This window comes from Sediminibacterium salmoneum NBRC 103935 (assembly GCF_000511175.1).
Classification (GTDB): domain Bacteria; phylum Bacteroidota; class Bacteroidia; order Chitinophagales; family Chitinophagaceae; genus Sediminibacterium; species Sediminibacterium salmoneum.
The window spans coordinates 1,486,919-1,544,589 of record NZ_KI866530.1 but is presented as its reverse complement, the minus strand read 5'-3'; the positions used below and the strand labels follow the sequence as shown (position 1 = coordinate 1,544,589).

At 39.4% G+C, this 57,671-nt stretch carries 39 protein-coding genes, 2 tRNA genes and 1 riboswitch (2 of these 42 running past the window's edge); of the genes, 28 read left to right on the top strand and 13 right to left on the bottom strand.

The genetic code is table 11. The annotated features are described in order from the left end of the window. Positions 1-2,338 carry the 3' end of a T9SS outer membrane translocon Sov/SprA gene (gene sov, locus P767_RS0107300; RefSeq protein WP_245586857.1) on the top strand. 4,841 nt of this gene lie to the left of the window's left edge, so only the last 2,338 of its 7,179 coding nucleotides appear in the window; the start codon falls outside the window, past its left edge; its stop codon occupies positions 2,336-2,338. Positions 2,339-2,449: 111 nt separating this feature from the next. Here sov and P767_RS0107295 read toward each other — a convergent pair whose 3' ends face one another. Both P767_RS0107295 and P767_RS16300 read right to left on the bottom strand, forming a co-directional pair. Continuing rightward, positions 2,450-3,787, bottom strand: a complete 1,338-nt coding sequence (locus P767_RS0107295; RefSeq protein ID WP_026763972.1) for an ABC transporter permease — start codon at positions 3,785-3,787, stop codon at positions 2,450-2,452. A 4-nt stretch (positions 3,788-3,791) separates the two neighbouring features. Beyond that, positions 3,792-4,730 (bottom strand): ABC transporter ATP-binding protein, encoded by a 939-nt coding sequence (locus P767_RS16300; RefSeq protein ID WP_037351683.1) that lies wholly within the window; start codon positions 4,728-4,730, stop codon positions 3,792-3,794. 19 nt (positions 4,731-4,749) lie between these two features. On the opposite strand from P767_RS16300, the gene P767_RS0107285 reads away from it, so the two are divergent. Continuing rightward, positions 4,750-5,826, top strand: coding sequence for a zinc dependent phospholipase C family protein (locus tag P767_RS0107285; RefSeq protein ID WP_245586856.1), 1,077 nt, complete (start codon positions 4,750-4,752; stop codon positions 5,824-5,826). Positions 5,827-5,863: 37 nt separating this feature from the next. On the opposite strand, the gene P767_RS0107280 is transcribed toward P767_RS0107285, so the two are convergent. Together P767_RS0107280 and P767_RS0107275 are read right to left on the bottom strand one after the other, a co-directional pair. Further along, complete coding sequence (locus P767_RS0107280) at positions 5,864-7,435, bottom strand: NAD(P)/FAD-dependent oxidoreductase (RefSeq protein ID WP_026763970.1); 1,572 nt, start codon at positions 7,433-7,435, stop codon at positions 5,864-5,866. A gap of 34 nt (positions 7,436-7,469) precedes the next feature. Next, the gene (locus P767_RS0107275; protein ID WP_026763969.1) at positions 7,470-7,847 is read right to left on the bottom strand and encodes a DUF3127 domain-containing protein; all 378 of its coding nucleotides are present in this window, start codon (positions 7,845-7,847) and stop codon (positions 7,470-7,472) included. A gap of 80 nt (positions 7,848-7,927) precedes the next feature. Here P767_RS0107275 and P767_RS16295 point away from each other — a divergent pair, with 80 nt between their 5' ends. The 7 genes from P767_RS16295 to P767_RS16280 all read left to right on the top strand — a co-directional run bounded on the left by P767_RS16295 (position 7,928) and on the right by P767_RS16280 (position 14,461). Further along, positions 7,928-8,677 carry a 5'-nucleotidase C-terminal domain-containing protein gene (locus P767_RS16295; protein WP_051417220.1) on the top strand — a complete coding sequence of 250 codons (750 nt, stop codon included), beginning with the start codon at positions 7,928-7,930 and terminating at the stop codon, positions 8,675-8,677. Continuing rightward, positions 8,670-9,626 (top strand): bifunctional metallophosphatase/5'-nucleotidase, encoded by a 957-nt coding sequence (locus P767_RS16290; RefSeq protein ID WP_051417219.1) that lies wholly within the window; start codon positions 8,670-8,672, stop codon positions 9,624-9,626. Before P767_RS16295 ends, P767_RS16290 begins: the two co-directional genes overlap by 8 nt. Before the next feature lie 142 nt (positions 9,627-9,768). Next, on the top strand, positions 9,769-11,199 hold the full coding sequence (dnaA, locus tag P767_RS0107260; RefSeq protein WP_026763968.1) for a chromosomal replication initiator protein DnaA: 1,431 nt from the start codon (positions 9,769-9,771) through the stop codon (positions 11,197-11,199). Positions 11,200-11,290: 91 nt separating this feature from the next. After that, positions 11,291-11,379: transfer RNA gene (locus P767_RS0107255), tRNA-Ser, on the top strand. 72 nt (positions 11,380-11,451) lie between these two features. Continuing rightward, positions 11,452-11,525: transfer RNA gene (locus P767_RS0107250), tRNA-Pro, on the top strand. A gap of 610 nt (positions 11,526-12,135) precedes the next feature. Continuing rightward, on the top strand, positions 12,136-12,921 hold the full coding sequence (locus P767_RS16285; RefSeq protein ID WP_201767579.1) for an alpha/beta fold hydrolase: 786 nt from the start codon (positions 12,136-12,138) through the stop codon (positions 12,919-12,921). Positions 12,922-12,937: 16 nt separating this feature from the next. Continuing rightward, positions 12,938-14,461 carry a M1 family metallopeptidase gene (locus P767_RS16280; RefSeq protein WP_172637523.1) on the top strand — a complete coding sequence of 508 codons (1,524 nt, stop codon included), beginning with the start codon at positions 12,938-12,940 and terminating at the stop codon, positions 14,459-14,461. On the opposite strand, the gene P767_RS0107235 is transcribed toward P767_RS16280, so the two are convergent. Beyond that, positions 14,458-15,723 (bottom strand): acetyl-CoA hydrolase/transferase family protein, encoded by a 1,266-nt coding sequence (locus P767_RS0107235; RefSeq protein ID WP_026763967.1) that lies wholly within the window; start codon positions 15,721-15,723, stop codon positions 14,458-14,460. The genes P767_RS16280 and P767_RS0107235 overlap by 4 nt on opposite strands. 177 nt (positions 15,724-15,900) lie before the next feature. Between P767_RS0107235 and P767_RS16275 the strand changes: the two genes are divergently transcribed. The 11 genes from P767_RS16275 (at position 15,901) to P767_RS0107180 (ending at position 35,611) form a co-directional block, all read left to right on the top strand. Next, entirely contained in the window at positions 15,901-16,464 is a 564-nt protein-coding gene (locus P767_RS16275) for an RNA polymerase sigma-70 factor (protein ID WP_245586855.1), read from the top strand. A 64-nt stretch (positions 16,465-16,528) separates the two neighbouring features. Further along, on the top strand, positions 16,529-17,674 hold the full coding sequence (locus P767_RS0107225) for a FecR family protein (protein WP_026763966.1): 1,146 nt from the start codon (positions 16,529-16,531) through the stop codon (positions 17,672-17,674). A gap of 99 nt (positions 17,675-17,773) precedes the next feature. Continuing rightward, the gene (locus tag P767_RS0107220; protein WP_084799855.1) at positions 17,774-21,136 is read left to right on the top strand and encodes a TonB-dependent receptor; all 3,363 of its coding nucleotides are present in this window, start codon (positions 17,774-17,776) and stop codon (positions 21,134-21,136) included. 22 nt (positions 21,137-21,158) lie between these two features. After that, positions 21,159-22,667 (top strand): RagB/SusD family nutrient uptake outer membrane protein, encoded by a 1,509-nt coding sequence (locus P767_RS0107215; RefSeq protein WP_026751331.1) that lies wholly within the window; start codon positions 21,159-21,161, stop codon positions 22,665-22,667. 37 nt (positions 22,668-22,704) lie between these two features. Then, complete coding sequence (locus P767_RS0107210; RefSeq protein WP_161631494.1) at positions 22,705-23,541, top strand: LamG domain-containing protein; 837 nt, start codon at positions 22,705-22,707, stop codon at positions 23,539-23,541. 76 nt (positions 23,542-23,617) lie between these two features. Then, the gene (locus tag P767_RS0107205; protein WP_051408480.1) at positions 23,618-26,911 is read left to right on the top strand and encodes an FG-GAP-like repeat-containing protein; all 3,294 of its coding nucleotides are present in this window, start codon (positions 23,618-23,620) and stop codon (positions 26,909-26,911) included. Positions 26,912-26,943: 32 nt separating this feature from the next. Then, positions 26,944-28,356 carry a glycoside hydrolase family 30 protein gene (locus tag P767_RS0107200; protein ID WP_037351682.1) on the top strand — a complete coding sequence of 471 codons (1,413 nt, stop codon included), beginning with the start codon at positions 26,944-26,946 and terminating at the stop codon, positions 28,354-28,356. Positions 28,357-28,368: 12 nt separating this feature from the next. Further along, a complete protein-coding gene (locus P767_RS0107195; protein WP_026763963.1) occupies positions 28,369-30,051 on the top strand; it encodes a glucoamylase family protein in 1,683 nt (560 codons plus the stop codon). Positions 30,052-30,054: 3 nt separating this feature from the next. Further along, a complete protein-coding gene (locus tag P767_RS0107190; protein ID WP_051417216.1) occupies positions 30,055-31,830 on the top strand; it encodes a discoidin domain-containing protein in 1,776 nt (591 codons plus the stop codon). Next, entirely contained in the window at positions 31,830-34,109 is a 2,280-nt protein-coding gene (gene bglX / locus P767_RS0107185) for a beta-glucosidase BglX (RefSeq protein WP_026763961.1), read from the top strand. Before P767_RS0107190 ends, bglX begins: the two co-directional genes overlap by 1 nt. Positions 34,110-34,150: 41 nt before the next feature. Then, complete coding sequence (locus tag P767_RS0107180; RefSeq protein ID WP_051417215.1) at positions 34,151-35,611, top strand: M28 family peptidase; 1,461 nt, start codon at positions 34,151-34,153, stop codon at positions 35,609-35,611. Here P767_RS0107180 and P767_RS17625 read toward each other — a convergent pair. The 3 genes from P767_RS17625 to P767_RS16265 form a co-directional block, all read right to left on the bottom strand. Next, a complete protein-coding gene (locus tag P767_RS17625; RefSeq protein WP_051417214.1) occupies positions 35,608-36,240 on the bottom strand; it encodes a phosphatase PAP2 family protein in 633 nt (210 codons plus the stop codon). The two genes, P767_RS0107180 and P767_RS17625, sit on opposite strands and share 4 nt — an antisense overlap. Before the next feature lie 88 nt (positions 36,241-36,328). Further along, positions 36,329-37,585 (bottom strand): homoserine dehydrogenase, encoded by a 1,257-nt coding sequence (locus tag P767_RS0107170; RefSeq protein WP_026763959.1) that lies wholly within the window; start codon positions 37,583-37,585, stop codon positions 36,329-36,331. A 32-nt stretch (positions 37,586-37,617) separates the two neighbouring features. Then, positions 37,618-38,823: a trans-sulfuration enzyme family protein gene (locus P767_RS16265; protein ID WP_051417213.1), complete on the bottom strand. Its 1,206-nt coding sequence runs from the start codon at positions 38,821-38,823 to the stop codon at positions 37,618-37,620. Between the two features lie 144 nt (positions 38,824-38,967). Continuing rightward, positions 38,968-39,094, bottom strand: a riboswitch (SAM riboswitch). 174 nt (positions 39,095-39,268) lie between these two features. Between P767_RS16265 and uvrA the strand changes: the two genes are divergently transcribed. Both uvrA and P767_RS17620 read left to right on the top strand, forming a co-directional pair. After that, positions 39,269-42,139, top strand: a complete 2,871-nt coding sequence (gene uvrA, locus P767_RS0107160; protein WP_026763958.1) for an excinuclease ABC subunit UvrA — start codon at positions 39,269-39,271, stop codon at positions 42,137-42,139. 9 nt (positions 42,140-42,148) lie between these two features. Further along, positions 42,149-42,640: a hypothetical protein gene (locus P767_RS17620; RefSeq protein ID WP_051417212.1), complete on the top strand. Its 492-nt coding sequence runs from the start codon at positions 42,149-42,151 to the stop codon at positions 42,638-42,640. On the opposite strand, the gene P767_RS0107150 is transcribed toward P767_RS17620, so the two are convergent. The 4 genes from P767_RS0107150 to sucD form a co-directional block, all read right to left on the bottom strand. Beyond that, on the bottom strand, positions 42,637-43,047 hold the full coding sequence (locus P767_RS0107150) for a hypothetical protein (RefSeq protein ID WP_037351681.1): 411 nt from the start codon (positions 43,045-43,047) through the stop codon (positions 42,637-42,639). The two genes, P767_RS17620 and P767_RS0107150, sit on opposite strands and share 4 nt — an antisense overlap. 41 nt (positions 43,048-43,088) lie before the next feature. Beyond that, entirely contained in the window at positions 43,089-44,141 is a 1,053-nt protein-coding gene (locus P767_RS0107145) for an NAD(P)/FAD-dependent oxidoreductase (RefSeq protein ID WP_026763956.1), read from the bottom strand. A gap of 2 nt (positions 44,142-44,143) precedes the next feature. Continuing rightward, positions 44,144-50,017 carry an alpha-2-macroglobulin family protein gene (locus P767_RS0107140; RefSeq protein ID WP_026763955.1) on the bottom strand — a complete coding sequence of 1,958 codons (5,874 nt, stop codon included), beginning with the start codon at positions 50,015-50,017 and terminating at the stop codon, positions 44,144-44,146. 104 nt (positions 50,018-50,121) lie between these two features. Further along, positions 50,122-50,994 (bottom strand): succinate--CoA ligase subunit alpha, encoded by an 873-nt coding sequence (gene sucD, locus P767_RS0107135; protein ID WP_026751345.1) that lies wholly within the window; start codon positions 50,992-50,994, stop codon positions 50,122-50,124. A 133-nt stretch (positions 50,995-51,127) separates the two neighbouring features. On the opposite strand from sucD, the gene P767_RS0107130 reads away from it, so the two are divergent. Genes P767_RS0107130 through P767_RS0107115 form a run of 4 tightly spaced genes read left to right on the top strand, consistent with a single transcriptional unit; the run spans position 51,128 to position 53,819 of the window. Continuing rightward, entirely contained in the window at positions 51,128-51,718 is a 591-nt protein-coding gene (locus P767_RS0107130) for a LemA family protein (RefSeq protein WP_026751346.1), read from the top strand. 9 nt (positions 51,719-51,727) lie between these two features. Further along, complete coding sequence (locus P767_RS0107125; protein WP_026751347.1) at positions 51,728-52,189, top strand: TPM domain-containing protein; 462 nt, start codon at positions 51,728-51,730, stop codon at positions 52,187-52,189. Next, positions 52,190-52,987, top strand: coding sequence for a TPM domain-containing protein (locus P767_RS18975; protein ID WP_026751348.1), 798 nt, complete (start codon positions 52,190-52,192; stop codon positions 52,985-52,987). A gap of 10 nt (positions 52,988-52,997) precedes the next feature. Further along, positions 52,998-53,819 carry a hypothetical protein gene (locus P767_RS0107115; protein WP_157611411.1) on the top strand — a complete coding sequence of 274 codons (822 nt, stop codon included), beginning with the start codon at positions 52,998-53,000 and terminating at the stop codon, positions 53,817-53,819. A 146-nt stretch (positions 53,820-53,965) separates the two neighbouring features. Here P767_RS0107115 and P767_RS16255 read toward each other — a convergent pair whose 3' ends face one another. Then, positions 53,966-56,422, bottom strand: a complete 2,457-nt coding sequence (locus P767_RS16255) for a M1 family aminopeptidase (RefSeq protein WP_051417211.1) — start codon at positions 56,420-56,422, stop codon at positions 53,966-53,968. Between the two features lie 46 nt (positions 56,423-56,468). Here P767_RS16255 and P767_RS0107105 point away from each other — a divergent pair, with 46 nt between their 5' ends. Then, complete coding sequence (locus P767_RS0107105) at positions 56,469-57,008, top strand: hypothetical protein (RefSeq protein WP_152530878.1); 540 nt, start codon at positions 56,469-56,471, stop codon at positions 57,006-57,008. 2 nt (positions 57,009-57,010) lie between these two features. Continuing rightward, a protein-coding gene (gene truA / locus P767_RS0107100) for a tRNA pseudouridine(38-40) synthase TruA (RefSeq protein WP_026763954.1) crosses the window boundary here: on the top strand, positions 57,011-57,671 show its 5' portion. Its footprint extends 71 nt past the window's final position; only the first 661 of its 732 coding nucleotides appear in the window; it begins with the start codon at positions 57,011-57,013; its stop codon lies beyond the right edge, outside the window.

The following is a 57,671-nucleotide window of genomic DNA, read 5'->3' as shown; positions in this document are numbered from 1 at the left end:
GCAAACGGAGCATACCAGTCCGGTGATTAATCAGAACAAAGTAACCCGTCATCGCGGTGGTTTTGGATACACGTATATTGGTCAGAACAGTTTTGTAGAGCCCTTTAAAAAGATGATTAAAGGAAAGAGCCCCTGGCTGGCTTTTGTAAGAGATGCCAATTTTAATCTGAAGCCTTCCTTCATTAGTTTCAGGGCTGATATCAATCGACAGTTTGGAGAATTCATTCCACGTATGGTTAATACTTTTAGCAGCAAAGTAGAAAGGGTAGACACCACTTATGACAAGTATTTTACGTTTGATCGTTTTTATAATCTTCGATGGGATTTAACCCGCTCTGTTAATCTGGACTTTAACGCAACCAACAACGCGCGTATTGATGAGCCTTTTGGAAGAATAGATACCAAAGAGAAAAAAGATACCGTAAGAAGTAATTTCTTAAAAGGGGGCAGAAATACCTTGTACCAGCAGAAAGCCATCATGAATTACAATATTCCGTTAAACAAGTTTCCTTTTGCAGACTGGATAACGGCAAGGTATAGTTATGGAACATCTTATAGCTGGATTGGTGCCAGCCGTATTGCCGTTAACCTGGGAAATACCATTGAGAACTCACAGGAAAACAATTTAAATGCCCAGTTTAATTTTGGCAACTTATATGCCAAGTCTAGGTGGATGCGGGCATTGGATAATATTCCACCACCAAGAGCAAAGGGAGATACAAAGAATGCGCGTAATGCCCCGCCAGCAGCGAATCCATTGGGAACTGTATTCCCTACAAAAGAAGAAGTGATAGCAGGCTTAACCGGGCAGAAAAGAACAGATGCCATTAAAAAATGGAGACAGCAAAGACGCGATATCCGCAATGCCGAAAAAATGTTGCGTCAGGCAACAACCCCTGAACTGGGTGCATTGGAAAGATCGGCAGGTAAGTTCCTGACGATGTTCAAAAATATCTCTGTGAACTATAGTGAGAATTACAGAAGCCGTTTGCCGGGTTATATGGACAGCACCCGTTTTATTGGACAGAACTTTAAGAGTATGGCACCGGGTCTGGATTATGTTTTTGGTAAACAGCCGGATGCCAACTGGATCAATGATAAAATTGGAAGAGGCTTATTAACCAAAGACAGCACATTCAACTTTTTGTACCGACAGAGTTTTGAACAAAGTTTAAAAATAACTGCGCAGCTCGAACCGATTCGTGAATTGATTATTGATTTGAATTTAGACAAAACTTTTAGCAAGGATTATACGGCTTTAATTAAAGACACTACCGGAACCGGAAATAATTTCGGGCAATTGAATCCTTTGTTCAGCGGAGGTTTCAGTGTTTCCTATATTGCTTTTAATACCTTGTTTGGTAAAAGTAATCCGAATGAGTTGTCGGCTACATTCAAGGAATTTGAAGCCAACCGTCTGGTGGTTTCAAGAAGGGTTGCTTCTCTGAATCCTTACTGGCAGCAGCTTCCGGCTAACCAGCAATTTACCAGTGATGGTTATGCGCGCGGTTATGGACGATATTCTCAGGATGTTTTAATTCCTTCCTTCCTTGCTGCGTACACCGGGAAAGACCCTAACACGATTGCATTAATTAAAGAGGGCTCCAGTAAAATAAGCGCCAATCCATTCCGTGGCATCATGCCCAAACCCAACTGGAGAATTACCTATACAGGTTTATCTAAAATTCCGGCACTGGCATCCGTGTTCAGTAATTTTACCATCAGTCACGGTTACAATGGTCAACTGAGCATGAACAGTTTCAGCAGTGCTTTATTGTATCAGGATCCTTTCAGATTGAATGCGCCAGGATTCATAGATTCTACCAGTGGTAATTTTATTCCTTTCTTCCTGGTACCTAATATTAGTATGTCTGAGCGTTTTGAGCCACTCCTGAAAATTGATTTCACTACCATCAGCCAGTTCAACTTTAATCTGGAATTTAGAAAAAGCAGACAGCTGAGTTTAAGTCTGATAGATTATCAGTTGAGCGAAAGCCGCAGTACAGAGTGGATTGTGGGATTGAACTGGAGAAAGCGTGGATTTAAATTACCTTTTGGTATTGCAGGCAAGGGATTGCAAAACGACCTGAACCTGAAACTGGATGTGTCTGTTCGCGATGTGTCTATCAGTAATAGCCGCCTTGATCAAACCAATGCTTATGGTACAGGCGGTCAGAAAGAAATTACTATTCAGCCAGCCATTGATTATGTAATCAATAGCCGGATAAACGTTAAGTTCTTCTTTGATCAGCGAAGAGTAACACCGTATATCTCTACCTCTGCACCTATCACGAATACGCGTGCAGGAATTAACGTGCGGATTTCACTGGCACAATAATCTTTTCAGTTTATCGCATTCTTAATTTGTTTGTGGAAATTAAAGTCATTTATATTGGTAAATAAAAAAGGTGAGGGAAATCCCTCACCTTTTTTTATCAATGTATTTGTGCTAATTTTTTCTGAAAGCCCACTTCCCGATTTCTTTCCAGCCTACTTTTTTACCGTACATTAAAATGCCGGTTCTGTAAACCTTACCACTCAACCAGGTGGTTAATAAGAAGCTTCCTATAAGGGTTGCCATACTTGCAATCAACTGCCAGTAAGGAACGGTTCCCGGTACACCATAGGCAATTCTCGCCATCATTACCATGGGTGAACTGAATGGAATAATGCTTGCCCATGTTGCCAGACTGGTGCTTGGATCTTCTACCGCGCGGCTCATGATGATAAAAGAAAAAATGATCGGCATGGTGATGGGTAACATTAAACTTTGCGCGTCCTGTGGATCTTCGTTTACTACAGAACCTACAGCGGCAAACAAAGATGCATAGAATAAATAGCCACCCAGAAAATAGAAAATAAAACATCCGATGATCAATGGCCAGTTGGCTGTGCCCATGGTATTTTGAAACTTGTAGATATTCTGAGCCGTTTCACTAGCCTGTGCCATGGATGCACCCGGTCCCATTTGAGCATTGGTTTTTTGCAGTTCTGCCACCTGTTGTAAAACATCCTGTGGAATAAAGAACCGGGAGGCAGCTATGAATCCGAATATTAAAAGAATCCAAACAAAGAATTGTGTTAATCCTACGGCACCAATCCCAATGATTTTTCCCATCATGAGCTGGAAAGGCTTGGCGCTGCTGATCATTACTTCCGCAATACGATTGGTTTTTTCTTCCATAACACCGCGCATTACCATGGCTCCATAGATAAACATGGTAATATAAATCAACATGCCTGATCCGAATCCGATTCCATAGGAGAGGGCTGCACTGCTTTCTTTAACCGTATCACCGGCTTCTTCCAGTGATTTCATTTCTGCAAATTGTGAGGAAGCTTTGATAGAGTCTAACTGTGCACGGTTAATTCCGGCATCCTGTAACATCTGATCTTCTATGGCATCGTTGATTCGGTCTTCAATTTTAGACTGAAGCATTAGTCCTATTCTTTTTTTAGAGCGAATAATATAAGTTGTTTTATTCGTGCCTTCGAACTTAGGAATCAGAATGATATCTGTATAGCCCTTGCTTACGTAGTTCGAGGTATCTACATTGGCAGGAAACTCAAATTTAATATCACCCGCATCTCTCAGGTTGCCTTTGAAAAATCCATTCTCATCAATCACAGCTATTTTGTGGTTTTCTTTGCCGGAAGTGGACAGTAAGGCTGCTCCGGCAATTACGCCAACCATGATTAATGGAGTTAAAATGGTAGTGAGCAGAAAACGTTTGTTCATTACTCTGCTGAGGTATTCTCTTTGTATAATAATCAATATCTTATTCATACGTTTAGTTGTCTAGTTTTTGAAATGCTCTTGCTGTTGCGTGTGTTCCTTCTACCTGGCTGATGAATATTTCATTTAAGGAAGGCAGGATTTCATTGAAAGATTCAATGGTACAAGGTGTTTGCAGAAAATGATTCAGGATATCATTGCTTTTGTAGCCGGGATTAATCTGAAGAATCAATTCCTGGTCATTTACTTTTACCACATTGAATGCAGGTGAACTTAAATTGCCTGAAACATCTGACAGGCGAATACTGAACTTGTTTTCTTTAAACTGCTGCTTAATACCATGTACCGTGCCGTCCAGTATTTTTTTACCCAGGTTAACCAATACAATATGGTCGCAGATTTCTTCTACCTGTTCCATACGGTGTGTACTAAATATAACCGTACTGCCATTTTTGGCCAAGGCAAATATTTCTTCTTTAATCAGGTTTGCGTTAAGGGGATCCAGACCACTGAAAGGTTCGTCCAGAATAATCAGTTTAGGCTCATGTAAAATAGTGGTTACAAACTGAAGCTTCTGACTCATTCCCTTACTTAGGTCTTCCACTTTTTTATTCCACCAGCTTTCCATTTCGAGCTTCTTGAACCAGAACTTGATTTTGTGCATGGCATCAGCCCTGCTCAACCCTTTTAACTGAGCCAGGTACATAGCCTGTTCACCAATTTTCATTTTTTTGTACAAGCCCCTTTCTTCCGGCATGTACCCTATATTAATAATATCATTGAGCGGATCAAAAGTTCTTCCATCTAATTTGATTTCGCCACTGTCCGGATAAAAAATTCCGGTGATCATTCTCAATAGGGTGGTTTTGCCTGCGCCGTTTGGACCCAGTAAGCCAAAAATACTTCCCTGTTCTATGCTGAAACTAATATCATCCACCGCTTTCTGGGTAGCATAATATTTTTTCAGGTTGTTTAATTCTAAGATTGCACTCATACGCTTAATTATTTACTGAATGTATGAATTAGTACGCCCATTCAACATATTATTACAGGAGTGGGCAGGTTTTTTGAGTAAATTTGCGGGATTATATAAATACAGAGAAATGAAGGGTTTTCAGAAGTGGGGAGTTGCAGGATTGATGCTTGTTTGCTTAGTTGGTTTATCAGGCTGGGGATTCTTGGTTCACCGTACCATACACCAATTGGCTATTTATCAATTGCCGGTGGAAATGAGTAGCTTTTTTCACAGTAATCTGTCGAAGCTGGTGTATGATGCTCCCAGGGCAGATACCCGCAGAAATACGGATAGCACGGAAGCTCCCAAACATTTCATGGACCTTGAGCCGTATAAAGTAAAGACTGCTTTTCAGCTTCCATCGGGCTTTGACAAAGCCATTGAAAAATATAGCTGGGATACTTTAAAACAGTATGGCTATGTTCCTTATCAGATTATAGTGATGAAAGACAGGCTTACAGCCGCTTTTAAGAATCAGAACAAAGACTCCATCCTTTTTTATGCAGCAGATCTGGGCCACTATATTGGAGATGCCAATGTGCCTTTGCATACTACCCTTAACTACGATGGACAGTTAACCAATCAGCAAGGCCTGCACGGTTTATGGGAGTCGATGATTCCGGAACTGGAAATGGAAAGCTATAACCTGTTCAACGGTCATAAAGCACAATATTTGCGCAATCCTATGCGTGAGGTTCAGAAAGCCATGCAACGTGCACATAAGTTGTTGCCGGATATACTGGAAATGGAAAAGAAGGTTTCGCTTTCTTTTACAGACTCTACCAAGTATCGCTACCAAATGCGCAATGGTAAACAATCCCGTTCTTATACCAGTGGATTTGCCAAAGCCTATGCGAATCAATTAAAGCCCACCATTAATCAACAATTACTGCATTCTGCCTCTATGATTGCTGATTTCTGGTACACGGCCTGGGTGGATGCAGGTAAACCTGATTTAAGTAATTTGTTTCAAGCCAATGCAGAGAGACAATCCAAATTTGCAACTGAAGTTGAGGCCTACAAAAACAACCGCCTGATTACAGATAATTTGTTAGAGGCTAAGAAGAAACAATAGGGGCCAGAAAAATATACTTCTAAAGCATAGAAGTTTATTAACCGAAAACTTTTGCAATCTGATGAGCCAGCTTCTGTCCGTCCATGGCGGCGCTTACAATCCCTCCGGCATAACCTGCACCTTCTCCGCATGGATATAAATTCTGCAGTTGCGTATGCGTTAGTTTTTCCGGATCCCTGGGTATTCTTACAGGAGAAGAAGTTCTGCTTTCTGTTGCTACCAAAACTGCTTCATTGGTATAGTACCCTTTCATTTTTGCCCCAAACATTTTTAGTGCCCCTTGTAAGGATTGATAAATAAAATCGGGTAAGACTTGTTGCAGATTCGCAGCCTGTAAGCCCGGTAAATAACTGCAATCTGGTAGGTTTTGTGAAAGTTTATTGTTACAGAAATCTACCATTCTTTGCGCTGGTGCTACAAAGTTTCCGCCTCCGGCAGTAAAAGCTTTCTGCTCTACTGATTGCTGAAAATCCATGAGCAGGAGAGGATTGATTTCTTTCTTCTTAAAATATTTCAATGCATCCTGTTCAGCAACCTGTACTACCATTCCGCTATTGGCAAATGGGTTATTTCGTTTGCTTGGGCTCCAGCCGTTTACAACCAATTCGCCGGGATCAGTTGAAGCGGTGGCTATAATCCCTCCGGGACACATACAAAAACTAAACACGCCTCTTTGCTTTACCTGTTCTACCAAACTATAAGAGGCAGGTGGTAAAAATTCGCCCCTTGTATTACAGTGGTATTGTGCGGAATCAATAATGCTTTGCGGATGTTCAATTCTTACACCCAAGGCAAAGGGTTTGGCTTCTATTTCAATATTTTTTTGATGGAGCAGTCTGAATATATCTCTGGCAGAATGCCCGGTTGCCAGTATAAATGCATCTGCTGCAAAACTGCCGCCATTGGCTGTTTTCAGCGAAATGATTTTATTATCTCTGACTTCGAAGTCGATAAGTTTGGTTTCAAAATGCACTTCCCCACCCGCAACAATAATTTGTTCGCGCATGGCAGCAATAATCTGCGGCAACTTATTGGTTCCAATATGTGGATGCGATTGATAGAGAATTTTTTCTTCTGCTCCAAACTGATAAAACAATTGCAATACTTTATCTATGCTTCCTCTCTTACTGCTTCTGGTATACAATTTACCATCGCTGTAGGTTCCGGCTCCGCCTTCACCAAAACAATAATTGCTGTCCGGATTAATGATGCCTTGTTTGTTTAATACGGCAAGGTCTCTTCTTCGGGCTTTTACATCTTTTCCTCTTTCAATGATAATTGGCTGAATGCCTAATTGTAAAAGTTCCAATGCCGCAAAAAGCCCTGCGGGTCCGGCCCCTACAATAACCACTTTTTTTGCCTTTGCGGGTAATGAATCAAAAGCAAAAAGGTTTTTACTTCTTTCTATGAAAGGTTCATTCACAAAAGCGTTCAGGGTCAGGTTGATCCAAACCTGCTGACGACTTCTGGCGTCTATGGATTGTTTGAGGGTGGTGTATCCGGTAATATTTTCTGCAACTGTTCCCAAAGCTGCAGCCAGCATGGATTGCACAATCATTGGACTGGCCGTTTCTTCGGGCTTTAATTTAAGCGAGATATTTTTTTGCATACTGTCAGGTGTTGATCCTAAAAAGTAAAAAGCTTTAGAATGGAAGATCGTCTACCACTTCGTCGCTGGGTGGTATATCGTTATAAGATGCAGAAGGAGGCATATCGCCTTCAGAAGCCAATTTTACTGTTTCCATTCTCCATGCATCCAGGTTGGTGATATAGTTTTCTCTTCCGTCTTTTACCCATTTGGTTCCCTTGATATTAAAAAGAACTTTTACGTCTTCACCAATATTGAATCTGTCGGGCATGGCAGTTTTATCCTGCACACATTGAAACTTCACATAATTCGTGATGGTTCTTCCGTTAATATCTTCTGATTTTTCAATAACAAATTCTCTGGTTTTAAAACTTTCTGTGCGCTGAACAATATCAAATTTGGCTACCAGTTTGCCTACAATTTCATAACTCATGGGTAAGGTTTATTTTAAACAAAAGTAGGTGTATTTTTACCAATTAAAATTGTACCTTTCTTCGTTCACAACTGTCTACTATGAAGCGTTATACTTTTCCGCTTGTATTCTACCTTTTTGTTGCTTTATCCTGCGGTACCATTCAGGTTCCGAATACCGTAAATTATCAGGGTTTGTCTGTGTCGGGTAAGCAAAAGCAGGATACGGCTCTCTTGAATCTGATTCAGCCCTATTCGGTTGAAATTAACAGCACAATGAACAAAGTAATTGGATTTACGCCTACTACTTTGGCCAAGCGGTTACCGGAGAGTGGCCTGGGTAATTTCATGGCAGACTGCATGCGGGATTTGGCAGCCAGAAAATTTGAAGTTGCCGTAGATATTGCTTTCATGAATTCCGGAGGTATCAGAACCACACTGAACAAAGGGAATATTACCGTAGGAAATATTTATGAGTTAATGCCTTTTGACAATTTGCTTGTGATTCAGGAATTGAAGGGATCGGTGCTGGAAGCCTTGTTTCAGCATGTTGCTGCCGATGGAGGCTGGCCCATTTCGAAAGGTTCATCTTTTAAAATTCAAGATAAGAAAGCCGTTGATATTGTAGTGAATGGAAAACCACTGGATAGAAACGCCACTTATATTGTTGCCAATTCCGATTATGTTGCTCAGGGTGGTAGTGATGCTGCCATGCTAAAACCTTTTCCTTTTCAGAACAAAGGGTATTTAATACGGGATGCTTTAATCAGTTATGTTACTGAAATTACTGCCAGTGGAAAACCCCTGGATCCTAAAATTGAAAACCGTGTAACCAGCAATAACAATGAATAGAAGACATTTTATAAAACAAACCGCATTCACAGGTGCTGCACTGGCAGCTGGTGCAATTGCTGGCAAGGGTGTTTTACAAGCGCAAACGCTGGATGGATTACAGTCGATACCAGAACAATCCCTTCTGACCATTTTACACACCAATGACGTGCACAGCAGATTGGAACCTTTCCCCATGGATGGGGGCCGAAACCAGGGATTGGGTGGGGTAGCAGCCAGAGCGTCCATCATTCAATCGGTTCGGGAGGAGAACGCATCCACCTTATTGCTGGATGCGGGTGATATTTTTCAGGGTACCCCGTACTTTAATTTGTACAAGGGAGAACCTGAAATAAAAGCCATGGCCAAAATGGGTTATGATGCGGTTACAATGGGGAATCATGATTTTGATGCAGGCATTGAAAACTTTGCCAATCAATTACAGCATGCCAATTTTCCCGTGGTGATTTCCAATTATGATTTTAAGGGAACACCGATGGAGTTTTTGTATAAACCATACACCATTATTCAGAAAGGAAAACAACGCATTGGAATTTTAGGTGTGGGTATTGAACTGGAAGGCTTGGTTCCCAAAAATTTGTACGGTAATACAGTATACAATGATCCGATTGTTGCAGCCAACCAAACAGCTGATTTACTGAAGCAGAAAAAATGTGATTTGATTGTTTGTCTTTCGCACCTGGGAGACAAATACAGCGACAATAAAGTGAGCGATGAAATTCTGGCCAAAGAGAGTCGGAACATCGATTTAATCATCGGTGGTCATACACACCGCTTTTTTGATCAACCCAGAAAATATAAAAACAAGGATGGTGGGGATATTTTGGTGAACCAGATGGGCTTTGGAGGCATACAAATGGGACGTTTAGATTATAATTTTTCGGAAGTAAAAAGAAATAAATCGCCGAAAGCCCATACTGTAGTTATAATGAGAAAACCAAGCGAATAAAAAAATTTTTTTTTCAACATAAAGTCTACATATTCGCAACCCGGTTTTTATTTTCGAAACATATCCACATATGGGGAAAATAAGATAACTTGTAAGCAGAGATAAAACTTAACTGATTATATAAAATTGTTCACTTAATTGTATGGCTAAGAACGCTGAAAATGTTTGGATCAATTGTTTAAAAATTATCAAAGACATTGTTGAATGGCAACATTACAAAACATGGTTTGAGCCAATTACTCCGGTAGAGTTGAAAGGAAATGTATTACTAATCCAGGTTCCATCTCAATTCTTCTACGAATACCTGGAAGAGCATTATGTTACGTTGCTTGCAAAAACTTTAAAACGTGAATTAGGAAAAGACGCAAGATTAGAATACCGCATCATGGTAGACAGCGGCAATACCAATAGCCGTGGTTCAGTTGATTTACCTGCCAGAGGTCCAAAGTCTATCAATAACAATGAAATGAACTTTCCACTGGTGATTGATAATCCTGTAAAGAATCCTTTTGTGATTCCGGGGTTGAAAAAAATGCAGATTGATCCACAGCTGAACCAGGGATATATTTTTGATTCTTTTATAGAGGGGGATTGTAACCGCGTTGCACGCAGAGCCGGTAAAACGGTTGCGGAAAAGCCCGGTGCCAACTCTTTTAATCCTTTGGTGATTTATGGTGGCGTTGGATTGGGTAAAACCCACCTTGCCCAGGCCATTGGAAATGAAGTGAAAAGATTACACCCTTCCAAGGTGGTTTTATATGTTAGCAGTGAAAAATTCATTAATCAGTTTGTTGATCATAGTCGTAACAACGCCATTAATGACTTTATTCATTTTTATCAGTTGATTGATGTGTTGATTATTGATGATGTTCAATTCTTCAGCCGTGCTGAAAAAAGTCAGGATGCATTTTTTGCCATCTTCAACCATTTGCACCAGAGCGGAAAGCAATTGGTGCTAACTTCTGATAAAGCACCTAAGGATCTGGATGGCATGCAGGAACGTTTGCTAAGCCGTTTCAGATGGGGTTTAAGTGCCGACTTGCAGGTGCCGGATTACGAAACCCGTATTGAGATTCTGGAGAAGAAAATGAAGAACGATGGTTTGGATATGCCGAAAGAAGTAATTAAGTACGTGGCGTACAATATCAACACCAACGTTCGTGAACTGGAAGGAGCTTTAATTTCTTTACTGGCTCAGTCTTCTTTAAATAAGAAGGAAATTGATGTAGAACTGGCTAAGAAAGTGTTGCGCAATTTTGTTAAGACCAGCAGCAAGGAAATTACCATTGACGCTATTCAGAAAATGGTTTGTGAGTACTTTGATGTACCCTACGACCGTTTGTTACATAAGACACGTAAACGCGAAATTGTTCAGGCCCGACAGATAACCATGTACCTGGCCAAAGCTTTCACCAAAAACTCTTTAAAAACCATTGGAGAGCATTTTGGAGGCAGAGACCATACCACCGTTATCCATTCCTGTCAGACCGTAAAAGATCTGATGGATACTGACTCTATTTTCAGAGAGAATGTAATGGAACTAACTCAGAAGGTGCAGCTGGCGGCTATGTAGTTCATTTTTATTTTTGGATTTTTTGCCTCAATTTTTGGCAGTTATCCTCAGGAAACTTACTTTTGCATCCCTCTCCGAAAGGAGTAAGGACGGTGAGGTGGATGAGTGGCTGAAATCAGTAGTTTGCTAAACTGCCGTACGGGTTAAACTGTACCGCGGGTTCGAATCCCGCCCTCACCGCAGATTATTTAAATATAATCTGCGAGCAAACGAAAAGAATGATTTCCTCCGGCGGAAATCAGGAAAGGTTCACGGGAAGTAGCGCAGGCCGGTAGCGCACCTGGTTTGGGACCAGGGGGTCGCAGGTTCGAATCCTGTCTTCCCGACGAAACAACATAACCCTTCGACGAAGTCGAGGGGTTTTTTATGCGAGTATGTTGAGCGTTTACGCTCATAAATACGAGCGTAAAAAACCCCACAGCGCGAAGCGCTGAAGGGTTTTATTTGTTTAGTACACCCCCCCAAAGGAACAGCGAACGGAGTGAGCTAATCCTTTGGGCACAGAGTGAAACGATGTGAATCCTATGGGATCAGCGAACGGAGTGAGCTAATCTAATATCGCCGGTATTTCAAATCTTGTCCATTTTGATTTTTCTGTATCCGTTCCAATAGTAAATGGAATATAGGTAGGGTTAATGATTTGATTATGTTCATTTACTTCCTGAATGATTACTTCACATAGTAAATCATTTATCTTTTTATGATTATTTATAAATACCTCAATGAACAGTTTCCTTCATTTAACTATGTGAATGGTTTTAGTCCAGTTTCCAGATAAGCATTCTCCTATTTTCGGAGTATGATCTTTTTGCGGATACTTTATTAGGAATTGAGCGTTTGTATTTACAGTAACAATGAAACGCTGATTTATTGTAAAAAATCAAGAAAAGTGATTTATTGGCTTGTAATTTTTATCTTTAGTTCAGCATGTTTTTTATGAAAAAGATATTTTGGTTATTACTCCTCATTTTTTCAGCATTTTGGTTGCAACCTTGCTATGCACAATCTTCCTCTAATCCCACTTATGTTATTGTACATGGCGCCTGGGGTGGAAGCTGGGCTTTTAAAAAGGTTGATTCTCTGCTTACTGCCAAAGGTGCGCTTGTTTATCGCCCATCCTTAACGGGTCAGGGAGAGCGGGTTCACCTGGCCACTCCTGAAGTAGGTTTGTACACACATATCAAAGATGTAGTCAACATGATTCTTTTTGAAGACTTGAAAAATATTGTGCTGGTAGGACATAGTTATGGTGGGATGGTAATAACGGGTGTGGCAGATAGTGTACCCGAAAGAATAACCCAGATGATTTACCTGGATGCATTTGTTCCAGAGGATGGAGAAAGCGTTTTTGCACAGGGCAAAACACCGGAAGCCATGAAGCCCTTGATTGAAAATGGATTTCTGGTTCCCAAATGGGTTAGGCCTGATCAGGCGCCTCCTAAAGATGTACCCCATTCTGTTAAAACATTCACAGATAAAATCAGTCTGAAGAATCCAAAGCGAATGACAATACCTACCCATTATATCCTTACCGTAGACAAAGGAAAAGATCCAACCAAAGACGATTTTTCTACCCAGGCAGATAAGGCAAGAAAATACAAATGGCCGGTGTCTGTGTTGGAAGCCGATCATAATCCCCAATGGTCTGCTCCTGTTCCATTTGTTAATCTGTTACAGGATATTGTAAAAAAAAGATTCCTTAATAGGTTCTATCACGCCTGAAAGAGCCTGGTGGAATTTGCTGCACTACGATTTAACTGTTCAACCAGATTGGGTAAATAAACGACTTAATGGAGTTAATACAATAACTTATGGTATTGCCCATAATAAGCTCATATCGGAGATGCAGATTGATTTGGTATTTCCATTGGGAATTGACAGTGTAATACAGGATGGGAAAAAAGTTCCATTTAGACAAGTTGGTGATTTCTGGTATCTGCAGGTAAACAAACAAAAGCAGGTTTCAAAAAAGCAAATCAGTATTTATTATTCAGGTAAACCTGTTGAATCTCTTCATGCTCCCTGGGATGGCGGTATGGTCTGGTCTAGTGATTCACTTGGCAGACCTTGGATTTCAGTTGCCTGTCAATACAAAGGTGCCAGTCTCTGGTTTCCCTGTAAGAATCATTTAGCGGATGAACCTGAAAATGGAGCAACAGTATCTGTAATTGTTCCGGATAGTTTAATGGCGGTAAGTAATGGGAGATTAATGCTGGAGCAAAAAATGGCTGTAGGTAAAACCTTGTACCGTTGGCAGGTAAAGAGTCCAATCAATCATTATGGCATTTCTTTTTATATTGGTAAGTATGTTCAATTGTCTGGAAAGTTTAAAGGTATAAAGGGAGAATTAAGTACGGATTTCTGGGTGCTGGATTACAATCGCCAAAAGGCAATTGAACATTTGATGCCCCAGACCGATAGTACACTTGTTGCGTTGGAACATAGTTTTGGTCCGTATCCTTTTTATCAGGATGGATTTAAAATGGTTGATGCACCATATATAGGCATGGAACATCAGAGTGCCATTGCGTATGGAAGCTCGTACCGTAAGGGTACCAATCTGAAAGGAGGGGATATATCCAATACAGGATGGGGAAAAAAAACGGATCGCATTCTGGTTCATGAAACTGCCCATGAATGGTTTGGTAATAGCATTACAGCCAGCGATATTGCTGACAGATGGATTCAGGAAGGTTTTGTAGGTCTTGCGGAAGAATTGGTCATTGCCCATTATTGGGGTGCAGAAGCGGGAAATGCCTTCATGCAGGGAAGGTTCAGGACAATTGAAAATGACAAACCGATAATTGGTCGCTATGGGATTAATGAAGATGGTGGTCAGGATAACTATGTAAAGGGATGGGCCGTATTGCATATGATAAAAACTATGTTGTCTGATGATGCCCGCTTTATAACAATATTAAAAAAGCTGAACAAGCAGTTTTATCATCAGGTAACTTCCTCCAATGCTATCGAGAATTATTTTATCCGGGAAACCCGGTTGCAACTGAAACCATTTTTTGATCAATATTTAAGAACTACAGAAGTTCCTGTACTTCAATATGCAATCAAAGGGAATCAGATTCGATACAGGTTTATCAATTGCAATACTGATTTTACAATGCCAGTTAAAACCAATTTATCAGGACGGGAATGGATTTACCCTGCTGTTTCATGGAAAACCTCGGTATTTAACGGGTTCAAAAAAGATGACCAATTTGAAGTTGATTCTAATTTTTATCTAAAGGCAGAGCGGGTTGACTAACACTTGAATCTCTCTACTGTTGCCCGTTCCAGTTCTTCCCGATGATCCGGATGTGCAATGCTGATTAGTGCTTTGGCTCTTTGTGCCATATTCATCCCGAATAAATTTATAGCACCGAATTCAGTAACAACCCAATGAATATGCCCCCTGGTGGTAACAACGCCAGCTCCCTGTTTTAAATAGGGAACAATTCTGGAAATGCCTTTATTGGTAACTGAAGGAAGGGCAATGATTGGTTTTCCTCCCTCTGATAAAGCAGCGCCTCTAATAAAATCCATCTGTCCTCCAATTCCCGAATACTGATACATGCCTATTGAATCTGAACATACTTGACCGGTTAGGTCTACTTCAATGGCACTGTTGATGGCAGTTACTTTCTTATTCAGACTTAAAACCCTTGGGTCGTTTACATAATCTATATCGAGTGCCTTAATAATTGGATTGTCATCGGCAAAGTCATAGAGTGCTTTGGTTCCCAACATAAAGGAAGTAACACAATATCCTTTTACAATTTTCTTTCTGCTATTGTTAATGGTACCATTCTGAATTAGCGGTATGGCACCGTCGGAAAACATTTCAGTATGCAGTCCTAGGTTTTTATGATTGGTTAAATTTTTTAAAACTGCATCTGGAATACTTCCGATACCCAACTGAAGGGTTGCCTCGTCTTCTACTAATTCAGCTACGATCTTTCCTATTTTTTCATGTACATCTGTCAACCCTTTTGCATAGCTAACTTCTGGAAGAGGATCATCTGTCCATACTGCAAAATCTATTTTTGAGAAAGGAATAAATCCATCCCCGTGCACCCTTGGCATATTTGGATTTACCTGTGCAATTACTGTTTTAGCTGAGCGTAAAGCAGATTTTACAATATCTACTGAAGTGCCTAGTGAACAGTAGCCGTGTTTGTCAGGTGGGGACACTGTTACTATTGCTACATCTACTTGTAAAATATTTCTGTTGAACAACAATGGAATTTCACTTAGGAAAACAGGCGTATAATCACCCATGCCCATGCTGATGGCTTTTCGGTTGCTTTCAGAAACAAAAAGCGAATTCATGTAAAAATGCCCTTTCAGCGAAGGGTCATTCAAGTCTACTCCCTGTTGGGTTATACTTATTAATTCTACATTAAACAATCGGTCTTTTTGTGCAATCAGTTCATTGATTAACCTAATTGGAGTAGCTGCACTTCCGTGCAGGAATACTTTTTGGTCGGAATTGATTTTTTGAATGGCTTCTGAAGCAGAAATGTACATGAGACTATTTTATGATTTGATTGCGAATGGCAAAATTAAAAGATTAATAAAGTCTTAATTACCGTTTTTACATGATAAAACTCATATTTGACTGTTAAATTTTTCTCAATATTATTATTTAATTTGTAGCTTCATTACTCAATTGCTTTCGTGCTGTCCAATGTAGAAATTAATGAATTGCTTGAAGCCATCTCTGCAAGAGATTGCGAAAAGTCTTATAAGGCGCTGTTTGTGTCATTGCATGAAAGCCTTTATGGGTTTGCTTTTGCCATACTTAAGTCTTCTGAAGATACAGAAGAAGTGGTTTCTGATCTTTTTATTAATTTATGGATGAAAAGAAAAAATTTAAAGAGGTTAGAAAACCCCAGGCTTTATCTGCTGATTGGAACGAAAAACTTTGCTTTGAACCGCTTGAAAATAAATAAGCGGAAGGCATCGCTTCAAATAGATGATTTTTCAATGCAACTGGAAAGTGTATTTTTTAATCCGGAGGAATTGGCCATCTCTGCTGAGCTGACTCAAAAAATTATGGATGCAGTGAATGCCTTACCTCCAAAATGCAAAATCATCTTTAAACTAATAAAGGAAGACGGATTAAAATACCAGGAAGTTTCCGAGCTGCTGGATGTATCTGTTAAAACCGTTGAGTCTCAAATGGCAATTGCGCTACGAAGAATTCGTCAATGTTTGGAGTTTAAACATGAATTCCCTGAGATCCACTCTATTTTAGCCAAAAAATAATTTTTTATCCCTTTTAGGGGTATTTCTGCTTTTGGCTTGTCCTTATTCTGACCATATACTTGCCATGAAAGAAGAACGATTTTGGATTCTGCTTACGAAAAAGATTTTCGGCGAAGCTTCTGAGGAGGAATTGAAGCAATTGCAGGATTATATAAGTTCAAATCAAGATTTTCTGGCTTCTCATGACAGACTAACCGATTTTTTCGCATCCAATACACCTAAAACTTCTAGCTCCAATAAGCAAAATCAGGAAGACCATTACCTCAATCATGTGAACAGACTTAAAGCACAGGTTCAGGATTTTGATATGGTAGATGATGAGATTGCCAATGATTTTATTCATATTGATACTAAGCAAACAAAAATTGCCAGGTGGATCAAGGTAGCCTTTTCAATTGCTGCAGTAAGTATTGGTGCATTCTTTCTTTTCAATACTCTTTTCAGCAAATCAGAGCTTCCTGCCCTTGCTAAAAGCAAGCCTCAGAATGAAGTGATTGTTAGTAAGGGGTCTAAGTCAAAAATTGTATTACCTGATGGAACCCAGGTTTGGATTAATTCAGGAAGCAAGTTGACTTATGATGAAAATTTAAATGGAAAATACAGAGAGGTGATGTTGGATGGCGAGGCTTACTTTGACGTCGTTCATAATCCCTCCAGACCCTTTATTGTACATACTTCAGACATAGATATTCATGTATTGGGAACTGTTTTTAATGTGAAAGCATATTCAGTGGATGAAACCATTGAAGCTACACTGATTCAGGGCTCCATTGAAGTGATCAACAGAAATCAAAAAGATGCTCCTAAGTTAATGTTGAAGCCTCATGAAAAAATTATTTTCAATAAGGAGAGCACTGTTAATGCGAAGAAAGAGGTGATAGCGGGAGCAGAGATAAAAGAAATTCGGGAAACCTCTTTTAATGTGCAGGTAGTTCCTATCTCTAAAACATTAGCTGATTCCAGTATACATGAAACATCATGGGTGTATAACAAAATACTTTTTGAAGAAGAAAAGGTAAAAGACATTGTGAAAAAACTTGAACGTTGGTATAATGTTCAAATTAATCTGGCTAACGAAGACATTGAAAATATTCGACTAAGCGGATCATTTGTAGACGAAACAATTGATGAGGCTTTGCGTGACCTTCAATTATTAATCCCTTTTAATTATGAAATCAAAAACAATATTATAACTATCAGTAAAAAATAATAAAAACGGGAAATGTTGCAGCATTTCCCGCTAAAAGCACAGCAATCTTATGGATAAAATCCATAGGCGTTGCATTCTTTTATAACCAAAATCAAAATTATGCAAAAAAGTGTAGTTCTTGGCCACAAAAAGTGGCGCAGGACGCTTCTCAAAACCTTGCTCATTATGAAGCTTGCCATTGTAATTACCTTGGTATCAATTATGCAGGTAAGTGCAACTACCTCTCTAGGACAAAAAGTCAGTGTAAAAACAAACAAAACAGAGATCAAAAAGGTCTTAAAGCAAATTGAAAATGAAGGGTATTTTCGATTTTTGTATAATTCTGACTTAAAGGACCTTAAGAATAAAGTAAACTTTAACGCTATTAACTGGACCATTGGACAGTCTCTTAACGATTTGTTTGCAGGAACCAACCTGACATACAAACAACTGGGAGGAAATTTATTTGCCATTATTTCGACCAATGAAGTTGAAAATGATAAAATTGCTATTACCGGTAAAATTGTAGGGGATAACAAAGAAACCTTATCGGGTGCTTCTATTTTGGAAAAAGGAACCAATAATGGAACATTTGCAGACAACAATGGTAATTTTAAAATTACTGTTGATAAAAATGCTACCCTGGTTATCAGTAGTATTGGTTATGAAACAACCGAAGTGAAAGTTGCAGGAAAAGCTATCATTGATGTGCAACTGTCACTTGCTGTTAAGAAAATGGACGAAGTGGTTGTAATTGGTTATGGATCTGCCAGCAAAAGAGATTTAACTGGTTCTATTGTGAAAATTTCAGGAAAGGAAGTTGCTGATAAACCTAACACCAATCCCGTTGCTTCTTTGCAAGGTAAAGTAGCAGGTTTGTCCGTTGTAAATAATGGTACTCCTGGTGCAGCTCCAGATATCAGAATCAGAGGTACTATCAGTATCGGATCTGTTCGACCTTTATATGTTGTGGATGGAGTGTTCAATGACAATATTGATTATATCAACCCGAATGATATTGAGTCAATTGAAATTTTAAAAGACCCTTCATCTCTTGCTATTTTCGGGGTAAGAGGTGCAGCAGGGGTTATTGCAATCACAACTAAAAGAGCGAAAGCAGGTCAGGTAGTGATTAATTTCAATTCTACTTATGGGTTTAAAAAACTGGTAAATAAAATTGCATTAGTTAGCGGTGAGCAGTTTAAAACCCTGTACGAAGAAGAAAAAGCAAATATTGGTGTTACTTCTCCTTTCGATTACAGTAACTGGACTGCCAATACAGATTGGATTGATGCAGTTACGCGCACAGGGACATTCAGTAGTAGTAATCTGAGCTTAGCTTCTAGTACTGAAAAGAATAAGTTCAATTTTGGAATTGGTTATACAGGTGACGAAGGATTAATCAAGCATGAAAAACTGGAAAGATTTCAACTTTCTTTTAATGATGAGGTTAAATTGAATAAAGCCATTAAGCTTGGAGTAAACTTTAATGCTACCAGACAGGTTAATCCTTATAATGCAACTTATATTCTGGATCAGGCAAGAAAAGTAATTCCTTTGGTTAGTGATGGAACTATTGCTGTAAAAGCGAAGAACCCATACGGGTTAGATAGTACTGTTCAGAATTTGTATTACGAATTACCTTCTATTCAGAACTCAGGTGTTGTGAATCCTTTAATTCAACTTGAAAATGAATGGGACAAAACCAAGAGTGTTGAATACAGAACAGTGGGTAGTGTTTTTGGAGAAGTGAACTTCTTGAGAGATTTTACTTTCAGAGCAAGTTTTTATGCTGATATCAGTAATGTAAATACTCGTCAGTATACACCTATGTACAATGCTTACGACGCTGCAATTAAGAGGCCATTTTTGTATAGCCGTACTACAACTATTTCTGAATCGGATCAGTCTTATAAGAAATTCCAGCAAGATTTTATTCTTAATTACAGAAGGAGTTTCGGAGATCATAGTTTAACTGCAATGGCTGGATGGACTACTTATTACTACGGTAATTTCAACAGGTCAGCGGCTGCCAGACAAAGTGCTACTGGTGCTGCAATACCGGATGATAATCGTTTTTGGTTCATAAATAATGGATTTACGGATCCAACTACCAAGATTTCCAATTCTGACCAGCGAGAAAGAACAACTGCTTCTGCTTTGTTAAGAGTGTTGTATAATTATCAGGGTAAATATTACCTGAATGCATCAATCAGAAGAGATGGTTCTTCTCAGATTTCACCAAACAACCGCTGGCAGAATTTCTGGGCTATTGGGGGTGCATGGGAAATTAGTAGAGAAAATTTCTTCAAGAATCAGAATGTTTTTGACTATGTAAAATTAAAAGCCTCAATCGGGGTTTTGGGTAACCAGAATACCTATGGGTATGATTATCCTTTTTATCCAGGCTTAGTTGCAGGTAATGCTGCAGTTTTTGGCAACCTGGTTTACAACGCATTCTCACAATCCTATTTGCCTAATCCAAATTTGAAATGGGAAACTGTACACGCTAAAGAAGTGGGTGTAGAATTCAATGCCTTAAAGAATAAGTTACACGTTGAAATTAATTACTTCAATAAACTTACTAAAGATTTAATGACATTTATTCCTGGTAGTCAGGGTGTGTCTAATGGATTGGATAATATCGGTAGTATCAGAAACAGCGGTATTGAATTGTCTGCAAGCTATACTAAGGATATCAACAAAGACCTTTCTATCACTGTAAATGGTAATTTCACTACTTATAAGAATAAGGTTGAATCACTTGCTACCAAGGAGTTCTCTATTGTAAATGGCGTAAACAGAACAACAGTAGGATTGCCAATTGGTTATTTCTATGGTTATATAGTAGAAGGCATTTATCAATCTTATGCTGATAAGCTGGCTTCTCCGGTTAATACTGAGTTCTCTTATGGTCCCGGCGACTTAAAATACAAAGATATTAACGGTGATGGTAAAATAAATACAGCTGACAGAACCATGATTGGGAATCCAACTCCTGACTTTGCCTATGGAGGTAGCATTTCTGTAAAGTATAAGAATCTGGATTTCGGTATTGATTTGGGAGGTGTTTATGGTAATGAAATTTTCAGAAACTGGGGTGGTACAGAATCACCTTTCCAACGAGTGAATTATGCTGCGTTTAAGATGAACAGATGGCATGGTGAGGGTACTTCCAACTGGGATCCTATTTTGGCTCAGGACCACAGAGTTAATTATGAAGCATCTACTTACAATATTGAAGATGGTAGCTATTTCAGAATCAGAAATATCCAGCTTGGATACAACGTAGTTTCTTCATTCCTGAACAGAGCTAAAATAAAATCATTAAGAGCATTTGTGAATGTTCAAAACTTTAATACCTGGAAAAGAAATTCTGGTTATACACCTGAATTTGGTGGAAGCGCCATTTCATTTGGCGTAGACAATGCCGGCGGTGCCATTCCGTTGACTACCACTTTTGGAATTAATGTAACATTCTAAGTCTTTTAAATTATTATAATTTATGAAAAAGCATATTAAAATATTATTCTCCCTGCTAACTATATCATCAATGTTATTGGTGCTTGCAGGTTGCAGTAAATTTCTTGATCGTAAACCGCTAACTGCAACCCTTGATGATTTGAATCAAGGTGGTTTGGAAGGACAGGTTTATGGATTGTACAGTAACTTACGTAACAGTGCAGGTTTTACCACCATTCCATGGTTGGCTATGCACGATTTCAGATCGGACGATTCTGAAAAAGGATCAGATCCTTCTGATGGAGCTGAATGGGTTGCTCCTTTTGACAGATACCAGTATGTAAAAGATCTTTGGGCTACCAATACCTACTGGGATGATCATTATGCACTAATTAATCTGGCAAATACTGCCATTCAAACTGCTGATTCACTTAAATTGACTGATCCAGCCTCTGCTAATAATATTGCAGAAGCAAGATTTTTCAGAGCGTTCGCTTATTTTGATTTGGTTAGAAGTTTCGGAGACGTTCCTAAAATTGATTTCCGCGTTTATACTGCTTCTCAGGCCAATATTGCTAAATCACCGGCTTCTGCTATTTATGCACTGATAGATGCTGACCTTACTTATGCAGCTGCTAATCTACCAACTGTTTGGGGTAATCAATATCCGGGCAGACTTACCAGTGGTGCGGCAAAAACGCTGCATGCAAAAGCACATTTGTTCAGAGGAAACTGGTCTCAGGCATTGAGTTTGTCTCAACAGGTTATTTCTTCTGGCGTTTATTCTTTATATAGCAGTTACTATGGTATATTCAAGGATGCCGGAGAAAATAGTAGTGAGTCTATATTTGAAATTCAGGCATATGTAAGTCCAAATGGGTCTATTAATAATGGATGTCAGTATGCTACTACACAGGGTGTTCGTGGTTCCAATGCAAGCGGATGGAATTTAGGCTGGGGATGGAATACGCCTACCGATAATTTAGTAGGTGCTTATGAAGCTGGAGATGTTAGAAAAGGATCTACCATTTTATTCTCTGGTCAGTCTGATGATCCATCAACGGGTGGTTATGGGAGAGTACTTCCCGGCTCTACTTTTGATGTGCCTGCTGGTCCTTTACCAAGAAAATACTGGAATAAAAAGATTTATGCAGATCCTGCCTACAGAGCATCTACTGGTCAGTCCGATAATCCTAGCTGGATCAATAAGCGGGTATTTCGTTATGCGGATGTATTGCTTATGGCAGCAGAATGTATGAATGAAATGGGTAATGGTGCACAATCTGCTCCTTTAGTTAATGCAGTTAGAAACAGAGCAGGGTTGACGGATATCAGTTTTACCACACAATTGGCAATGCGTAATATTATTAAACAAGAGAGAAGAGTTGAGTTTGGTGTTGAAGGTGAGAGATTTTTTGATCTTGTAAGATGGGGTGATGCACTTACTGTTCTTGGACCTTTGGGCTATACCAATAAATGTAGGTTCTATCCAATTCCTCAGCCTGCAATAGATAAATCAGGTGGTTTGCTGGTACAAAATCCAGAATGGTAATTGTATTTTTTTAATGTTCACTCACAAAAAAAATGTAATGAAAAATAATTTTAAAATATTTATCGCCGCTGCTATCGCATTGAACACATTTGTTTTAACAGGTTGTCAAAAAATGGATCGCCCGGCATTAGGAAACTATGTTAAAGATGCCAATCCCCCCGGTGGCCCATTAAAGTTTTATACGGCATTTGACGGAAGTACATCCAATCCATTGATGAATGCCGTAGATAGTATTAGAGCCACATTTGCTTCAGCCAATCCTTTGGCGTCTATTTCTGGTATTTCAGGAAAGGCAGTTCAGGGTGCTGATGGGAAAGCACTATTGTATCCATCTGCCAATGATTTTAAATCAACAAGCAGCTTCAGTATTGCTTTATGGCTAAAAAATGCTGCCCAGGCCGGACGTACTGAGTTTCTGTTTTCATTGGTAGATGACACATATGGCTGGCATCACAGTGCGGCATTTGTTTTAGTAGAAAACCAGACAGCTACTAAGGCAACTATGAAATTTGGTTTAATGGATCAGTGGCTGGAAGGTGATTTTGTAAAACCAATGTTCGATGGTAATTGGCATCATATTGTATATGCTTATGACCATACTACCTCAAAAATGAATTATTATTTTGATGGTGCATTGGTAACTGGACTTACTCCAACACAAACTGATGCAAAGAATGCAGGCAATCCAAGAGGAGCTGTAAACTTTTCTCAGGCAACCAATTTGGTAATTGGTGGATGGAACAAGCATGCAAATATTACCGGACCAACTGATGGATGGATTAGTTCATTCACAGGGGCTATGGATCAGTTTAGATTATATGGCAAAGCATTGACTGCAACGGAAGTTGCTTCATTGTATGCAGCTAAACAATAGTTATTGGCAGTTTAATGATAAGGTAAAGGGCTGGTCATATTTGAATCAGTCCTTTACTGTTTAATATAGAGATAGTATGAGAATAGGTAAATTTAGTTTAACATCTGCCTTTTCGGTAGTGATTAGCATGCTAATCTTATTGCTTTCCTGTAAAAATGGTAATCAAAAGTTTACTCAGGTTTCTTCTTCTGTTTCCAATATAGATTTTACAAATGAGATAAAAGAAAGAGATGGGCTAAGCATCCTGTATTATCTTTATTTCTATAATGGCGGAGGCGTAGCTACGGGAGATATTAATAATGATGGTTTGATTGATATTTATTTTACGGCTAATAGTAAAGGCAGCAATAAATTATACCTGAATAAGGGAAATTTTGTATTTGAAGACATTACGAAGCAGGCAGGAGTGGCTGGAATTTCTGATTGGTGTTCTGGTGTTACGATGGCTGATGTGAATGCCGATGGATTGTTGGATATCTATGTTTCAACAGTGAGCAATAAATATGGTCTTAAAGGACATAACGAGTTATACATAAATAAAGGGGAAAATGTATTTGAAGAACAGTCTGAAAAGTACAATTTAAATACAGCTTGTTTTAGTACTCAATCTGTTTTCTTTGATTATGATCGCGACGGTGATTTAGATTGTTTTATTCTTAATCAATCTCATAAGCCACATTCCAATGTAATAAATGTTGTTAATAGAAATGTATATGATTCTTTATCCGGAGATAGACTGTATAGAAACGATTTGAATGCGACCGGAAAGTTTACGGATGTATCTGCTAATGCAGGTATATTTCAGAGTAATCTGGGTTATGGTCTGGGTGTAGCTATTGCAGATCTTAATAATGATGGATGGGATGATATTTATGTTGGAAACGACTTTCATGAGAACGACTATTATTATGTGAACAATCAAAATGGTACATTTTCCGAAATGGGGTCTAATCATTTCAGACACTACAGCAGGTTCAGTATGGGGAATGATGTTGCTGATTATAATAATGATGGTCAATTGGATTTGATTACAGTAGATATGTTGCCAAAGGATGAAAAAATTCTCAAGACATATGGTAGCGATGAAAATATGGACATCTACAATTTTAAAATTGATAGAAATGGCTATCAAAAGCAATTTTCAAAAAATGTTCTGCAAACCAACAATGGTAATGGGATTTCATTTACCGACAATAGCATTTTGAGTGGGGTGTCAGCAACTGACTGGAGCTGGGCTCCTCTATTTGCAGATTTTGATAATGATGGTAAGAAGGATTTGTTTATTTCAAGTGGAATTGTAAAAAGACCAGTAGACCTGGATTATGTTCAATTTGTAAGTGATATGAAGTCTAATAAGGGGCTAGATATTACTGATAAATTTGATCAGGAAGTTATTGATAAAATGCCTGATGGGGCAAGTCATCCCTTTCTTTTTAAGGGAGATGGTAAAATGGAATTTACAGATGTTAGTGAAGATTGGGGAATAGCCAAATTGAAAGGATACTTTACCGGTTCGTCCTACGCTGATTTAAACAATGATGGATTACTCGATCTTGTGATTAATCCAATAAATGCACCGGCTGTTATTTTGAAGAATATTCATGCCAATACCAATCATCTTGCTTTTTCATTTAAAGGAAACAATGCAAATACTTTTGGAATTGGGGCAAAAGTATATTTGTTTCAGGGTGCTGAATTGCAGTATCAGCAACTAATGTTGACAAGGGGGTTTCAATCTTCTAGTACACCTTTTTTACACTTTGGTTTAGCCGATGGAAAACTGCCTGACAGTATTCTGGTGATTTGGCCCAATCAGCAATATCAAGTGATTAAATCTAATATCAAATCTGGTTTGATGAAAGTGGATCAGATCAACGCCAAAGGGAATTTTGTGTACAACGAATTCTTTAAGAAACAACCATCTGATTTAACCAATATTACCAATCAGGTAAACCTGAACTGGCAACATAAAGAGAATGATTTTATTGACCAGAACAGGCAATATTTAATACCTCACAAACAATCTACCAGAGGACCTAAGTTGACCGTTGCCGATATTAATAAGGATGGGCTGGATGATTTTTTTGTTTGTGGAGCTTCAGAGCAACCCAACGTAATAATGATTCAAAAAAAAGATGGGGGTTTTTCACAACTGATATTGCCGAATGCGGGAATGTCTTTGCATGCTGAAAAAGTAGATGCAAATTTCTTTGATGCCAATAAGGATGGATACCCCGACTTATATATTGTAAGTGGTGGGAATCAGTACGATGATGGTAACCCTGCATTGCTCGACCACTTTTATTTGAATGATAAAAAAGGGGGATTTATGGTGGCTGACAGTCTTATTCCTTCCTTGGCTTATAATAAGTCTTCTCTTACTCATGCTGATTATGATAAAGATGGGGATATTGATCTTTTTGTTACTGGTTTGGCCAATGCCAAAATGTTTGGTATTCCACAGTCCTCCTATTTATTGTTGAATGACGGGAATGGAAAGTTTTCATTAGCGAATAAAAACACAATTGATGCAACGGCTTTGGGCATTGCAACCAGTTCAACTACAATCGATTTTAATAAAGACGGATGGCAAGATATTGTAGTAACAGGGGAGTGGATGAATATTACATTGTTTGAAAATGCCAAAGGAAAATTTATTAAAAAAGAGATTGCAGGAACAAGCGGATTGTGGCAATCTGTCTTTTCTGCTGATATTAACGGAGACGGGTATATAGATTTTTTTGCAGGAAACTGGGGCGAAAACAGTAAGCTCAATGTTTCAAAAAATAATCCGCTAAAGTTATACATCAAAGATTTTGATTCTAATGGATCTGTTGAGCAAATATTATGCTATACGAGAGAAGGGAAGGAATACACTTTTTTGGCAAAAGATGAGTTGGAAAGGGCCCTGCCTGTTTTAAAAAAAGCTTATTTAAAATACAGTGAGGTAGCAGGGAAAACAGTTCAGTATATGTTCTATGATTTATTCAAGGATTATCAGGAGTTAAAAGTGGAAACACTGAGTACTTCCTATTTTATTAACGATACAAAGGGAGGGTTTATTCAACATTCCTTGCCAAAACAATTACAGCTTGCGCCTGTTTTTTCATTTACCTCTTTATCAAATGGGAAGCTGCCATTGTATTTAGCCTGTGGGAATTTTTATGGTGTTATACCTTACGAGGGACAATATGATGGATTGTATCCTACGGCTTTTTCCATAGATAAGCAATTGGTTTCTGTTTCTAAAGAAAATTCTTTCAATGAATTGGTTGGTGAATTTCGGGATGCCAAATGGATTATGGGTAAAGATGGCAAGAAAATATTGGTGATATCCAGGAATAACAATTCGTTATTATTCTTTCAATAAATATAATTATCGTGAATCTGAATTTTATCCTTATGAAGCAAATGTCTTTTTTGGGAATAGCCATATTCTCTTTTTTCTGTGCAAAGAAACAGGAAGTGAATATTGACGCACCGGCCACGGAAACTGTTTTTTATTGGGTTACAAATGCTGATCAATCTGTACTTTTAAAGAAGCAGACTATTGCTTTGTTCACAGGGAATGTAAATAATGCGCATCCTGTTATTGATATTGATAGCTCTCAACGCTTTCAGGAGATAGACGGATTTGGGTATACTTTAACTGGAGGAAGTGCTTACCTTATTAACCAAATGGATGCAGGGACCAGATTGAGTTTACTGAAAGAATTGTTTGGGAACTCAGAAGATGCTATTGGTATTTCTTATCTCAGAATCAGTATTGGAGCTTCTGATCTTAGTCAGACTGTTTTTAGTTACAATGACCTTCTAGCTGGTCAAACGGACACCATGTTGAATCAATTTTCTCTTTCCATGGATACAATAGATCTTATACCAATAATAAAACAAATACAAGCGATTAATCCTACAATTAAGTTCATGGGCTCACCCTGGAGTCCACCCGTATGGATGAAAAGTAATCAAAGCAGTATTGGTGGTTTTTTACTACCTAAATATTATAGTGTTTATGCCAACTATTTTGTTAAATATCTGCAGACAATGAAACAAAGAGGTATTGAGGTTGATGCCATCACTATTCAGAATGAACCTCAGCACGGAGGTAATAACCCCAGCCTTTTAATGTCTGCTTCTGAACAGGCAGATTTTATCAAGAATCATTTAGGGCCAGCTTTCAAGAAGAATAAGATAACTACAAAAGTTATTATCTGGGACCATAATTGTGACAATCCAAACTATCCTATTTCAATATTGAATGACCCTGAAGCCAAGCAGTATATAGATGGATCTGCCTTTCATTTGTATAGTGGAGATATCAGTGCTTTATCAGTAGTTAAAGCGGCTCATCCAGATAAGGCAATTTATTTTACAGAACAGTGGACTGGTAAAAACGGTCAATTTGGAGGAGATTTAATGTGGCATATTAAAAACGTTATCATTGGTTCTGTACGTAATCATAGTAAAGTTGCGTTGGAATGGAATTTAGCAAATACCCCTGATTTATCTATGCATACCCCTGGCGGTTGTACTGAGTGTAAGGGCGCACTGAACATTTTTGGTTCTACCGTAACCAGAAATGTGAGTTATTATATTATTGCCCATGCCTCTAAATTTGTTCCAGCTGGTTCTGTTAGAATTGCATCTAGTTTTGCCGGTGACTTCTATTCAGCCGCTTTCATTACTCCTACCGGAAAGAAAGTAGTTATTGTACTAAACAGTGGATCTAAAACAGCTAGCTTCAATATTCGGCATGCTCAGAAATGGCTGAGCGCAGAATTAAACGCAGGGGCAGTTGCTACTTTTGTAATTTAACTATCTGGAATAATGAGATTTTTCTTATTTAATTTTATTGGTCTTTTTTGTAGTGTTGCATTTTTTACATCTTGTAAAAAAGCTGCAAGTAACCAATCAAATGAGGTGGTAAATAATACGCCATTTCTTTTAGCAGGCAGTAGTATAAATGGCGAGAGTTTTTCAAAAGACCTTATCAGTTATGATGTGAATACAACACCGAATATTGTATTACGGTTTAATAAGAAAATAAACAGAACAATTGCTGCCAATGCCATAGTATTACTGAAGAATGGTAATGAATCGGTAAAGCTTAACTACAGTTTTCTTCAAAATGATAGTGCAGTTTCCATTGTTGCTCAGGCATCGCTGGCTTATTTAACTAAGTATATTCTTTCTATAGATAATAGTTTGCAATCTGAAAGTAAACAGACGCTTTCTATACCAGTTTCAATGGGTTTTATCACCACTATGGATTCTACTGATAAATTTCCTGTTCTTACAGAAGCAGCTTTACTAGACACTGTTCAAAAAGCAACATTTAATTATTTCTGGAATTTTGGTCATCCAATATCAGGAATGGCAAGGGAAAGAAATACTTCAGGTGATATTGTTACATCGGGGGGGACGGGTTTTGGTATTATGGCATTGGTAGTGGCTGTTGAGCGAAATTTCATTTCACGTTCAGAGGGTCTCGCAAGAATGAAGACCATTGTATCTTTTCTTCAAAATAAAGCAAAACGTTTTCATGGTGCTTTTCCTCATTGGTTAAACGGGATTACCGGAGATGTTGTTCCGTTTAGTATAAAAGATAATGGAGCAGACCTTGTTGAAACTTCTTTTCTAATTGCAGGACTCTTAAGCGCAAGAATGTATTTTTCAGGTTTAAATACAGAAGAATCCACTCTTCGAAACAATATTAATTTAATCTGGGATGCAGTAGACTGGAATTGGTTCCGCCAGAACAATCAGCAAACTTTATATTGGCACTGGAGTCCAGATTATCAATGGGATTTGAATCTGAAAATATCAGGTTGGAATGAATGTCTCATAACCTATGTGCTTGCTGCCTCTTCCAATACCAATGCAATTCCACGTGAGACCTATCTGAATGGTTTTGCCAGAAATGGTTCAATGAAGAACAATGCAGTTTATTATAATTACAAATTGCCACTTGGTCCGGAGCTGGGAGGTCCTTTATTTTTATCTCAATACAGTTTTCTTGGGATTGATCCCCGTGGACTTTCTGACCCCTTTGCTGATTATCAGGAACAAGTGGTGAACCATAGTTTAATCAATTATAATTATTGTATTAACAATCCCAAAATGTATTGGGGTTATAGCCAGAACTGTTGGGGATTAAGCGCTTCGGATATACCCAATGGTTATTCCGCCAGTTCACCTACGAATGATCTGGGTGTAATAGCACCTACAGCCGCTTTGTCAGCATTCCCGTTTACACCTAAGGAAAGTATGCAGGCCTTGAAATTTTTTTATTATAAGCTAGGCGATAAGTTGTGGACAGAATACGGTTTTGTCGATGCTTTTAAATTACAGGATTTGTGGTTTTCTACTTCTACCTTAGCTATTGATCAGGGTCCTTCTATTATTATGATTGAGAATTATCGATCAGGATTAATTTGGAAACTATTTACGGCTTGCCCGGAAATTAAAAACGGTTTGAAAAAATTAGGCTTTACTGCCCCCTATTTATAATAAATGAAATTGAATAATGGTGAGAAATCTTATTGCGATCTTATTTTTTTCCTTGCCTGTTTTTCAGGTAAAAATGTATTGGCTCAGCAAAAGACCTATTGCAATCCTATAAATATCGATTACGGCTTTACGCCTATCCCCAATTTTTCTGAGTGGGGAAGACATCGCGCAACAGCAGATCCTGTAATCGTTAATTATAAGAATGATTACTATCTGTTTAGTACCAACCAGTGGGGCTATTGGTGGAGTAATGATATGTTGAACTGGAATTTCGTTTCCAGAAAATTTCTACGACCCTGGAATGAAGGGTACGATGAATTATGCGCACCAGCAGTTGGTATAGTGGGCGACACAATGCTTGTATTTGGCTCAACCTATACCAGTAAATTTACTTTGTGGATGAGTACAAATCCTAAGGCGAATGATTGGAAACCATTGGTAGATTCTTTTGAAATTGGTGGATGGGATCCTGCATTTTTTACCGATGATGATGGACGATTCTATATGTACAACGGCAGTAGTAATGTATATCCATTATATGGGATAGAGTTAAATAGGAAAACATTTCAACCAATTGGAACCAGAAAAGAAATTCATTCTTTAAAAGCCTGGAGATATGGATGGCAAAGATTTGGGGAACATATGGATAACACATTCCTGGATCCTTTTATGGAAGGTGCATGGATAACTAAATACAAGAACAAGTATTATTTACAATATGGGGCACCCGGTACAGAGTTCAGCGGATATGCAGATGGAGTAGCAGTGGCAGACAGCCCACTTGGATATTTTACAGAACAGTCGGATCCATTGAGTATGAAGCTAGGTGGTTTTGCAAGAGGTGCAGGACATGGTGCAACATTCTCAGATATTTACAACCGATATTGGCATGTGAGTACCATCATGTTGTCAGTTAAAAATAATTTTGAACGAAGAATTGGAATATGGCCTGCTGGTTTTGATGCTCAGGATATGATGTGGACCAGCACTGCATTTGGCGATTATCCGCATTATTTACCTGCCTTTAGGAAAACAGAAATACAACCTCGCGAATTAAATCCTGCTTTTACCGGATGGATGTTGCTGAATTATCAAAAACCAGTAATGGCTTCCTCTTCATTGGGTGGACATACACCCAATCTGGCAGTAGATGAACAAATGAAAACTTATTGGAGTGCATCAACCGGTAATAGTGGTGAGTGGTTCCAGTCCGATTTGGGTTCCATATCTACCGTTCATGCTATTCAAATTAATTATGCTGATCAGGATGCTGATATATTAGGTAAGAGAACCAATTTATTTCATCAGTATAAACTTTATTCTTCAATGGATGGTAAAAAGTGGACACTGCTGAAAGATAAAAGCAATAATCAAACAGATGTTCCTCATGATTACATTGAACTTGAAAAACCAATTTCTACCAGATTCATAAAGATTGAAAATGTACATATGGCTAGTGGTAAGTTTGCCTTAAGCGGGTTAAGGGTTTTTGGAAATGGAAATGGTCAGCTTCCAGATTCCGTAAAACAGTTTATGGTTCTGCGAACCGAGAAGGATAAACGAAGTGCCTGGATAAAATGGTCTCCCGTTGATAATGCATATGCTTACAATATTTATTATGGTACCCATCCCGATCAATTGTATAATTGTATTATGGTTCATGATACCAATGAGTATTGGTTTAAAGGGATGGATCTTAAAAAAACCTATTATTATACCATTGAATCAATCAACGAAAATGGAGTTTCTGTTAAATCTAAAATTTTAAAAGTAGACTAATGAAAAGTTTTATTAAGCGCCTGGTTTTAGCTTTTGCATTTTTATGTGTTAATACTTTATATGCGCAGCATTCAAAGATGGATCTATTTATTAATCAGTTAATGGCAAAAATGACATTGGAAGAAAAGCTGGGACAACTCAACTTGCCAAGTTCCGGTGATATCGTTACCGGATCAGCTGAAAGCTCTGATATTGCCAAGAAAATTGTAGCAGGAAAAGTAGGTGGGCTGTTTAATATTAAATCTGTTGCCAAGATTAAAGAAGTGCAAAAACTGGCTGTAGAAAAAAGCAGACTCAAAATTCCATTGATGTTTGGTATGGATGTTATTCATGGTTATGAAACCTTATTCCCCATTCCATTGGGAATGAGTGCCACCTGGGATATGCATCTTATAGAAAGATCAGCCAGAATTGCAGCCAATGAAGCCACTGCAGATGGTATCAATTGGACTTTTTCTCCGATGGTTGATGTATCAAGAGATCCCAGATGGGGCAGAATTTCTGAAGGTAATGGAGAAGATGCTTTTCTGGGGGCGCAAATTGCAAAAGCAATGGTTAAAGGATATCAAGGAGATGATTTGTCTAAAAATAATACCTTGCTTTCTTGTGTAAAACACTACGCACTGTATGGTGCTTCAGAAGCGGGTCGGGATTACGGAACAACCGATATGAGCAGGGTTAGAATGTTCAATGAGTATATGCTCCCCTATAAAGCTGCTGTTGAAGCAGGGGTAGGATCTGTAATGGCTTCCTTTAATGAAATTGACGGATTGCCTGCACATGGCAACAAATGGTTATTAACCGATGTATTGAAGAAACAGTGGGGTTTTAAAGGATTGTTGGTTTCGGATTATACAGGTGTGAACGAAATGATTGCACATGGAGTAGGCGATCTTAAAACGGTTTCAGCCTTGTCTATGAATGCCGGATTAGATATGGATATGGTTGGGGAAGGATTTTTAACCACTTTGGGTGAGTCTGTAAAAGATAAAAAAGTTTCGATTGCCAGAATCAATGAAGCTTGCAGAAAAGTTTTGGAAGCCAAGTACAAACTGGGTTTATTTGATGATCCATTCAGGTATATAGATGACAACCGTGCAAAGACAGAAATATTTTCTGAAACAAATAGAAATGAAGCCAGATCTATTGCAGCTCAGAGTTTTGTTTTATTGAAAAATGCCAATAAGACGCTTCCATTAAAAAAGTCAGGATCAATTGCACTGATTGGTCCTTTGGCTGATAACAAAGAAAATATGGGAGGTACCTGGAGTGTAGCTGCAAATTTAAGTAAAGCCACATCATTGTTGCAGGCATTCAAAGAAACTATTGGAGATAAAGTTGCCATTCATTATGCCAAGGGATCTAATTTACATGAAGATGCTAAATTTGAGGAGCGCGCAGGCATGTTCGGGAAATCATTGAAGCGTGACAATAGAACGGATGAGCAATTGTTAAATGAAGCGCTTGAAGCTGCGGCGAAATCAGACGTTATTGTTGTAGCTGGCGGAGAAAGTGCCGAAATGACCGGAGAAGCCAGCAGCCGTGCTCAAATTGATATTCCAGCTGTTCAAAAGAATTTAATAAAAGCGCTTTTAAAAACCGGTAAGCCGGTTGTGTTGGTTTTATTCACGGGAAGACCTTTAACACTCAACTGGGAAAATGAAAATATTCCGGCAATTTTAAATGTCTGGTTCCCTGGGTCTGAAGGGCCGTATGCTATTGCTGATGTGTTATTCGGAGATGTTAATCCTTCAGGAAAACTAACGGCTACTTTTCCACAGCATGTAGGTCAGGTTCCATTATTTTATAATCATAAGAATACCGGAAGACCTTTGAGGGGGCCCTGGTTTCAAAAATTTCAGAGCAATTATTTAGATGTAAGTAATGAGCCTTTATATCCATTTGGATACGGATTGAGCTATACTAATTTTAGTTATGGAAATGTGGAATTAAGCACCACTAAGGCAAAGGGAAATCAGACAGTTACTGCTAGTGTTATGTTAACCAATTCCGGCTCGTATGAAGGGAAAGAAACGGTTCAGCTTTATATAAGAGATTTGGTTGGTTCCAGCACCAGACCTGTACTTGAGTTAAAGGGATTTCAGAAAATTAGTTTAGCGCCGGGTGAATCTAAAAAAGTAAGTTTCACTATTACTCCTGAGGACTTAAAATTTTATAATTATGATCTAAAGTTGGATTGGGAGGCTGGCGATTTTGACATTTTTATTGGAACAGACGCTCAAACATTAAAATCTGCAAGATTAAACTGGAATAAGTAACTTGAAAAGCAAAATAGTAACCTAACTACAATTTATTCTAAATGAAATTCTTCTCAAGTTTTTTTTTAGCAGGGTTGATTACAACTGCTGCAAGCGCGCAGGTAAAACCTGAATGGACAACGGTGTTTTCTAAAATTAATACTGAAGTAGATCAGCATTCAAAAGCCTATAGTAGTTTAAAAACTGCAACGGAGACCATTGGTCATCGATTAACGGGATCGGAGAATGGAAAGAAGGCGGAAGAGTTTGCTTATAATTTATTGAAGTCTTATGGATTCAAAGATGTAAAATATCAACCCTTTGAAGTGGAAAGCTGGAGCAGGGGGAGCTTAACGGTTAAGATTGGTTCAGATAAAAATAACCTGCAGGCAGTGAAAGCTGTTTCTCTGGCGCATGCTCCTGTAAAAGCCAATGTGCAACTGGAACTGGTTGACATGGGAAATGGTCTGGAAGAAGATTATACCAGTAATCCGGGAAAGGCAACAGGGAAAATTGCAGTGGTTTATTTGGGAATTTTGCCTGGTTCAAAATCGGGTTTGAAGAATTTGCATCGTTCTGAAAAAACTGCTTTGTCTACCAAATACGGAGCAAAAGGGATTATCATCATCAATACAGCAAATGGTGGAATACTGTTAACTGGCACTGCATCTGTTACAGGCAAGTTGATTCCCGATCCTGCCGTTTGCATTGGTAAGGAAGATGGCATGAAGCTAAAGGAAGAGATGAAGAAGACAACGCATTATGCTGCAATTGATATGACCAATCAGTCGGGTTTAATTAAAGCCAGAAATGTAATAGCTACTATTAAAGGGAAAACTCAGCCCAATGAAAAAGTAATTATTGGTGGTCACCTGGATAGCTGGGATCTGGCAACCGGCGCTATTGACAACGGAATCGGATCTTTTGCAGTGATGGATATGGCGCGTACATTTCAGGCATTGAAACTACAACCCGAAAGAACGGTTGAATTTGTAATGTTCATGGGAGAAGAACAAGGGCTATTGGGTTCCAGGGCATATGTAGATCAGGCAATGAAAAATAAGAGCATTAACCAGATCAGGTATATGCTGAATTACGACATGACCAATGATCCTAAAGGGTTTTCTACTACTATTATAGAGAGTAAGGAATTGTTTGAAGGGATAGGGGCCATTGCACAAACATTTGACACCAGTTATAAAAACCTATTCAACAACGGAGCCGGATTGCATAGCGATCACCAGCCGTTTATGCTACAGGGAATACCCACTGGCGGCGGTGCCGGGGGCAGATTGCCCAACAATGCGGGCCCTTGTTATCATGCGGATTGCGATGATTTTAAACTGGTGGATGATAAAGGACTTAGGAACACCGTTCGCTACGGAGCCATGTTGCTCTATGGTGTAGCCGATTCAAAAGAACTGAAAGCCAAAAGATTTACTGATTTGGAAGTTCGGGATTTCATGATTAAAAATAACCTGAAAGAAGCTTTGCAAATTGCAGGTGAATGGCGTTGGGATTAGGCCAGCTTTTTCCTTGAATCAACGTATAGCTGAATTTTTAGCGATATCCAGATGGAGATGGCTGCGCAGAATATGCCTGCTCCCACATCCAGTGGAAAATGTTGTGCCAGGTAAACTCTTGAGTATCCTGCTAAAATAGCCATTACAATTCCCGGAATCCAGAAATAACGGTAGGGAATTACCAGTGTTCCCAGCAGGAATAAGCTGAATGCAGTAGTTGTATGACCGGAAGGAAAGCTATTGCTGGTATGTACGGTAACGCCCTTCACGGTATGTATGGGATTGGTACCTGCTGCTTCAATAGCAGCTGTAGGTCTTGCTTCATTGGGGTAAATAATTTTCTTTCCAACCTGTACAAAGAGTGTTGAAAATAAAATGGCACTTAACACCAGTGGAAGCCATCTTCGTTTGTAAAAAATAAAATAAAGACCTACCGGAACCCAGAGGATCCCGTCTCCTGCATAGGTAAATGCTGCAAAAAAATAATCAGCTATTTTACCCAGATCTCCGTTTAATAAAAGAAAGAGTTCGTCTTTACCCCCCAGATAACTGAATAGAAGTAAAAGCGTGCCTGATACAATACTTAGGGTAGAGGCTGTTTTATATGCGTTGGTATTAAGCGTTGTCAATAGCTGGGTTTTATGCAAAGATAGGGGCTGACAATAAAAGGAACCCCGCCCCACAGAACGGGGTTCCACCCAAAAACAAGTAGCTATTTTAAATAACGCCTGCCAGTTCCAGGCTTTTCTTTTTCAGGTTTACTACATCAATATCATCTATGATACCATCATGTGCCAGAATTAGTGAAGTATTGTTTTGTTTCCACCATTGCTGGTTAATGAGTTTACTGCAATGCAATACGCCTATCAGGTATTTTCTTTCGGCCTGTGCATGCCATTCCTCAATCCATTCAAATTCTTCTTTCGGTATATATTTCAGGTCATCAAAACTTACATATACTTTTAAGTAGTAGTCGTTGGTTAGTTCATGTGGTTTGTGATGGTAGAGTTTTTTGTATTCGTACCGGTAATTGTAGCGCAATGCAGCAATATCACTTAACACTGCAGAAGCAGTAGGAAAGCTACCTGCCCCTTTTCCATAAAAGAATTGCTTATCAGCAAAGCCAGACTCAATTACAACCCCGTTGTATTCATTTTTTACAAAGGAAAGAGGATCCTGTACGGGTACAAATTGTGGTAGCACAAACGCAGCTACTTTTCCATTCTTTAATTTTTTAGCCTGACCAATCAGCTTGATATCCAGATTTTTTTCTCTGGCTACCAGTGCATCGGAACCCTGTATGTTCTGAATTCCTGTGAACAAAATTTCTGAGGGGGCACTTACCACTCCATAAGCATGGTTTAACAGAATGGTCCATTTGTTTAATGCATCGTATCCTTCCACATCCAGTTTAGGATTGCTTTCTGCAAAACCCAGTTGTTGAGCCAGCAATAAGGCTGCGGAAAAATCTAGTTTCTCCTCGAACATTTTTGTTAAGATGAAATTGGTGGAACCGTTTACGATGGCTTTAATGGAATGCAATAAATCGTTGTCGTAGTACTCTTCCAGATTTCTGATAACCGGAATAGAAGCGCAGGCGGCTGCTTCATACAAAAAGGGTAGTCCTGTTTCTTTTTGCAAAGCCAGTAATGCAGGCAAATTATCTGCAATCATTTTTTTGCTGGCACTTACTACTGATTTGCCATTTTTTAATGCAGTGGATACAATATCAAAAGCGGCTACTGAATCATCAATCACTTCTACAATTACATTTATTTCAGGGTCCTGTAATAATACATTCTTATCGGATGTAAATAATTCTGCAGGTGCATTTCTTTTCTTGTCTGCATTCTTAATACAGACTTTTTTAATACTTGCCTTTAATGAGGGGGTCTGTTGTAATACCTTGTACAATCCTTCTCCAACCACGCCAAATCCAAATAATCCGATTGTTAACTGTTTGTGTGTTTCCATTTTAATTTTGCTACTTTTTTTTATGAATACTATTAGGCTACTATTTCTTTTCTCTGTTTATGAAACCAACTGGCTGCTGCTTCCCTTTCATTGTCTGTTAACTTTTGCAAAACCTTCGCTAAGTCTTCAATCAGGTCTTCTGCTTCTTCCAGCCCAATGGACAGTCTGATTAAACTATCACTTACTCCTGCTGCTCTTCTTTTTTCAGCCGGGATAGATTTGTGGGTCATATTGGCCGGATGAGAGATTAAGCTCTTGATGCCTCCCAAACTTTCTGCAAGCTTGAATAATTGCGTATTGCTGGTTACAGCAATGGCTGCTTCATTGGTATCGTCTATTAGTGTAAAGGAAATTATACCTCCGCCGTTTTTTCCTTGCTGTATGGCCAATGCATGATTGGGGTGGGATGGAAGTCCAGGATAATTAACACTTGCTACAGCAGGATGTTGTTGTAAATACTGTGCAATTTTCAAAGCTGTTCTGCTGTGATGCTTCATGCGTAAATGCAGGGTTTCAATTCCTCTGATCACGAGCCAGCTATCGAAGGGGGCCAGTACGGCTCCGCAGGCATTCTGAAAAAACTTCAGTTTTGCTCCCACCGTTTCTTCTTTTGCTACCAGGATGCCAGCAATCAAGTCGCTATGACCACCCAGGTATTTAGTGGCACTATGAATTACAATATCGGCACCCAATAACAAGGGTTGTTGCAAAACAGGTGTTGCGAAAGTATTGTCTACGCAAAGCAGGCAGCTATTGGCTTTGGCAATATTCGCTATGCCTGCAATGTCTGAAATTTTTAAAGTTGGATTGGTAGGAGTTTCTAACCAGATTAACCTGGTACATGGAGTAATTGCTGCTGCTACTTTTTCTGTATCACCGGTGTCTACAAAATTTACTTTGATACCATATTGTTCATACACCGCAGTGAATAACCGATACGCACCTCCGTAAATATCATCAACAGCCAAAATTTCATCTCCGCTTTTCAGTAATTTAACTACGGCATCAATGGCTGCGAGCCCGCTTGCAAATGCTAAACCAGTTGATCCTCCTTCCAGTTTTGCAATGAGCGATTCCAATGCGGCTCTTGTTGGATTATTCGATCTGGAATAATCATATCCTTTGTTAACTCCGGGAGACTCCTGCACAAATGTGCTGGTTTGGTAAATGGGTACCGAAATGGCGCCAGTCAGCGGATCTACCGGAATGGCGTGAATGAGTTGGGTTGCACTGAGCATGTGACGATTTTTTTGTTTAAAAAATATCGTTCTCTTTAATCTCTAGGTGGCTTTCCCTGGCCATAAGACCATAAAAAAACCCACCTGATAAAATCAGATGGGCATATATAATTTTCCTTTCGGTAAGAATAAAAGCTTGACTCTGACTTATCTTCCCCGTTAAAGCATTGCTTTACCAGGATGGAATTGGCACCTTCATACTACTGAGTTAAAGTAATATGGGTTGCCAAGGCTTCATAGGGCCAAAACCCTCCGCCTTTCTTGATAAGATTATTAAAGAACTGATGCAAATGTACATTCGCAATTTCATTTCACCAAATTAAAAGTCTATTAATTTAGTGGACAATTACTTATTCTACTCACAGATGATTGAATTTCAGGTAGTTTTCTTTTATAAAATGCAAACTTTACAACGGGCTGCTTGTTTGTATCTTTATTAACTATTATGGCAAAGAAATCGATTCCTACTGCACCTGTACCGGTAAATGACACGGATTTTATTCAGGTAATGGGTGCGCGTGAACACAATTTGAAAAACATTGATATTGCTATTCCTAAAAATAAGCTGGTTGTTTTTACCGGCGTAAGTGGTAGTGGAAAATCTTCACTGGCTTTTGATACTATTTACAATGAAGGTCAGCGCAGGTACATGGAAAGTTTTGGTGCCTATGCCAGACAGTTCATGGGTGATATGGAAAGACCTGATGTTGATAAAATCACAGGCCTGTCCCCGGTAATTTCTATTGAACAAAAAACCACTAATAAGAATCCACGCTCTACTGTTGGTACCGTTACGGAAGTCTATGATTTTCTTCGTTTGCTCTATGCGCGCATTGGAGAAGCATACAGTTATGAGACCGGAAAAAAAATGGTCAAGTTTAGTGAAGAAGAGATTGTTGATAATATTTACACGAAGTATAAAAATAAAAAAGTGAGTTTGCTGGCGCCCCTGATTCGAGGAAGAAAGGGACATTACCGGGAGCTCTTTGAAGACATTAGAAAGAAGGGATTTTTAAAAGTAAGGGTTGATGGAGAGATTATTGATCTTACTCCCAAACTGCAGGTTGACCGATATAAGATTCACGATATTGAAGTAGTGATTGATCGTTTGCAGGTAACCGACGATTTAAGAGTGCGGGTAAGTCAGAGTGTCCAGCAGACCTTGAAAATGGGTAAGGATCTGATGTTCCTTTTGCTGAACGATACCAATAAGACGGTTCAGTATGCCAAGCAATTGATGTGTGAAGACACGGGTATTTCCTATGAGGAACCTTCTCCCAATTCTTTTTCCTTTAATTCACCTTATGGTGCCTGCCCTACCTGTAAGGGTTTAGGTCATATGTATTCCATTGATTTAAGTGCAGTTATTCCAGATCCGAATTTAAGTATTAAGGAAGGTGGAATTGCGCCGCTGGGCGTGCAAAGAGATGCATATATGTTCCGTAATGTAGAACAGCTGGCAAAGAAAAATAAAATCAACCTGGATAAACCTGTTAAAGACTTACCCGTTGCTGGATTGAATATTCTGTTGTACGGAAATCCGGATGGGGATAGTTTAATGATTGATCCTGCTGAAACAGAGGGTGTAGGTGCAGATCCATATGCTGGTGAATTTGAAGGAATTATTCCCATGCTGAAGCGTTGGTTTGCCGGTGTAAAATCGGATGGTATGCGTGAGTGGGTTGAGCAATACATGGAATTAAAAGTTTGTACTACTTGTGACGGAGACAGATTACGAAAAGAAAGTCTCTGGTTTAAAATTGACAATAAAAATATTGCTGAACTGAGTGCATTGAATTTAGATAAGCTGCAGCAATGGTTCACGAATCTGGAAGATAGATTGAGCAAGAAACAGAATGTAATTGCAAAAGATATTTTAAAAGAAATCAGGGAGCGATTACAATTCCTGCTCGACGTTGGCCTAACTTATCTTTCGCTGAATCGTTCTTCCAGAACCCTTAGTGGGGGGGAGTCGCAGCGAATCAGGCTGGCTACACAAATTGGATCTCAATTGCAAGGGATTACTTATATACTCGATGAACCTTCCATTGGTTTGCATCAGCGCGACAATCATCAGTTAATTCAGGCATTGAAAAATCTGCGTGATATAGGTAACAGTGTGTTGGTAGTGGAACACGATAAGGATATTATGCTTGCAGCGGATTATCTGGTGGATATTGGACCCCGCGCAGGGAAATATGGGGGTAGTATTGTGGCTGAAGGAACACCACAACAGGTGTTGGAATCAGGAGCAGATACTGCTCAGTATTTAAACGGACAAAAACGTATCCAGGTGCCTGCGGAAAGAAGAGCAGGTAGCGGAAAGTTTCTGGAATTGAATAAAGCTTCCGGCAACAATTTAAAGAATGTTTCTGTACGCTTGCCCTTGGGAAATTTAATTGTGGTGAGTGGGGTTAGTGGCAGTGGTAAGAGTACCCTGATTAATGAAACTTTATATCCTATTCTGGCTAAGCATTGTTACAATAGTAAAGTAACACCCATGCCTTTTCATTCTGTGAAAGGGCTGGAGCATGTTGACAAAGTGATTGAAATTGATCAGTCCCCAATTGGTAGAACGCCCAGGAGTAACCCTGCTACTTATTGCGGATTCTTCACAGAAATCAGAACCTTGTTTGCAGCTGTACCCGAAGCCAAAATCAGAGGATATGCAGCAGGTCGTTTTTCCTTTAATGTTAAGGGAGGCAGATGTGAAATTTGTGAAGGAGGGGGAATGAAAGTGATTGAAATGAATTTCCTGCCCGATGTATATGTGAACTGTGAAAAATGCAATGGCAAAAGATACAATCGCGAAACGCTTGAAATTCGTTACAAAGGAAAATCCATCAGCGATGTGCTGAATATGACGGTGGATGAAGCCTGTGAATTTTTTCAGCCTGTTCCTTATTTATACAGAAAGATTAAAGTATTGCAGGAAGTAGGGCTGGGATATATTACGCTGGGGCAGTCGGCTACAACCCTTAGTGGCGGTGAAGCACAGCGCGTAAAGCTGGCTACAGAACTGGGAAAGAAAGATACCGGGAAAACATTTTACATTCTGGATGAACCCACTACCGGTTTGCATTTTCAGGATATCAGTCATTTGCTGGATGTGCTGAATAAACTGGTGGACAGAGGGAATACGGTATTGGTGATAGAACACAATCTGGATGTAGTTAAAATGGCCGATTATATTATTGATTTAGGCCCGGAAGGTGGTGATGGAGGCGGACAGATTTTATTTGAAGGAACACCCGAAAAAATGGTGCAACATAAAACCAGTCATACAGCTCGCTTTTTAAAAGCTGAAATGAATTAACTTCCCTCTATGAATTTAAATGACCTGAATTTTTTACCGGAGTGGGATGAAAGCCGCTACAAAGTGGGTCCTGATGATGCAGCAGAAGAGTGGCGCAGAGGCCCGGCCAGGGCAATTGCCAAAGCCATGTACAACCAATGGAGAGAAGTATTTGGTTTAGTGGTTGCCTTTGCAGAGAATCTGGCGGATGATGGCGAAGAAACCCATCCTGCTTCTACCAAGGCATTGATTTATGAGAATGTAATGATTGTTGCTCCCAAGATTATTGGTGCTATCAGCATGGATTTGTATGTATTGAAAATGGAAAATGCATCTGTTATCAGAACCAATGCCAAGCAGATGATGGAACAGATTGGTTTTGCCGTTTTGATGGGTTGGGCAGACGAAGCCCATAAGCAGGTTATAGAAGAAGCTTTATATAAATTCAGAGAACTATACAAGCAATGGGTTAGTACGTTTCAGAAAGACAACTTTGAAGACGAGTGGGGCTTATTTATTTAATAAGCAGACTTGTTCTTTTGCATCGGTTTCCACACTAAATAGAAATATCCCAAAATTAAAATTCCAAGTGTGAAGGGAATCAATGCTATATGCTTATAAGTGAATCCGTTCCAGATTTCAATATGATCAAACCCAAAAAACTCACTGACCATCCAGTAGGAGTTGGCAGAAATCCATACTGTTATCGCCAGATTGTGACATAGCTCCGACATGTACTGACGGGTTCGGTAAGCAATGATAATAGAGATGAGTAAAGTGGGGAGAATCATAGAAGTCCCCAACCATCTGAGTCCCAGACACCAGGCCACATCTTTAAATAACCAGAATACAATGTGGAGATTCTCCATCTTCCGGTATTTCAGCGGAATATCGTATCTGTCATCATGAACCGAAGGGGGCTGCTCCATTCAATATCTTTTGTGGCACAATATTAAATTTTTGTAAGCAATTATCGGCTTAAAATATTCTTCAAACGATCAATGCTCGCCAGTGGGTGTATAGGTTCCCCCTTAATAATATATTGCGTTAGCTGATGGGCAAAGTAAGGTGCCAGACTACAACCCTTGGTTCCCATTCCATTGAGTATGCCAATATTTTTGTGAATAGGATGAAATCCAACAAAAGGTCTTCGCTCAATATTGGCCGGTCTCTCCGATGCCATATGATCCATAATCTGATAGGGTAACTTAAGCCAGTTCTTTAACTGGAATTCCACTTTTTCCTTAAACGCAGAAGTTGGATTCGGATGATCGTACTTCCATTCATAGGTAGAACCTATCCAGAACAAATCTTCTTTCCAGGGCACAAGACTCAGACTTTGTTTGTAAATATGATTTCTTGGCAAGTCGGGTATCGAGGCAATGATAGCTTCCCCTTTATTGGGTGCAAAGGGTAGTAGCTGAAACCAGGGGTTGGTAGCTCCAGCATTCCCATCACAGAAAATAATGCGATTTGCTTTTATATCTTTCCAATGAATGGATTCATCTTTAACTACACAGTCATTGAAATTGAAATCACTCTCTATCAGCGCATTTTGGTGCTGTAATTTTTTTCTCCATGCTGCCAGTAAATTGGTCAGTTGTATCAGCCAGCAGGGATGTATTTCACCAATCCCAAATTGAAGGTGAAAATAGGATTCCCATTTTTTTTGATCTGGCAGTGATAAATATTCTGTTTCGGTTTTTAGCCTTTCAGTAAAAGCTATTTTGTTTTCAGGCGTATTATGAAAATCCAGCACATTGCATTGGCGTATCAATTCAATGGATAATTCTTTTTCCATTTCCTGATAAGCGTTCACTGCAAATGGCATAAAAGTTTCAATCTCCCAGGTTCTTACAATTCTTCTTCCTGTAACAGGATTAATAACACCGCTGGCTACTTTGGTTGCCGTAAATGGATTTGAACTATCTACTACCATTACCTGATGACCTGCTTTCAGCAGGTTCCAGCTTAAAAAACTGCCACATAATCCCTGTCCTATAATGAGTGTGTCTACCTGCATGGTTATTGTTCAATTCTGATTTTAATTGCATTGGAATGAGCTTTCAATGCAGGCGCATACATGCTTTGAACAGAGGCAATGCCTGCCGTGTATAATCCCGTATGTGTGGCTCTGATAGTATAATCCAGTTGATGCGTACCTCTGGACAATGAATGGAAATAATAATTGGTACTTACATCTTTGGTGCTTTGGTAATAGAAAGAACGACTCTTCCATTGGTAACCACTAAGTACATCGGTGGGCTCTGTTGCAGCTGGACGTAAATCTTTAACGTGCACGTAATCTATTTCTCTCTCTGTTTTTATACTCAGTGTTACATTCATCAATTCTCCTACTTTAACGGGCTCATTTTCATTTAATAAAGACCATTGGTTATTTCTGAACACCCGGATGGTTTTATTAATTTCTAATTCACCCTTGCTGGCAGTAATTTCATCCATATTGGCCAAGTATTGCCAGTAGATGCTTCCGTAAGATGGCTGATTGGAAATCATATACTGTGTAGCCGTTGTTACCGTAATATTTCCCATAGACGCATTCACTTTATTTCCTTCGATACGCTTTTTAAAGTAACCGGATCCTTCCATTGCTTTTTCAGTGGCAGTTCCAATAGGGGTAGTATTTCCCAGTTTTATTTGAACTGCTCTTTTATTACTGAACCATTCTCTTGCATTGGCTACAATGCTGTACACAGCATCTGTTGTGCTCATACTGTTTCCCCAATGATTGGCTTCCTTATTTACAATTAGCCAGGTTAGCATACCACTGATCAATTGTTTGTAAGGTTGCTTAGGTAGTGCAGCATTAATTTCACTGAAACAATCAATCATCATACTCTGGTGTTGTACGGGCATGGCATACCAGCGGGAAGTGGTTCTGTTTTTCCAATAAACACCTTTGTATGTATCATTCATCGATTGTTCTGCCAGTGATTTCAAAATTCTTTCAGCGAATGCAGTCTGATTGTTTCTGAGTGCAAGTAAAGCTGCCATTGCCTGGCCATATAGATTTTGCTGTGACCAGTTGGTAAGTGCTTTCTTTAAATAAAACTGATAGGCAGAATCATTGGTAATGGCAATATCTCTGTAAAGACTTCGCATTGTCAAATAATCCAATGGAATGCTTATTAGTGTTGCGGTCTTCTCTTTTTTGTAACGGTACTGAATCTCACTGTCCATATAATGATTGGCTTTCACCAGCATCACTCTTAATCTTGCTGACATAGATGGATCAATGGCGCCGATTCTTTTTAGTTTTCCAATTTGGGTTAAAATATAATTGGTAATATATGAATCTGCATTGCCCCCTTCGAACCAGCTGAAACTTCCGTCTTTACCTTGTAGCTTTTGCAAACGGATGATCCATGCTTCATTTTCATCTGTAATTCTTTCTGCATTGAACTGGTTGGCCAGCTCTTTTAATAGTAGGTTCCCGGATTTTGCATCCAATACCCATGGGGTTTCTTCCAGTAAAATCTGTTTTAATTCATTATTCTTTTCTAAAGGGTTGAGCAAAGCGGTACTATCTTTTCTCCAGGCATCTAATGCCTGACCAATCACAGGATATTTTTTTAGGATATGCAATGCCATCAGGTTGGCATAGATTCGGCTGAATTGCTGTATGGCTGATTGTTCCGGATCTGTTTTCATATAGCTCAGTGCCTGTATGGCATTCCAGGCAGGCTGTGTGGTATACTCAACGGTTAAGGCTTCTGTACTAATACCCTCACTTTGATTGTTGAGAAGCTTGCTGAAGGTAAATGTCTGAGTTGTGTCTTTGGATAAGTAAATCGGAAGGGTTTCTGTAATGAATTGTCTGTTACTTAAAACAGGAATAATATGTTCTTCCCCATCACTAAAAGAATTGGTTTTTGCAACTATCCGAATACGGAGGGGTTTGTTGTAGCTGAATGGAATTTGTACCGGGAATTGGGTAATAGCAGATTGCCCTGCTTCCGCAGTGAAATATTGTTGAGGAAATACATTCTGGAACCATCCGTCTACCGGTGTATTCGTGGTGGCATCCATTAATTCCAGCACTATAGTACCTGTTAATTCTTTTTGCGTAAGGTTGGCAATTTTTACTGGTATTTCCATCTGATCTCCCTCTCTCAGAAAACGGGGTAGGTTGGGTTGCACCATTAGGCTTTTTTGTGTCTGAACCTTCTGTTCGGTAAAGCCCACAGCCAGTTCTTTGGTATGCGCCAGTGTCATCCATTTCCATTGGGTTGTTGCATCCGGAAACTGAAAGCTGAATGTGTATTTACCTGTGCTGTCTGCATACAATTGCGGAATAAAGAAAGCTGTTTCATTAAAGTTCTTTCTTATTTGCAGCTGGTCTTCTGTTTGTTTGTTCGAACGGATGATTCTTCCGTTACGCATGATATCACCGGTTACCGGATCTTTAATATCAACAGTTGAATACACTTTATCATAGCTTTCTTCCATTGCCGGGTTTGTGCCTCTGATAGAAATATTTGCTGGCGGCGGAGCAGCCATGGTTTTTTTAGCCTGTGCTGCTTCATACAAAACCCGGTCTTTTATTTTCCATTGTACGGGAATATTGCTAAGCAGTTTGGGATCTTCATAGGGTTGGGCTTCACAGAAACATTGGTAGTCGTGCAAAAGGGTAATATAACTGGAACGAAATAGATTACTGCTGAATCCTTCCTCGTAATTGGTACTTCCCCATAAGTTTAATCTGTTCCAGTCGTGTGGATATAAAGCATCAAGGCTGGCATCGTACATGCCGGTTAATAATTCTGCTGCTTTTTCATTTGCTTTACTTCCCTCTACTTCAATTTGCCAGCTTTCCTTAGAACCAGGTTCAAAGACATTTCTGAAAGTGCCGGTTTTAACGGATAGTGCTTTATCATTAAACGGAACAGAAATAGATATTGCCTGTTGATACATTCTGCCGTATGCAATAAATACTTCCTGTATGAATATACCACCCTTGTCGCTTTCACTAATTATCAGCTCTTCCTTTGTAATATTTTGCTTTTCTACAAATTGATAAACAGCTTTTGCATTGCTTCTTTTTATTTTTTGAATTACAGTCGGATTGTTGAAAGGATAAGCTTTAACTATTTGTATGCTATCGCCTGGCTTTGTTATGGTTGCAGAATAAAACTGAAAATGGCTTGGATAGGTTCTTGGTTTTTCTGGATTGATTATCTGGATAAACTGAAACGATTTTAGCGTTAGTCCAAAACTGTCAATAGCGGTAGCTATTACTTTGTAAGTGCCCGCTTCCAGCTGGTTTATGTCTGATGCTGTTGCTGCAACCGGCCAGTTGGCTATTTCTGTTTCCTGGTTGTATTCGTCATTGGGGAAATACTTGCGGTAGGTAAGAGAATCGTATATATGCTTATCGGATTGTTCCCAGTATTTTTTGCGAATAAATTGGGTGGGCTCTGACACCTTATAGATGGTTGTTTGAACCGGAATATTTTTTGTTTTTCCTTCTAAGTCTACCACCTGGGGCTCAATCTTTTTCAATTGATTTTGAATAAGCACTGGCGGGATCTTCATAAATAATTTCCATGCAGTTCTGGCTGCGCTGATATTGATATTCCCCGATCTGCTTTCTCCATTTAAATCGGTTACTGTTAACTGAACAATGTAATTCATGGATATGTTTTCATCATTTCCTTTTGTAGAATCATACAAAGCTTTAAAAGGGATAACAAACTCTCCTCTGCCATCTGTTATTCCGTTTCCTGATGCAATAATATTGTCTTCGGATTGAAGTCTTCTTCCATACTGTTTAACCGTGTACACTACTTTAGCTCCGTTAATTACATTTCCAGCATAGCCCATGGCCTGAATGGTATAATGTATGCTATCGTTTAAGCGATAGCCAAACTTGGGCTGGTTAAATACGAGCTGAAGAGTAGGCCTTTTGTATTCTTCTATCTTAATACCGGTACTGGAATAATTATAATCCACTGCTTCAATAGTAAACTGTCCGGTTAATCCACTGTTGGGAATAGGAAACTGACCTGCAATACTTCCAAAATCATTCAGCTGTAGAGAAATTGAATCTACTTTTTGTCTGTTTGCATTATAGAGATAACAAAGAACAACAGCTTTATCAGTGATCAGCTTGGATTGTTTGGTATTCCAATCCCTGGTAATGGCAATGCCTTTGAAATTAATAGTCTGTCCTGGCCTGTATATAGATCGGTCTGTGAAAAAATGAATTCTTCTGTTTGTTTTTTCAAACTGAACAGATGCGCCTTCCAGCTCCTCCAGTGTTCTGTATTGGTATTTATAATCACTGAAGTACAGCTCATTGTTTTTACGGCTCACCTTAATGAGTACACTGTTGTTTATTTTATCTAGCACAATAAAACTTCCCTGTTCATCTGTTTTGGTTTGCAGTATATTTTTTTGTTCTGTAATGCCTGTATTTCTATTGGAATTATTCACGAAAACAGTTACGCTTGCATTGGTAACGGGCTTGCCATCTGTATAGTTTCTAATAAAATAACGTTGATTGTCTTTTACATACACCCATTCTGATACATTGAATTGGGTATATCCCAGTTTGTCTTTTGCAACATCAAAAGCTTTACCAGCGCTGGTTAGTAAAAGATAGGAGCCATCTTTTAGCGGGTCCATTTTAAATTCGGTAAAATGCGTTTGATAATCTCCTGCAGAGGGAAGCGGGATTGCTATTTCTCTTACCAGTTGCTGTTTCTGGATGTTTCTGAGAATTTCTTCTGATGTAATTCCATTTGGATAATAGGCAGGTGAAACCTTGTAGAGTTTACCATACAAAGTATCCAAGTTTTTAAATTGCAGGAAAGCACGAAATGGTTTGTTGCTCTCATTGTAATCTTCCACTTGAAGCCAAGCTTTCTTGTCTTTTATTTCGTTGCGCAAGTCTGTTAAGCCGCTTTTACTCATCTGGGCTGCATTGAGCCTTTCATCTGCTTCTTTAATGATTGTTAGTGCATTAACGAATGCATATCGGTTGGCCGTATCTCTGAAAGGATGATAGTTCCTCCCTTTTTCAGCAGTAAGTCTTGCCAGTTCCAGATATGCATCTGCTATTACTGATGCGTGCGTCTCCATTATAACCGAGGCTCCGGATTTTGTGCTGGTGAATTGCGTTAGTGCGCTTGCATATTCCTTTTCTTTTATGATGCTTTCCTGAAACTGCCATTTCAGAAAATTAAAGCGATACCGTTCCTGTACTGCTTCGCCTGTTTTTTTCCCTTCTATCAATTCCTTATACAAAGCAACAATGACAGGATGGTTGGTCTCGCCTGCTTCATTGCCCAGTCCCTGTGAATAATACCTGATTTGTTCCAGTATGAGTAAATCGTAGACTGTATAATTTTGCAGCGGTTCTGATCCCCCTGCAATAATGGGAGCATATACCTTTAGCGAACTGTTTTTTAAAAGGGATGCATTCGCTTTTGCCTGTTTAAACTGGGCTTCAATACTATCCTTTAAAGATTGTGCATTCCAGTTTTTTCGGTTGTATAAATTCCATCTCTGATTCTCATAATATTCATTGTATTTCCTGGCAATCAGCACGTGTAATAATGAGTTGAGTACCAAATTCTCCCTGATTTGCTGACTTGTTTTTTTCAATGTCTGCAGGGTTTCGGTATAACCTTCTTCTGTGTATTCCTGATTGATCTCTGTTTCATAAATCAATGCCCTGATTTGTTCAGCTTCTTTTTTTTCTGCAACTGCTTTTTTATAAAGTGCTCTCACTTTTTCCAGCGCTGTTTTGGGCAATCTGTCTTTGAGCAATAAACTGTCAATGATTTTATATTGTTCGCTGTAATAAGTATCGCTTGTCTGTGCTTTTATCTGAAAGGAAACCAGTAGTACAATCAGGGAAAATAGTAGGCGCATAGAAATCAATTAGGTATATATGGCTAATGATGCAAGATGCTGTTTTTTGCATAAAAAAACCCGAAGCTGATGGGCTCCGGGTTGTATATTAACAATTTGCTTGTTTATTTTTTTAGTGCAGCAGCCATGGTAATACCAATATCCGCAGGGCTTGCTACTACTTCAATACCGCATTCTGCCATGATTTTCATTTTGGCAGCTGCTGTATCATCTGCACCGCCAATGATAGCACCGGCATGTCCCATTCTTCTTCCGGGAGGAGCAGTTTGACCTGCAATGAATCCTACTACAGGCTTGGTTTTATTGTCCTTGATCCAGCGTGCAGCATCTGCTTCCATGCTACCGCCAATTTCACCAATCATGATGATACCATCGGTTTCAGGATCGTTCATTAATAATTCTACTGCTTCTTTGGTTGGGGTTCCAATGATTGGGTCTCCGCCAATACCAATGGCAGTGCTGATTCCTAATCCGGCTTTTACCACCTGATCAGCTGCTTCATAGGTAAGGGTACCACTTTTTGAAACAATACCAATTCTACCGGCTTTGAAAATAAAGCCAGGCATGATACCTACTTTTGCTTCTTCAGCAGTAATAACACCAGGACAGTTTGGTCCAATTAAACGAGTCTTGCTTCCCTGTAGGTAATTTTTTACTCTTACCATATCCTGTACAGGAATACCTTCCGTAATACATACTACCAAGCCAATTCCTGCTTCTGCCGCTTCCATAATGGCATCAGCTGCAAACGCTGGTGGTACAAAAATGATACTTACGTCAGCACCTGTTTGCTTCACGGCGTCGGCTACTGTATTAAATACGGGCTTATCTAAATGGGTTGTTCCACCTTTATTAGGTGTAACTCCACCTACCACATTGGTTCCATACTCAATCATTTGAGTGGCATGAAACGTTCCCTCTGTTCCGGTAAAACCCTGAACAATGATTTTTGAGTGCTTGTTTACTAATACTGACATAGCCTATCGTTTCGGAGATTTTTAAATTTTGGGCAAAAATAGGTGAAAAACGTTTGCAAAATGTGAAATGTCATTCTGCCACCCCATAAATATGGCATCCGTTTTGTATATTCAATACTTCAAATATAAAAACATGAACACAAAGAGAATTACCCTTATTGTCATTATCGGATTAATTGTATTAATTGGCGGATGCGGTATGAGTGGTTACAATGGATTGGTTAAATTAGATGAAACCGTAAGCCAGTCCTGGAACAACGTACAAAGTGATTATCAGCGCAGGGCAGACCTTATCCCTAATTTGGTGAATACCGTTAAGGGAGAAGCCAATTTTGAGCAGTCAACTTTGCAGGCTGTGGTAGAAGCCAGAGCAAGTGCTACCCAGATGAAAGTAGATGCTAAAGACCTGACTCCGGAAAAATTACAGGAATTTCAGGCCTCTCAAGGTCAGTTATCTCAGGCTTTAGGTCGTTTATTAATGGTTACAGAAAATTATCCTAATCTTAGAGCCAATGAAGCGTTTCGTGGCTTGCAGGCACAGCTGGAAGGAACTGAAAACCGAATCAAGGTTTCCAGAAACGACTTCAACGCTGCTGTAGCTGCCTATAACGTGAAAGCCCGTTCTTTTCCTATGAATATTCTGGCCAGCATAACCGGCTTTAAAGTGAAGGAAGGATTCAAAGCTGATGCAGGTTCTGAGAAAGCTCCGGAAGTTAAATTCTAAAATTGGCCCATGTTTGGATTATTCGGAAAAAAACGAAAAGAATATTTTACCCAGGCAGAGAAAGATGCCATTGTTGCAGCCATTCAAAAAGCTGAACAAAGAACCAGTGGCGAAATCAGAATCTATGTGGAATCCAATTGTGAACTGGTGAATCCGGTGCACAGGGCGAAGGAAATATTTTACCAATTAAAAATGGATCAAACAGCATCCCGTAACGGGGTGCTGTTGTATTTAGCCATGGAGGATCATCAGCTGGCTGTTTTTGGGGATGAAGGCATCCACCAGAAAGTAGGTCATGCATTCTGGCTGAAAGAAGTGGAAATGATGCTTTCCGAATTCAGAGAAAAGCACTTTATAGAAGGAATCTGCCATATTATTGAAGATATTGGTGAAGCCCTGGTGGCCCATTTCCCATACGACGGAACTACTGACAAAAATGAATTACCTGACGAGATTGTTTTTGGAAAATAAATGAAGAAGTTACTACTCATATTATTGTTGGTTGTTTCCTTTGTAACAGGCATTGCTCAGACAGTAGTGCCCCCGCCGAATCCACCCAGGCTGGTGAATGATTATGCGGGTGTGTTAAGCAAGGAGCAGGTTGCCATCTTGGAAGAAAAACTGGTGGCACTGGACGATAGCACTTCTAACCAGATTGCGGTAGTAATTCTGAAAACCCTGGAGGGCTACGAAGTTCAGGAATACGCTAATAAATTATTTCGTTCCTGGGGCATAGGGAATAAAAAAACCAACAATGGGGTCCTGATTCTGGCTTCCATTGAAGATCGTAAAATCTGGATAGAAGTAGGCTATGGTTTAGAAGGTGCAATTCCTGATGTAACCGCTTCCAGCATTTACAGAAATGAAATTGTTCCGGAATTTAAGCAACAGAATTATTATCGTGGAATTGATAATGCCGTTAATGCATTGGCCAAAGCGGCAGTGGGTGAATACAAAACCAAACGGGTTAAGAAAAACAATAACGGAGATAGCGGTGGATCTATACTTACTTTCATTTTTATCATTATCGTTATCATTTTTATTTTAGGCGCAGGCCGTGGTGGTGGCGGAAGAGGTGGCCGTGGAGGCGGAATGATGAGCCGGAGAGGTGCGGCCAATGTGGCTGAAGCTTTGTTGTGGTCTACTTTGTTAGGAGGCAATAATAGAGGTGGAGGCGGCGGCTTTGGTGGTGGCGGCTTCGGTGGCGGTGGCTTCGGCGGTTTTGGGGGAGGTAGTAGTGGCGGAGGTGGAGCAGGCGGGTCCTGGTAATGCTAATATCATGCAACAATTGAATTGGATAGGGGGGAAGTTATTCTGGATACTGATTTTTGCATCGGGTAAACTGAGTGCACAAACTTATTCAATGCCCTTGTTCCGTGTGGTTCATCAGGTTAGTAATATTACCAACCTGCATATTCCCGATCAGCCAATTACCATTCAATCTCAGAAGTCAACTCAAACCAGTTATCGTTTATTAACCCCTGTTTCAAATTATTTTGAACTGGAAGCTACCACTGAAAATATTTCAGGTAGCTTATTTGCTTTTGGCAGAGAAGATAAATTCAACAGCAATGATACTGCCGGACTGCAGTCAGCCGAACAAGCATGGCTGATGGCGAATATTAATAAGCCCAGAAAAATGGTTATCAGCCGTTTTCATGCAAAAGGATTGTTATACGATACAATTGAGTCCAGTAAACCCTTTTACTTTGAAATTGAAGAAGACCCTGGTAAATATTTTTTACCATTTGATAAAAAAACAGTGAAAGCCGGCTTAATCTGGTCAGACTCTACTGTTCAGGATAGTTCCAGGCAATTGCATCAGTACATTATTACAAAAATAATTGACCGGCAGGTTTTTGTTTCCGTTCTTTCAGACTGGTTCATTAAAAACAAATTGAGTCAACTGGGGAAGTCGGTTTTACAGCAGTTTAAAGGTATTGCCCGAACGGAAAGGGTTTACGATTTAGTTTCCGGCATTATGCAGTCAGAGTCTATGAAAGTAAAACTTTCGGGCAGCAGTACGATGGAAAAAGAAGTACTGCCTGTTACCATTGAATTGAGTTCCAGTACTACTGTTTCTTTACCGACGCAGCATTAGTTTCAATCCATCCACTTTCAGAAAAGCCCAATCAATTTCGCATTGTATTTTTCATGGCTTTTTTCATAAAAAAGCCCCGGGAGAAACCCAGGGCTTTGATAATTGGCAATCATAAACTCAATCTGTTCAAGCGAATCAATCTGCTTTTATTGCTTGGCTTTCTCTTTTGCATAGTCTGCCAATGCCTGCTCTCCGCTGGCTTCTTTCTTGGTAGCCAATCCTTTTAAGAACATATTATTGATCACCGGATCTGTTTGAGATCTTGCACTGGATGGAATGGCATTTCTGAATTCCACAATGGCATCCACACCTGCTTTGAATTTAGATGCATCTTTTACTTTCGACAGGAATTCAACCAGAGAACCAATGGCCGTGAATTTTGCCTGTGACAATGGCATTTCGGTAAAGTTTTTCATAATATACTCGTAAGCAGATTCATCGCCATTGGCAATAATCACTGAACTGATTGCAGAACTCAATCTGCCCTTTGCTGTTTGATTTTTCAGTTCATTCGCAATGGCAAAAGCTTTCTTTCCATCCAAATCGTTCAATGCCATCAAAGCTGCCCCGGCAACTGAATAGGAAGAGTCTTTGATGTAGTTTTCAAACTGAGATGCATATGTCTGATTTTTCAATCGGCCCAGTATACTGATGGCATCTGCTCTTACTAATTTGGATGGGTCATTCTTAGCCAGGTTTTCAATAGTTGCAATGGTTGCTTCTGTTAATTTGGCATTGCCGAAACTACCCAAAGCCTTCATTCTGATTCTGAAATATGGGTCTTTCAAACCTGCTTCAACCAATGCATATGCTCCTGGTTCTGTAATTTTTTTACCTGCATAGTCTATCGCTTCTCTTCTGTCTAAATAGTGACCACCATATTTCATCTGGTGCGCATAGGCTTCCATGGTTTTGGATTCTTTTTTCACTGCAAGCAACACTCTTTCAGGATCTATATTCACCAGGTCGGGTTGTGTGGCTACATCAAAATAAAAAGTATCAGCTGCATTTTTTGCCCAAACCATTTCTCTTTTTTTATTGGCACCATGGTAAATATCTATCAGAATAGGAAGCTGATAAATCTGATGAGTTTGTGTTTGCTTAATAACTACCATCAGCTTTTTAGCGGTGCCATCGTATTGCTGACTCAATGTTAAATTCGGATGACCACTATTGAAATACCACTGATTAAAGAACCAGTTCAGGTCTTTTCCGGTAACAGCTTCAAAAGCCAGTCTTAGTTTATGTCCGCTACCTGTTCCAAATTTGTTATCGGTTAAATATTTATTCAGCGAAGCAAAAAACGCATCGTCTCCCACATACTTTCTAAGCATGTGAAGGATTCTACCGCCCTTACTATAACTCACTGCATCAAACATGTCTTCCTGCGTATCGTAATAAAATCTTACCAGGTGTTTGCTTGCATCGGAAGGGCTGTTTAAGTATCCATTCATTGCACTCCAGTTTATAAAAGCCGCTTCGTCTTTTCCCTGTTTGTATTCTGCCCATAAATATTCACTGTAATCGGCAAAGCTTTCGTTTACCGTTAGGTTGCTCCAGCTTTCTGCGGTTACATAATCCCCAAACCAGTGGTGAAATAATTCGTGCGCTATGGTTCCTTCCCAGCTATTGCCATCGGTTAATTCTCTGGCATCCTGTTGTGCCGATTCCTGATGCAGGGTAGCAGTGGTATTTTCCATGGCACCACTTACATAATCTCTTCCAGTGATCTGGCTGTATTTAACCCATGGATAATCCACGCTTAATTTGCTTGAAAAATATTGCATCATTTCAGGCGTGTTCCCAAAAATGCTGCGTGCTACTTTTTCATAAGGCTTCTCTACATAATAGCTTACTTCCTTACCCTTGTAGGCATCTTTAATTACTGCGTAATCACCCACACCCATAAAGAACAAATAAGGTGCATGCGGTAAATCCATCTTCCAGCTATCGGTTCGGGTACCATTTGCATTCAGGGTTTGTTTAACGAGTTTGCCATTGCTGAGTGTAACATATTTGGCAGGCACGGTTAAATTAAACTCCTGTGTTGTTTTTTGATTGGTCTTGTCGATGGTTGGTACCCAAACAGAAGTGGCTTCTGTTTCTCCCTGGGTCCAGATTTGTGTGGGCTTGTTTTTGTCTTCTCCTTTTGGATTAATGAAATACAGACCCTTTGCATCCGTGATGGCTGCGCTCCCCTTAACTTCCAGTTCATCGGGCTTTGCTGTATAATCTATATATACCGTATAGCTTTCGTTACGGGTGTACGATTTATCCAGTTTAACACGAAGCACCCATCCATCGTATTGGTACTTTAACGGAATATTCTTACCAGCTTTTACTATTGCCAGTTGTTTAATGTCCATCCCCTTGGCGTCTAGCTGTAAACTGTCTGTTGCATAAAAGTGCGGCTTCAGGGTAATCCAGACGTTTCCGTTTAACCTGGACTGGCTATAATCGAAATTCGCATTCAGTTTGGTATGTACCAGGTTATTAATTTTTTCCGGAACAGACCTGTATTGCTTGTTGGTCTCTTTTCCCGCTTCCTGTGCTGTTAAATTGCCCAGCTGTGCCAGGGCAATAATCAGTAATAGTTTCTTCATAATCTGTTTTAAGTAGTAAATTTGAAAAAAGCAAGTTTACATGTTCATGCGTAGTATGCTACACCGTTTATCCTTTTTAACCGGACTTTTATTAATGGCGCTACTATCCAATGCCCAAAATAACTTTTTGTATATACAGTCCGAAAACAATCAGCCTTATCATATACAGCTTAAAGGTAATATCCATTCTTCTAATGCAAAAGGGTATTTATTAATTCCTAATTTACCTAATGGCGATTACAGCATGGTGCTAGGTTTTCCTTCCGGTGCTTATCGGGAATACAATTTTAAATTCAGCATCAACAGCAAGCCCAAAGGCTATGCATTAAAGATTACTCAGGATGGAGAATGGATGCTGATGGATATGGTTACCCTTGCCTTGGTTAGGGGAGAAGCACCTGAACAACCTATTACTGTGCAGCCGGGAGAAAAGCAAATAGAAAAATTATCTGATCGTGTAACCGATGCGGGTATTGAGCAGGTATATAAAGTAAGGAATGGGGGTAAGGCCGAAAACCTGGTTATTTTGATTCCGGTTCCCAAGCCGGTTACTGTTCGAGAGGCACAGAAAAAGCAGAACCGATAACCATGCCCCGATTTTTTATTGAACTCTCTTACAAGGGCACTGCCTATCATGGCTTTCAGATTCAGGATAATGCAGCTACTGTTCAGCTGGCACTGGAAAAAGCCATGCTTACTTTATTTAAAGAGCCCCTAGCTTTAACAGGATCTTCCAGAACAGATGCGGGTGTGCATGCATTGCAGAATTATTTTCATTTTGATACGGAACTCCCGATTACCGATAAGCATGTATATAACCTGAATGCGATTCTTCCTGATGATATTGCCGTGCGCAGCATTCGTTTGGTAAGTGATACTGCCCATTGTCGTTTTGATGCGTTGGGTCGCGAATATCATTACTATATATATCAGCAGAAAGATCCGTTTATGAAGGATCGCGGCTGGTATTATCCTTTTGAACTCGACTTCGACTTACTGCAGTCTGCAGCAGCTACTTTAAAAGAGTACACAGACTTTACCAGTTTTGCCAAACGCAATACACAGGTATTTACCCATAATTGTTCCATTGATTTGTCGGGGTGGAGCAAACCCGCCGCGCAACAACTGAAGTACACGGTTTCCGCCAACCGTTTCCTGCGCGGAATGGTCCGTGGTTTGGTAGGAACCATGCTGAAAGTGGGTCGCAAACAAATTAGTCTGGATACCTTCAAAGAAATCATTGAAGCAA

Coding starts and splice junctions, on each gene's coding strand:
- P767_RS0107170 (WP_026763959.1), bottom strand. CDS start 37,585: ATGGAAACACACAAACAGTTAACAATCGGATTATTTGGATTTGGCGTG.
- P767_RS0107130 (WP_026751346.1), top strand. CDS start 51,128: ATGAACACAAAGAGAATTACCCTTATTGTCATTATCGGATTAATTGTA.
- P767_RS0107215 (WP_026751331.1), top strand. CDS start 21,159: ATGAAAAAGCATATTAAAATATTATTCTCCCTGCTAACTATATCATCA.
- P767_RS0107195 (WP_026763963.1), top strand. CDS start 28,369: ATGAGATTTTTCTTATTTAATTTTATTGGTCTTTTTTGTAGTGTTGCA.
- P767_RS0107140 (WP_026763955.1), bottom strand. CDS start 50,017: ATGCGCCTACTATTTTCCCTGATTGTACTACTGGTTTCCTTTCAGATA.
- P767_RS0107180 (WP_051417215.1), top strand. CDS start 34,151: ATGAAATTCTTCTCAAGTTTTTTTTTAGCAGGGTTGATTACAACTGCT.
- P767_RS0107150 (WP_037351681.1), bottom strand. CDS start 43,047: ATGGAGCAGCCCCCTTCGGTTCATGATGACAGATACGATATTCCGCTG.
- sucD (WP_026751345.1), bottom strand. CDS start 50,994: ATGTCAGTATTAGTAAACAAGCACTCAAAAATCATTGTTCAGGGTTTT.
- P767_RS0107210 (WP_161631494.1), top strand. CDS start 22,705: ATGAAAAATAATTTTAAAATATTTATCGCCGCTGCTATCGCATTGAAC.
- uvrA (WP_026763958.1), top strand. CDS start 39,269: ATGGCAAAGAAATCGATTCCTACTGCACCTGTACCGGTAAATGACACG.
- bglX (WP_026763961.1), top strand. CDS start 31,830: ATGAAAAGTTTTATTAAGCGCCTGGTTTTAGCTTTTGCATTTTTATGT.
- P767_RS0107190 (WP_051417216.1), top strand. CDS start 30,055: ATGAAATTGAATAATGGTGAGAAATCTTATTGCGATCTTATTTTTTTC.
- P767_RS0107280 (WP_026763970.1), bottom strand. CDS start 7,435: ATGCAAAAAAATATCTCGCTTAAATTAAAGCCCGAAGAAACGGCCAGT.
- P767_RS0107205 (WP_051408480.1), top strand. CDS start 23,618: ATGAGAATAGGTAAATTTAGTTTAACATCTGCCTTTTCGGTAGTGATT.
- P767_RS18975 (WP_026751348.1), top strand. CDS start 52,190: ATGAAGAAGTTACTACTCATATTATTGTTGGTTGTTTCCTTTGTAACA.
- P767_RS0107285 (WP_245586856.1), top strand. CDS start 4,750: ATGTATGAATTAGTACGCCCATTCAACATATTATTACAGGAGTGGGCA.
- P767_RS0107125 (WP_026751347.1), top strand. CDS start 51,728: ATGTTTGGATTATTCGGAAAAAAACGAAAAGAATATTTTACCCAGGCA.
- P767_RS16265 (WP_051417213.1), bottom strand. CDS start 38,823: ATGCTCAGTGCAACCCAACTCATTCACGCCATTCCGGTAGATCCGCTG.
- P767_RS0107200 (WP_037351682.1), top strand. CDS start 26,944: ATGAAGCAAATGTCTTTTTTGGGAATAGCCATATTCTCTTTTTTCTGT.
- P767_RS16295 (WP_051417220.1), top strand. CDS start 7,928: ATGAAGCGTTATACTTTTCCGCTTGTATTCTACCTTTTTGTTGCTTTA.
- P767_RS16285 (WP_201767579.1), top strand. CDS start 12,136: ATGAAAAAGATATTTTGGTTATTACTCCTCATTTTTTCAGCATTTTGG.
- P767_RS0107105 (WP_152530878.1), top strand. CDS start 56,469: ATGCGTAGTATGCTACACCGTTTATCCTTTTTAACCGGACTTTTATTA.
- P767_RS0107275 (WP_026763969.1), bottom strand. CDS start 7,847: ATGAGTTATGAAATTGTAGGCAAACTGGTAGCCAAATTTGATATTGTT.
- P767_RS0107115 (WP_157611411.1), top strand. CDS start 52,998: ATGCAACAATTGAATTGGATAGGGGGGAAGTTATTCTGGATACTGATT.
- P767_RS0107295 (WP_026763972.1), bottom strand. CDS start 3,787: ATGAATAAGATATTGATTATTATACAAAGAGAATACCTCAGCAGAGTA.
- P767_RS16290 (WP_051417219.1), top strand. CDS start 8,670: ATGAATAGAAGACATTTTATAAAACAAACCGCATTCACAGGTGCTGCA.
- P767_RS0107220 (WP_084799855.1), top strand. CDS start 17,774: ATGCAAAAAAGTGTAGTTCTTGGCCACAAAAAGTGGCGCAGGACGCTT.
- P767_RS0107235 (WP_026763967.1), bottom strand. CDS start 15,723: ATGTACATTTCTGCTTCAGAAGCCATTCAAAAAATCAATTCCGACCAA.
- P767_RS0107145 (WP_026763956.1), bottom strand. CDS start 44,141: ATGCAGGTAGACACACTCATTATAGGACAGGGATTATGTGGCAGTTTT.
- P767_RS16300 (WP_037351683.1), bottom strand. CDS start 4,730: ATGAGTGCAATCTTAGAATTAAACAACCTGAAAAAATATTATGCTACC.
- P767_RS17620 (WP_051417212.1), top strand. CDS start 42,149: ATGAATTTAAATGACCTGAATTTTTTACCGGAGTGGGATGAAAGCCGC.
- P767_RS16255 (WP_051417211.1), bottom strand. CDS start 56,422: ATGAAGAAACTATTACTGATTATTGCCCTGGCACAGCTGGGCAATTTA.
- P767_RS0107225 (WP_026763966.1), top strand. CDS start 16,529: ATGAAAGAAGAACGATTTTGGATTCTGCTTACGAAAAAGATTTTCGGC.
- dnaA (WP_026763968.1), top strand. CDS start 9,769: ATGGCTAAGAACGCTGAAAATGTTTGGATCAATTGTTTAAAAATTATC.